Origin of the sequence: Streptomyces sp. NPDC087270, from assembly GCF_044744625.1 — a bacterium.
GTDB lineage: Bacteria > Actinomycetota > Actinomycetes > Streptomycetales > Streptomycetaceae > Actinacidiphila.
Map to the genome: position 1 here is coordinate 228,767 of NZ_JBIUYR010000012.1, position 56,981 is coordinate 285,747.

At 73.5% G+C, this 56,981-nt stretch carries 48 protein-coding genes and 1 tRNA gene (2 of these 49 running past the window's edge); 30 read left to right on the forward strand and 19 right to left on the reverse strand.

All coding sequences use genetic code 11. The features are described from left to right. Positions 1-775, forward strand: partial view of an LLM class flavin-dependent oxidoreductase gene (locus ACIPAE_RS24555; protein WP_402447880.1) — the 3' portion only. Its footprint begins 365 nt before the window's first position; the window shows 775 of its 1,140 coding nt (coding positions 366-1,140); its start codon lies beyond the left edge, outside the window; the stop codon is at positions 773-775. 9 nt (positions 776-784) lie between these two features. Here the strand turns inward: ACIPAE_RS24555 and ACIPAE_RS24560 are convergent, their stop codons facing one another. After that, positions 785-2,017, reverse strand: coding sequence for an ROK family protein (locus tag ACIPAE_RS24560; RefSeq protein ID WP_402447882.1), 1,233 nt, complete (start codon positions 2,015-2,017; stop codon positions 785-787). 201 nt (positions 2,018-2,218) lie between these two features. Here ACIPAE_RS24560 and ACIPAE_RS24565 point away from each other — a divergent pair, with 201 nt between their 5' ends. The 6 genes from ACIPAE_RS24565 to tkt all read left to right on the forward strand — a co-directional run bounded on the left by ACIPAE_RS24565 (position 2,219) and on the right by tkt (position 8,729). After that, positions 2,219-3,241 (forward strand): substrate-binding domain-containing protein, encoded by a 1,023-nt coding sequence (locus ACIPAE_RS24565; RefSeq protein WP_402447884.1) that lies wholly within the window; start codon positions 2,219-2,221, stop codon positions 3,239-3,241. Next, positions 3,238-4,248: an ABC transporter permease gene (locus ACIPAE_RS24570; protein WP_329363306.1), complete on the forward strand. Its 1,011-nt coding sequence runs from the start codon at positions 3,238-3,240 to the stop codon at positions 4,246-4,248. The genes ACIPAE_RS24565 and ACIPAE_RS24570 overlap by 4 nt, the downstream gene beginning before the upstream one ends. After that, positions 4,245-5,066 carry an ATP-binding cassette domain-containing protein gene (locus ACIPAE_RS24575; protein WP_402447886.1) on the forward strand — a complete coding sequence of 274 codons (822 nt, stop codon included), beginning with the start codon at positions 4,245-4,247 and terminating at the stop codon, positions 5,064-5,066. Before ACIPAE_RS24570 ends, ACIPAE_RS24575 begins: the two co-directional genes overlap by 4 nt. Continuing rightward, complete coding sequence (locus tag ACIPAE_RS24580; protein ID WP_329363302.1) at positions 5,063-5,770, forward strand: nucleoside/nucleotide kinase family protein; 708 nt, start codon at positions 5,063-5,065, stop codon at positions 5,768-5,770. Before ACIPAE_RS24575 ends, ACIPAE_RS24580 begins: the two co-directional genes overlap by 4 nt. Continuing rightward, positions 5,767-6,534: a glucose 1-dehydrogenase gene (locus tag ACIPAE_RS24585; protein ID WP_366410384.1), complete on the forward strand. Its 768-nt coding sequence runs from the start codon at positions 5,767-5,769 to the stop codon at positions 6,532-6,534. The genes ACIPAE_RS24580 and ACIPAE_RS24585 overlap by 4 nt, the downstream gene beginning before the upstream one ends. 92 nt (positions 6,535-6,626) lie before the next feature. Next, positions 6,627-8,729 (forward strand): transketolase, encoded by a 2,103-nt coding sequence (tkt, locus tag ACIPAE_RS24590; protein WP_402447888.1) that lies wholly within the window; start codon positions 6,627-6,629, stop codon positions 8,727-8,729. Between the two features lie 288 nt (positions 8,730-9,017). On the opposite strand, the gene ACIPAE_RS24595 is transcribed toward tkt, so the two are convergent. After that, on the reverse strand, positions 9,018-10,877 hold the full coding sequence (locus tag ACIPAE_RS24595) for a phosphatidylglycerol lysyltransferase domain-containing protein (protein WP_402447890.1): 1,860 nt from the start codon (positions 10,875-10,877) through the stop codon (positions 9,018-9,020). A 301-nt stretch (positions 10,878-11,178) separates the two neighbouring features. Between ACIPAE_RS24595 and ACIPAE_RS24600 the strand changes: the two genes are divergently transcribed. Beyond that, the gene (locus tag ACIPAE_RS24600) at positions 11,179-12,159 is read left to right on the forward strand and encodes a hypothetical protein (protein ID WP_402447892.1); all 981 of its coding nucleotides are present in this window, start codon (positions 11,179-11,181) and stop codon (positions 12,157-12,159) included. Between the two features lie 46 nt (positions 12,160-12,205). Here ACIPAE_RS24600 and ACIPAE_RS24605 read toward each other — a convergent pair whose 3' ends face one another. Both ACIPAE_RS24605 and ACIPAE_RS24610 read right to left on the reverse strand, forming a co-directional pair. Beyond that, positions 12,206-13,141 carry a calcium-binding protein gene (locus tag ACIPAE_RS24605; protein ID WP_402447894.1) on the reverse strand — a complete coding sequence of 312 codons (936 nt, stop codon included), beginning with the start codon at positions 13,139-13,141 and terminating at the stop codon, positions 12,206-12,208. Between the two features lie 504 nt (positions 13,142-13,645). Further along, positions 13,646-15,163: a glycoside hydrolase family 3 protein gene (locus tag ACIPAE_RS24610; RefSeq protein WP_402447961.1), complete on the reverse strand. Its 1,518-nt coding sequence runs from the start codon at positions 15,161-15,163 to the stop codon at positions 13,646-13,648. Between the two features lie 503 nt (positions 15,164-15,666). On the opposite strand from ACIPAE_RS24610, the gene ACIPAE_RS24615 reads away from it, so the two are divergent. From ACIPAE_RS24615 to ACIPAE_RS24635, 5 genes are read left to right on the forward strand one after another with little or no spacing between them, the layout of a single operon-like run. Then, positions 15,667-16,728: a phytanoyl-CoA dioxygenase family protein gene (locus tag ACIPAE_RS24615; RefSeq protein WP_366413982.1), complete on the forward strand. Its 1,062-nt coding sequence runs from the start codon at positions 15,667-15,669 to the stop codon at positions 16,726-16,728. A gap of 2 nt (positions 16,729-16,730) precedes the next feature. Then, a complete protein-coding gene (locus ACIPAE_RS24620; protein WP_402447896.1) occupies positions 16,731-18,212 on the forward strand; it encodes a DUF6271 family protein in 1,482 nt (493 codons plus the stop codon). Next, positions 18,209-19,387, forward strand: coding sequence for a type III PLP-dependent enzyme (locus tag ACIPAE_RS24625; protein WP_402447898.1), 1,179 nt, complete (start codon positions 18,209-18,211; stop codon positions 19,385-19,387). The genes ACIPAE_RS24620 and ACIPAE_RS24625 overlap by 4 nt, the downstream gene beginning before the upstream one ends. Beyond that, the gene (locus tag ACIPAE_RS24630) at positions 19,388-19,999 is read left to right on the forward strand and encodes a GNAT family N-acetyltransferase (RefSeq protein ID WP_402447900.1); all 612 of its coding nucleotides are present in this window, start codon (positions 19,388-19,390) and stop codon (positions 19,997-19,999) included. It begins immediately after the preceding gene. Positions 20,000-20,004: 5 nt separating this feature from the next. Beyond that, a complete protein-coding gene (locus ACIPAE_RS24635; protein WP_402447963.1) occupies positions 20,005-21,207 on the forward strand; it encodes an MFS transporter in 1,203 nt (400 codons plus the stop codon). 173 nt (positions 21,208-21,380) lie between these two features. On the opposite strand, the gene ACIPAE_RS24640 is transcribed toward ACIPAE_RS24635, so the two are convergent. Further along, positions 21,381-22,361: an Lrp/AsnC family transcriptional regulator gene (locus tag ACIPAE_RS24640; protein ID WP_402447902.1), complete on the reverse strand. Its 981-nt coding sequence runs from the start codon at positions 22,359-22,361 to the stop codon at positions 21,381-21,383. A 140-nt stretch (positions 22,362-22,501) separates the two neighbouring features. Here ACIPAE_RS24640 and ACIPAE_RS24645 point away from each other — a divergent pair, with 140 nt between their 5' ends. From ACIPAE_RS24645 to ACIPAE_RS24655, 3 genes are all read left to right on the forward strand, one after another. Then, the gene (locus ACIPAE_RS24645; protein ID WP_402447904.1) at positions 22,502-24,067 is read left to right on the forward strand and encodes an MFS transporter; all 1,566 of its coding nucleotides are present in this window, start codon (positions 22,502-22,504) and stop codon (positions 24,065-24,067) included. Positions 24,068-24,165: 98 nt separating this feature from the next. Continuing rightward, a complete protein-coding gene (locus ACIPAE_RS24650; protein WP_402447906.1) occupies positions 24,166-24,699 on the forward strand; it encodes a YceI family protein in 534 nt (177 codons plus the stop codon). 310 nt (positions 24,700-25,009) lie between these two features. Then, positions 25,010-26,764, forward strand: a complete 1,755-nt coding sequence (locus ACIPAE_RS24655; protein WP_402447908.1) for a hypothetical protein — start codon at positions 25,010-25,012, stop codon at positions 26,762-26,764. Here ACIPAE_RS24655 and ACIPAE_RS24660 read toward each other — a convergent pair. Both ACIPAE_RS24660 and ACIPAE_RS24665 read right to left on the reverse strand, forming a co-directional pair. After that, on the reverse strand, positions 26,741-29,263 hold the full coding sequence (locus tag ACIPAE_RS24660; RefSeq protein WP_402447910.1) for a hypothetical protein: 2,523 nt from the start codon (positions 29,261-29,263) through the stop codon (positions 26,741-26,743). The genes ACIPAE_RS24655 and ACIPAE_RS24660 overlap by 24 nt on opposite strands. Positions 29,264-29,539: 276 nt before the next feature. Then, positions 29,540-29,842, reverse strand: a complete 303-nt coding sequence (locus ACIPAE_RS24665; protein WP_328471271.1) for a hypothetical protein — start codon at positions 29,840-29,842, stop codon at positions 29,540-29,542. Positions 29,843-30,141: 299 nt separating this feature from the next. Between ACIPAE_RS24665 and ACIPAE_RS24670 the strand changes: the two genes are divergently transcribed. Continuing rightward, positions 30,142-30,215: transfer RNA gene (locus ACIPAE_RS24670), tRNA-Met, on the forward strand. A 104-nt stretch (positions 30,216-30,319) separates the two neighbouring features. Here ACIPAE_RS24670 and ACIPAE_RS24675 read toward each other — a convergent pair. After that, positions 30,320-30,649: a DUF6343 family protein gene (locus tag ACIPAE_RS24675; protein ID WP_402447912.1), complete on the reverse strand. Its 330-nt coding sequence runs from the start codon at positions 30,647-30,649 to the stop codon at positions 30,320-30,322. A 140-nt stretch (positions 30,650-30,789) separates the two neighbouring features. On the opposite strand from ACIPAE_RS24675, the gene ACIPAE_RS24680 reads away from it, so the two are divergent. Then, complete coding sequence (locus ACIPAE_RS24680; protein ID WP_402447914.1) at positions 30,790-31,725, forward strand: GNAT family N-acetyltransferase; 936 nt, start codon at positions 30,790-30,792, stop codon at positions 31,723-31,725. Then, on the forward strand, positions 31,697-32,296 hold the full coding sequence (locus ACIPAE_RS24685; RefSeq protein WP_402447916.1) for a DUF1349 domain-containing protein: 600 nt from the start codon (positions 31,697-31,699) through the stop codon (positions 32,294-32,296). The genes ACIPAE_RS24680 and ACIPAE_RS24685 overlap by 29 nt, the downstream gene beginning before the upstream one ends. A 110-nt stretch (positions 32,297-32,406) precedes the next feature. Here ACIPAE_RS24685 and ACIPAE_RS24690 read toward each other — a convergent pair whose 3' ends face one another. Genes ACIPAE_RS24690 through ACIPAE_RS24715 form a run of 6 tightly spaced genes read right to left on the reverse strand, consistent with a single transcriptional unit; the run spans position 32,407 to position 39,653 of the window. Continuing rightward, positions 32,407-33,105: a TetR/AcrR family transcriptional regulator gene (locus ACIPAE_RS24690; RefSeq protein WP_402447918.1), complete on the reverse strand. Its 699-nt coding sequence runs from the start codon at positions 33,103-33,105 to the stop codon at positions 32,407-32,409. Continuing rightward, the gene (locus ACIPAE_RS24695) at positions 33,102-33,842 is read right to left on the reverse strand and encodes an enoyl-CoA hydratase family protein (protein WP_402447920.1); all 741 of its coding nucleotides are present in this window, start codon (positions 33,840-33,842) and stop codon (positions 33,102-33,104) included. The genes ACIPAE_RS24690 and ACIPAE_RS24695 overlap by 4 nt, the downstream gene beginning before the upstream one ends. Before the next feature lie 13 nt (positions 33,843-33,855). After that, positions 33,856-35,046 carry an acyl-CoA dehydrogenase family protein gene (locus ACIPAE_RS24700; protein ID WP_402447922.1) on the reverse strand — a complete coding sequence of 397 codons (1,191 nt, stop codon included), beginning with the start codon at positions 35,044-35,046 and terminating at the stop codon, positions 33,856-33,858. Between the two features lie 38 nt (positions 35,047-35,084). Beyond that, the gene (locus tag ACIPAE_RS24705) at positions 35,085-37,253 is read right to left on the reverse strand and encodes an acetyl/propionyl/methylcrotonyl-CoA carboxylase subunit alpha (protein WP_402447924.1); all 2,169 of its coding nucleotides are present in this window, start codon (positions 37,251-37,253) and stop codon (positions 35,085-35,087) included. A 13-nt stretch (positions 37,254-37,266) separates the two neighbouring features. Beyond that, the gene (locus tag ACIPAE_RS24710; protein WP_366413969.1) at positions 37,267-38,850 is read right to left on the reverse strand and encodes a carboxyl transferase domain-containing protein; all 1,584 of its coding nucleotides are present in this window, start codon (positions 38,848-38,850) and stop codon (positions 37,267-37,269) included. Next, positions 38,847-39,653 carry a TIGR03084 family metal-binding protein gene (locus tag ACIPAE_RS24715; RefSeq protein ID WP_402447926.1) on the reverse strand — a complete coding sequence of 269 codons (807 nt, stop codon included), beginning with the start codon at positions 39,651-39,653 and terminating at the stop codon, positions 38,847-38,849. Before ACIPAE_RS24715 ends, ACIPAE_RS24710 begins: the two co-directional genes overlap by 4 nt. Before the next feature lie 233 nt (positions 39,654-39,886). On the opposite strand from ACIPAE_RS24715, the gene ACIPAE_RS24720 reads away from it, so the two are divergent. The 4 genes from ACIPAE_RS24720 to ACIPAE_RS24735 all read left to right on the forward strand — a co-directional run bounded on the left by ACIPAE_RS24720 (position 39,887) and on the right by ACIPAE_RS24735 (position 42,841). Beyond that, positions 39,887-40,051, forward strand: a complete 165-nt coding sequence (locus ACIPAE_RS24720) for a hypothetical protein (RefSeq protein WP_402447928.1) — start codon at positions 39,887-39,889, stop codon at positions 40,049-40,051. 144 nt (positions 40,052-40,195) lie between these two features. Next, on the forward strand, positions 40,196-40,750 hold the full coding sequence (locus ACIPAE_RS24725) for an HAD family hydrolase (RefSeq protein WP_366414299.1): 555 nt from the start codon (positions 40,196-40,198) through the stop codon (positions 40,748-40,750). A 129-nt stretch (positions 40,751-40,879) separates the two neighbouring features. After that, positions 40,880-41,158 (forward strand): hypothetical protein, encoded by a 279-nt coding sequence (locus ACIPAE_RS24730; RefSeq protein ID WP_402447930.1) that lies wholly within the window; start codon positions 40,880-40,882, stop codon positions 41,156-41,158. A 45-nt stretch (positions 41,159-41,203) separates the two neighbouring features. Further along, complete coding sequence (locus ACIPAE_RS24735) at positions 41,204-42,841, forward strand: ABC-F family ATP-binding cassette domain-containing protein (protein ID WP_329363256.1); 1,638 nt, start codon at positions 41,204-41,206, stop codon at positions 42,839-42,841. 122 nt (positions 42,842-42,963) lie between these two features. Here ACIPAE_RS24735 and ACIPAE_RS24740 read toward each other — a convergent pair whose 3' ends face one another. Further along, positions 42,964-43,950 (reverse strand): aldo/keto reductase, encoded by a 987-nt coding sequence (locus ACIPAE_RS24740; protein WP_329373752.1) that lies wholly within the window; start codon positions 43,948-43,950, stop codon positions 42,964-42,966. A 256-nt stretch (positions 43,951-44,206) separates the two neighbouring features. Between ACIPAE_RS24740 and ACIPAE_RS24745 the strand changes: the two genes are divergently transcribed. Then, the gene (locus ACIPAE_RS24745; RefSeq protein WP_329363254.1) at positions 44,207-45,085 is read left to right on the forward strand and encodes an AraC family transcriptional regulator; all 879 of its coding nucleotides are present in this window, start codon (positions 44,207-44,209) and stop codon (positions 45,083-45,085) included. Positions 45,086-45,226: 141 nt separating this feature from the next. On the opposite strand, the gene ACIPAE_RS24750 is transcribed toward ACIPAE_RS24745, so the two are convergent. Further along, positions 45,227-47,287 (reverse strand): putative Ig domain-containing protein, encoded by a 2,061-nt coding sequence (locus tag ACIPAE_RS24750; protein WP_402447932.1) that lies wholly within the window; start codon positions 47,285-47,287, stop codon positions 45,227-45,229. A 379-nt stretch (positions 47,288-47,666) separates the two neighbouring features. Between ACIPAE_RS24750 and ACIPAE_RS24755 the strand changes: the two genes are divergently transcribed. Together ACIPAE_RS24755 and ACIPAE_RS24760 are read left to right on the forward strand one after the other, a co-directional pair. Then, positions 47,667-48,482 carry a helix-turn-helix domain-containing protein gene (locus ACIPAE_RS24755; protein ID WP_328471296.1) on the forward strand — a complete coding sequence of 272 codons (816 nt, stop codon included), beginning with the start codon at positions 47,667-47,669 and terminating at the stop codon, positions 48,480-48,482. A gap of 70 nt (positions 48,483-48,552) precedes the next feature. After that, a complete protein-coding gene (locus ACIPAE_RS24760; RefSeq protein WP_329363251.1) occupies positions 48,553-49,440 on the forward strand; it encodes a DMT family transporter in 888 nt (295 codons plus the stop codon). Between the two features lie 435 nt (positions 49,441-49,875). Here ACIPAE_RS24760 and ACIPAE_RS24765 read toward each other — a convergent pair whose 3' ends face one another. After that, on the reverse strand, positions 49,876-50,649 hold the full coding sequence (locus tag ACIPAE_RS24765) for an enoyl-CoA hydratase/isomerase family protein (protein WP_402447935.1): 774 nt from the start codon (positions 50,647-50,649) through the stop codon (positions 49,876-49,878). A gap of 324 nt (positions 50,650-50,973) precedes the next feature. On the opposite strand from ACIPAE_RS24765, the gene ACIPAE_RS24770 reads away from it, so the two are divergent. Continuing rightward, positions 50,974-51,456, forward strand: coding sequence for an ATP-binding protein (locus ACIPAE_RS24770; RefSeq protein ID WP_329363248.1), 483 nt, complete (start codon positions 50,974-50,976; stop codon positions 51,454-51,456). Between the two features lie 105 nt (positions 51,457-51,561). Here ACIPAE_RS24770 and idi read toward each other — a convergent pair whose 3' ends face one another. After that, positions 51,562-52,170 carry an isopentenyl-diphosphate Delta-isomerase gene (gene idi / locus ACIPAE_RS24775; protein WP_328471304.1) on the reverse strand — a complete coding sequence of 203 codons (609 nt, stop codon included), beginning with the start codon at positions 52,168-52,170 and terminating at the stop codon, positions 51,562-51,564. 207 nt (positions 52,171-52,377) lie between these two features. Continuing rightward, positions 52,378-53,331 (reverse strand): cation diffusion facilitator family transporter, encoded by a 954-nt coding sequence (locus ACIPAE_RS24780; RefSeq protein ID WP_329363245.1) that lies wholly within the window; start codon positions 53,329-53,331, stop codon positions 52,378-52,380. 382 nt (positions 53,332-53,713) lie between these two features. Here ACIPAE_RS24780 and ACIPAE_RS24785 point away from each other — a divergent pair, with 382 nt between their 5' ends. The 3 genes in view from ACIPAE_RS24785 to ACIPAE_RS24795 are tightly spaced (each overlapping or abutting the next) and all read left to right on the forward strand, a layout consistent with a single transcriptional unit that may run on beyond the window. Then, positions 53,714-55,597 (forward strand): DUF5941 domain-containing protein, encoded by a 1,884-nt coding sequence (locus ACIPAE_RS24785; RefSeq protein WP_402447965.1) that lies wholly within the window; start codon positions 53,714-53,716, stop codon positions 55,595-55,597. After that, positions 55,594-56,346 (forward strand): phosphocholine cytidylyltransferase family protein, encoded by a 753-nt coding sequence (locus tag ACIPAE_RS24790; protein WP_329363244.1) that lies wholly within the window; start codon positions 55,594-55,596, stop codon positions 56,344-56,346. Before ACIPAE_RS24785 ends, ACIPAE_RS24790 begins: the two co-directional genes overlap by 4 nt. Next, positions 56,334-56,981, forward strand: partial view of an iron-containing alcohol dehydrogenase family protein gene (locus ACIPAE_RS24795; protein ID WP_329363242.1) — the 5' portion only. The gene runs 414 nt beyond the window's last position; only the first 648 of its 1,062 coding nucleotides appear in the window; the start codon lies at positions 56,334-56,336; the stop codon falls past the right edge of the window. Before ACIPAE_RS24790 ends, ACIPAE_RS24795 begins: the two co-directional genes overlap by 13 nt.

A 56,981-nucleotide genomic window follows, 5' to 3' on the forward strand; every position in this document is an offset into this window, starting at 1 on the left:
GGACGCCCTGTACCCGGACACGGCCGACGCCGAGGACTTCGGCTACGAACGGGTGCGGCGGCTGCTGTCCTTCGTCCGCGGCGAGCCGGCGACCGCGTCCGGCGCGACCGAGGGCTTCGAGGTGTTCTCGCCACGGGTCCAGCCGCACGCCGCCGGGCTGGCCGACCGGATGTGGTACGGCGGCGCGAGCCTGCGGTCGGCCCGCTGGGCGGGGGAGCAGGGCATGAACTTCCTGACCAGCAGCGTCGTCAAGGCGGGGCCGGCCGAGCGGGCGGGGACGGCCGACGGGTCAGAGGCGGCCGGCGGGTCAGAGGCGGCCGGCGGCTCCGAGGACTCCGGGGTTCCCGGCGGCTCCGGGGACTCCGGCGAGGCCGCGGCCACCGCCACCTTCGCCACGCTGCAACTCGCGCAGATCCGCGAGTTCCGCGCGCACCACCCGGCGGGCGACCGGGCCCGGGTCTCCCAGGGCCTCGTGGTCATCCCCACCGACTCCGCGACGCCCGAACAGCGCGCGAAGTACGAGGAGTTCGCCCGCAAGCGGCTGCCGCGCACGGCCGCCCCGCAGGGACCGGCGCGATTGCTGTTCGCCCCCGACCTGGTCGGCGAGTCCGCGCGACTCGCCGAACGGCTGCACGCGCACGCCGCGTTCCGCGAGGTCCACGAGGTCGCCTTCGCGCTGCCCTTCACCTTCGACCACGCCGACTACGTCCAGATCCTCACCGACCTCGCCACCCGCCTCGGCCCCGCCCTCGGCTGGCACCCCGCCGCACCCTGAACGGGCGGCCTACAAGGTCGAGAAGGGGGTGGCGCCGACCGCGAGGGTGGCGTCGAGGGTGGCCGGGTCCAGCACGTGGTCGCGGACCAGGTAGGCGGCTCCCGCGATGCCGGCGCGGGACTTGTACTTGGTGGGCACGATCTGCAACTGGCGGGTGGCCAGCGGCAGTGAGCGCTGGTAGATGACCTCGCGGACGCCGGCCATCAGGTGGTCGCCGACGGTGCTGAGCCGGCCGCCGAGCACGATGATGTCGGGGTTGAGCAGGCTGGTCGCGTAGGCGACGGCCTCGCCGAGGACGCGGCCGGCGGTCCGGAGCGCGGCGACCGCGGTGCTGTCGCCGCGCCGCACCTGGTCGACGACGTCGCGCGCGTCCTGGCCCTTGGTCTGGCGGCGGTCGCGCAGGTCGCGGGCGAGCGCCCAGCCGCCGACCAGGGACTCCAGGCACCCCCGGTTCCCGCACCGGCACTGCGGGTCGCCGAACCCGCTGATGTGGATGTGCCCGATGTCGCCGGCCGCGCCCTGCGCACCGCGGTTGACGTGGCCGTCTATCACCATCCCGCTGCCGACCCCGGTGCCGGCCTTGATGTAGAGCAGGTGCGGCTGGTCGCGCCAGAAGCGGCGGTGCTCGGCGAGGGTGAGCAGGTTGACGTCGTTGTCGATGAGGATCGGGACCTGCCAGGTGCGGCGCAGGTGCCCGCGGATGTCGTAGTCGTCCCAGCCGGACATGATCGACCAGCCGAGCACGCGGCCGGCCTCGTAGTCGACCGGCGCGGGCAGCCCGAATCCGATGCCGGCGACCGGGGTGGCACCGAGGTCGGCGTGGCTGATCATGCCGCGCACCGTCGCCGTGATCGTGTCCAGCAGCGCCTCGGGGCCGTCGCCGACGGCGAGCCGTTCGACCCGCTCGGCGAGGATGCCCGCGTTGAGATCGGTGATCGCCACCCGCGTCCGCTGCTCCCCGATGTCCACGCCGATGATGAGCCCGGCGGCGTGGTCGAGGGTGAGCGCGCGCGACGGGCGACCGCGCGAGGGCACGCTCTGGTCGCTCTCCTTGAGCAGCCCCGCGGCGAACAGCGCGTCCAGCCGCTGACCGACCGTCGACCGGGACAGGCCCGTCAACTGAGCAATCGCGGTACGGGTGTTGGCCCTTCCGGTCGTGATCAGCTGCAAGATCCGCCCGGGGCCCTCCTCGGCCCGCCAGGGGGCCGGGCCGCTCGCGGCCGTGCGTGTCGTCTCGCTCATCTCGCTCCGCTCTCGGGACGTCGGACTGCACTGTAGTGAAGGGCCATTTATGTCGGCAACCATACAGAAGTAGTTTATTTTTGCTTGACAGCCGATCGAACGATCCGCAACATCGACGTAATCACCCGGTCATATCGACGCCCGTGGCGGGTTCCTCCCGCACCGAAGCCGAGCTGACGGCCCTGCGTCCAGGAGGACTCAATGAAGATCGTCCGACGTGCTCCCGCCTCCTTGCGGATCAAAGTCGCCGCCCTCACCGTCGCCTGTGGCGTGGCCGCCGTGGCGTGCGGGCCCGGTGGCTCCGGCGGCGGTTCCGGCGGGTCCCCGAAGATCGGGATCGTCGCGCTGAACCTGAGCAACCCGTTCTTCGGCACGCTGGAGAACGCCACCGAGAAGGCCGCGAAGGCCAAGGGCTGGAAGGTCATGAAGGCCGAGGCCAAGACCCCCGGGGACTCGGCGACGCAGGTGACCGCGATCGAGAACATGATCGCCAACAAGGTGAAGGCGATCGTGGTCACCCCGGCCAACGCGACGGCGCTCAACGGCGTGCTGAAGCAGGCCAAGTCCAAGGGCATCCTGGTCCTGACGGTGAACGCGGCGCTCGACCCGACCGACGCCGCGGACGCCACCTACGCCACCGACAACGTCGCCGCCGGCGAACTCATCGGGAAGTGGGCCAAGGCGTCCGCCCCGAAGGCCCCGCATGTCGCCCTGCTCGACTTCGACCTCTCGGACAAGCCCGCCGCCGACCGCCACCAGGGGTTCCTCAGCGGGTACGGCATCACGTCCAAGTCGCCGGAAGTGGCCGGCAGCGCGCTGACCCAGGGCACCGAGGACACCGGCCAGTCCGCGATGGAGAACCTGCTGTCGGCGCACTCCGACATCAACGTCGTCTACACCATCAACGAGCCGACCGCGCACGGCGCCTACACCGCCATCAAGAACAAGGGCCTGGCCGGCAAGACCGTCCTGGTCTCCGTCGACGGCGCGTGCAGCGGCGTCGAGGACGTGAAGAGCGGTGCGATAGGCGCCACCGCCATGCAGTTCCCGGACAAGATGGGCGAGATGGCGGTCGACGCCGCCGCCGCGTACATCAAGGACGGCACCAAGCCGAAGAGCGGTGTCATCGACTCGGGCACGGCCCTGATCACCGACCACCCGGTGCCCGGCGTCGCCTCGCAGACCTCCGCCTGGGGCCTGAGCCACTGCTGGGGACCGAAGTGACCACGACCACCCAGGACGCCGACGTGCTGGCGCTCGAACGGGGCGTCGGTCCCCGCCGGGACCTGCGCGGCCTCGCGTCCCACCAGATCGCCGGGCCGCTCGCGGCCCTGGTCACCGCGGTGATCGTCTTCGCCCTGTCGACGAGCACCTTCTTCAACTCCGACAACCTGGCCCTGATCGCGCAGCAGTCCGTCGTGGTGGGCACCCTGGCGCTCGGTCAGACGCTGATCATCCTGACCTCCGGGATCGACCTGGCCAACGGCGCCATCATGGTGCTCGGTTCGGTCGTGATCGGGAAGATGGCCGTGCACGGCGACCCGGTGGCCGCCGCGCTGGTCGGCCTGGTGGTCTGCGTCGTGGTCGGCTCGGTCAACGGCGTCCTGGTGTCGCTGCTGAAGCTGCCACCGTTCATCGTCACGCTCGGCGTGATGTCGGTGGTCGCCGCCTCGTCCCGGCTCTACACCTCCTCGCAGAGCTACCCGATCAGCTCGGACTTCCTGACCTTCCTCAACCGGGGCCCGACGGTCGGCGGCGTGACCATCACCTACGGGGTGATGCTGTGGATCGCGCTCACCGCGGTGCTCGGCTACGCGCTCAGCCAGACCTCCTGGGGCGTACGGGTCTACGCGGTCGGCGACAACGACAAGGCCGCCGCGCTGGCCGGCATCAAGGTCAAGCGCATCCTGCTGAGCGTCTACATCGTGGCCGCGGTGATCTACTTCTTCGCCGCCTGGCAGGCCCTGGGCCGCACCCCGACCGCCGACCCCAGCGGCTACACCAACGGCAACCTCGACAGCATCACCGCCGTGGTGATCGGCGGCACCAGCCTCTTCGGCGGCCGGGGCGGCGTGGTCGGCACGTTCATCGGCGCGCTCATCGTGACGGTGCTGCAGAACGGCCTCACCCAGGCGGGCATCGACTCGCTCTACCAGCAGGTCGCCACCGGTGTCCTCGTGGTCATCGCGGTCGGCGTGGACCACCTCGTGCGAAGGAGGCAGACCCGATGACCGGCTCCGAGAACGGCTCCGACCCCCGGCCGAACGTGCTCCAAGCCCGCGGCCTCACCAAGCGCTACGGCCACGTGGTGGCCATGGACAACAGCGACTTCGACCTGCGCCCGGGCGAGATCCTCGCCGTCATCGGCGACAACGGCGCGGGCAAGTCCACCCTGATCAAGTCGCTCACCGGCGCGGTCGTCCCCGACGAGGGCACCTTGCACCTCGACGGCGAACCGGTGCACTTCCGCAACCCGCTCGACGCCCGCAACGCCGGCATCGAGACCGTCTACCAAGAGCTGGGCGTCGCCCCCGCGCTCGACATCTCGCAGAACCTCTACCTCGGCCGGGAGCAGCGCCGCAAAGGCGTACTGGGCACCGTCTTCCGGCAGTTGGACAAGCGCGGGATGCGGCACGGCTCGGCGCGGCACATGGTCGACCTCGGTATCCGCATCCAGTCCATCGGCCAGAAGGTCGAGACGCTCTCCGGCGGCCAGCGGCAGGCCGTCGCCGTCGCCCGCGTCGCCGCGTGGGCGACCCGGGTCGTGGTCATGGACGAGCCGACCGCGGCGCTCGGCGTCCGCGAGACCAACCAGGTCCTGGACCTCATCCTGCGGGTGCGCGAGCGCGGCCTGCCGGTGGTGCTCATCAGCCACAACATGCCGAACGTCTTCCAGGTCGCCGACCGTATCCACATCCACCGGCTGGGCCGCCGGATCGCGCTGGTCGACCCGAAGGACACCTCCATGGAGGAAGCCGTCGCCCTCATGACCGGCGCCAAGTCGCCCGAGGACGTATCCATGCCACTGACGAAGGACGGACCACGATGAACCCCGCACCGACCGGCCGCGACGCCCAGCCGCCGCGCGGCGAGGCCGTCACCTTCGAGGAGCTGACCGCGGCGGCCCGCGCCCTGATCACCCCCGGCGGGCGGCGGATACTCGGCATCACCGGCGCGCCGGGATCGGGCAAGTCCACCCTCGGCGAGACCCTCGTGGCCGCACTCGACGGCCAGGCGGTGCTGGTCGGACTCGACGGCTTCCACCTGGCCGGCGCCGAGTTGGACCGGCTGGGGCGCAAGCCCCGCAAGGGGGCCGCCGACACCTTCGACGCCGCCGGCTACGTCCACCTGCTGCGCCGGCTGCGGGCCCGCGAGGACGCGACCGTCTACACCTCGTTCTTCGACCGGAGCCTGGAGGAGTCCATCGCCTGCGCCGTCCCGGTGCCGCGCGAGGTGCCGCTGATCATCACCGAGGGCAACTACCTGCTCGTCGACCAGGGCCCGTGGCAGCCGGTGCGCGAACTGCTCGACGTGTGCTGGTTCCTGGAGCCGGGCGAGGACGTCCGCTTCGACCGGCTGATCGCCCGGCACATGTCGTACGGGCGGACCGCCGAGGAGGCGTACGAACGCTCGCACGGCTCGGACCAGCGCAACGCCGAACTCATCGAGAGCACCCGGTCCCACGCGGACCGGATACTCCGGGTGCCCGCCGTGCGGACACCGTCCCGACCCACAGAAGAGGCAACCGCATGAGCGTCCTGGATCGATTCCGTCTGGACGGGAAGGTCGCCGTCGTCACCGGCGGCAACCGCGGCATCGGCAAGGCCATCGCGACCGCGCTGGCCGAGGCCGGCGCGTCGGTGGCGATCGCGAGCCGCGACGAGGACCGCAACCGCGAGGCCGTCGCCGACCTCGCGAAAGTCGGCGGCGCCGTCATCTCGACGAGGACCGACGTCACCAGCCGGGCCGACCTGGAGGCCATGCGCGAGACGGTCACCGGGCAACTCGGCCCGATCGACATCCTGGTCAACAACGCCGGCGTGGGCATCCACGGCGAGTCCCTGAGCATCGACGACGAGGACTGGGACCGGGTGATGGCCACCAACCTCGACGCGGTGTGGAAGGCCAGCCAGGTGGTCGGCGCGTCCATGGTCGAGCGCGGCACCGGTTCCATCGTCAACGTCGGCTCGATGTCCGGCATGATCATCAACCGGCCGCAGTGGCACGCCCCTTACGCCGTCTCGAAGGCGGGGGTGCACCACATGACCCGCTCGCTGGCCGCGGAGTGGGCGCCCCGCTCGGTACGGGTGAACGCGATCGCCCCCGGCTACACCAAGACCGAGATCTCCGACATCGACCTGCCCGAGTACAAGCACTACTGGATCGACGAAGTCCCCATGCAGCGCTACGCGCAGGCCGTGGAGATCGCCCCCGCCGCGCTCTACCTGGCCAGCCCGGCGTCCTCCTTCGTCACCGGCGAGGTCCTGGTGATCGACGGCGGCTACACCCTGTGGTGAACCCGCCCCGCAGCGGCCGGCGCACCCCGCGCCGGCCGCCGGTGCGCCGCGCCGGCTCACCCGCACGCCTCACCTCGTCGAAGGAGCGCCCCGTGACGGGCACCGCCACACCCCAGCCCACCACCCCGTTCGTGTGGACCGAGCAGGACGCGCGCGCCGTCACCACCGCGCGGGTGCTGGCCATGGACGCCGTGCAGGAGGCCGGGCACGGCCACCCCGGCACCGCGGTCAGCCTCGCCCCGGCCGCCCATCTGATCTTCCAGCGGTTCCTGCGCCACGACCCCGCCGACCCGCAGTGGCCCGGCCGGGACCGCTTCGTGCTGTCCTGCGGGCACTCCAGCCTCACCCTCTACATCCAGCTGCACCTCACCGGTTACCCGCTCACGCTGGACGACCTGCGCGGGTACCGGAAGAAGGGCAGCCTCACCCCGGCGCACCCCGAGCGGGGACACACGCCGGGCGTGGAGACCACCACCGGGCCGCTCGGCCAGGGCATCGCCACCGCGGTGGGCATGGCCATGGGCGCCCGCCGCGAGCGCGGACTGCTCGACCCCGACGCGCCGGCCGGCACCAGCCCGTTCGACCACCGGGTCTTCGTGCTGTGTTCCGACGGCGACATGCAGGAGGGCATCAGCTCCGAAGCGGGCGCCTTCGCCGGCCACCAGCGACTCGGCAACCTCGTGGTGGTCCACGACGACAACCGCATCTCCATCGAGGGCAGCACCGAACTGGCCACGAGCGAGGACGTCGCCGCCCGCTACGCCGCCTACGGGTGGCACGTGCAGAGCGTCGACCTCGCCGCCGACGGCGACATCGACCTGCCGGGCCTGTCCCGCGCGCTCCAGGCGGCGACGGCCGAGACCACCCGGCCCTCGCTGATCGTGATGCGCAGCATCATCGCCTGGCCGGTGCCCGGCGCGCAGAACACCCCCGCCTCCCACGGCTCCGCGCTCGGCGCGGAGGCGGTGCGCGCGGCCAAGACGGTGCTCGGCGTCGACCCCGACACGACGTTCGACGTGCCCGCGGGGGTCCACGCGTGGACCGCGTCCGCGGCGCGTGACGCGGGCGCCCGCGCCCACGACGCCTGGGACAAGGACTTCGCGGCCTGGGCCGACCGGCACCCCGACAGGCACGACCTGGTGCGGCGGCTGCGCGGCGGCCGGCCGCCGGCCACCTTCGACGGCGCGCGACCGGCGTTCGCGGCGGGCACCCCGGTCGCCACCCGGAAGGCGTTCGGCCGCGCGCTGAAGGCCGCCGCGGCGCAACTGCCGGAACTGTGGGGCGGCTCCGCCGACCTCGGCGACTCCAACAACACCACCGTCGACGGCGGTTCCTCGTTCCTGCCGGCCTCCAGCCCGCTGCCCGGCGCGGACCCCGCCGGGCAGACCATCCACTGGGGCATCCGCGAGCACTTCATGGCCGCCGCCATGAACGGCATCGCGCTGTCCGGGCTCAGCCGCCCCTACGGCGGCACGTTCCTGGTGTTCAGCGACTACATGCGCCCGGCCGTCCGCCTCGCCGCGCTGATGCGGCTGCCCACCGTCTACGTCTGGACCCACGACTCCATCGGCCTCGGCGAGGACGGCCCCACGCACCAGCCGGTCGAGCACCTCGCCTCGCTGCGCGCCATGCCCGGCCTCGACGTGGTGCGGCCGGCCGACGCCAACGAGACGGCGATCACGCTGTGGAAGGTCCTCGCCGGCCCGGCCCGGCCGACCGGATTCAGCCTCAGCAGGCAGGACCTGCCGGTGTTCCCCGACGACGGGGAGGGCTTCCACCCGGCCACCGGCGCGGTCCGCGGCGGGTACGTCCGCTACGAGGCGCCGTCGCCGGGCGCCGCGGCCGACCCGGACGTGGTCGTCATCGCCACCGGGTCCGAGGTCGCGGTCGCGGTCACCGCGGCCCGCCTGCTCGCCGACGAGGGCGTCCGGGCGCGGGTGGTCTCGATGCCCTGCCGCGAGTGGTTCGACGAGCAGCCCAGGTCGTACCAGGACAGCGTCATCCCGCCGGCCGTCCGCCGCCGGATCTCGGTGGAGGCGGGCGTCAGCCAGGGCTGGCACGACCTGGTGGGCCTGGACGGGAGGACGATCGGGGTGGAGGACTTCGGCGCGTCGGCCTCGGCCGCCGAACTCTTCGAGGACTTCGGGATCACCCCGCACTCCGTCGCCGCGGCGGCCCGGGAGCTGATGCGGTGACCTGAGCGCCCGGCGGCCGACGGGCTGCGAGCGGTCAGCGTCCAGGCCGGCGACGGGCGGGGCGCCGAGCCGTTGGAGCCGGCTGCGGGCGCCGCCGCGGGGTACTGACCGCGGGCGAGCACCGACGTCCGCCGTACCGCCTCGCGCGCCGCCGTACCGCCTCGCGCGGGGCGAACGGCCCCGGTGCGCCGCCGCGTTCGGCGGGCTTCGCCGTCGGGAGGCAGCAGGGTCGGGTCGTTCTCGTCGAGGCGGGGGCCGCGCGAGGCGCGGGGAGCACGGGCCGGCGGGCTACCGGTGCTGGGCGGTGGCCTCGCGCGCCTCGGCGGCGGTGCTCGCGCCCCGGCCGTCGTCCGGGTCCGCCTTCCCGCGCCGACGCAGGCGCGGCCGGGGCAGGTTGAGGAACGCCTCGGCCTGGAGCGCGGCGACGCTGATCCGCAGCAGGTCGCGGCCGGTCGGGTAGACCAGGAAGCGCGGCTCCCACCGCGGCTGGAACTTGGCGTTGAACCTGTAGAGCGACTCGATCTGGAACCAGCGGGACAGGAAGAGCAGCAGACCGCACCAGGCGCGCAACACCGGCCCCGCGCCCAGGCGTTCACCGCGGGCCAGCGCGGCGCGGAACATCGCGAAGTTCAGCGACACCCGGGTGATGCCGAGGTCGGGGACCTGCTGGAGGGCCTTGACGATGAGCAGTTCGTTGAGCCCCGGGTCGGCCTCCCGGTCGCGGCGCATCAGTTCCAGCGAGATGCCGTCCCTGCCCCAGGGCACGAAGTGCAGGATCGCCCGGATGTTCCCGCCCGGCGCGGCGGCACCGGCCTCCGGCTCCTTGTGGGCGGTGACCACCACGCAGTCGCCGTCGCCGCTGCCGCCGAAGCGGCCGAGCGCCATCGAGAAGCCGCGCTCGACCTCGGTGCCGCGCCAGGCCGCGGCCGCGTCGCGGATCTCCGCCTTCTCCGCCTCGGACAGGTCGCCCACCCGGCGCACCCGGCAGGTGTACCCGGCGCGCTCGATCCGGTTGACCATCTGCCGGACGTTGCGCATCGACCGGCCGGTCAGGTTGAAGGAGCCGGTGTCGATGATCGCCTCGTCGCCGATCTCCAACGCGGACAGGTTCGCCTCGCGCGCCCACACCTCGCCACCGGTCTCGCTGCACCCCATCGCCGCCGGCACCCACGCGTGCCGGGTGGCGGTGTCCATGAACTCCCTGATCGCGCCGGGCCACGCCTCCACGTCGCCGATCGGGTCGCCGCTGGCGAGCATCACCCCGGACACCACCCGGTAGGCGATGGCCGCCTTCCCCGACGGGGAGAAGCAGACGTTCTTGTCGCGGCGCAGCGCGAAGTAGCCGAGCGAGTCCCGCCCGCCGTGCCGCGCCAGCAGCGCGCGCACCCGCCGCTCGTCGGTCTCCTCCAGCAGCGGCACCGGCGAGGAGGGGCGCAGCGCGAGGTAGATGGTGGTGGCCGCGGTCAGCAGGCCGAGCCCGGCGAGCGAGTAGTAGACGAGGTCACTGGTGCGGGTGCTCGCGTACTGGACCGGGCCGCTGATGCCGACGAGGCCGTAGGCGACGTGCTGGAGCCGGTCGGTGAGGGGAGGGGTGCCGATGTCCGTCTTCGGGTGGGCGCTGACGATCAGCAGCCCGGCCCCGAAGCTGAACGCGGTCAGCGCGAGGAAGTTGACCACCGCGCGCCAGCGGGTGCGCGGATCGGACAGTGCGTGGAACTCGCGGTGCGCGATCAGCAGCAGGACGAACAGCACCACGGTGACCATGGCCGGAACCCGCTGGTGCCAGCGCAGCGCCTCCAGTACCGCGCCGGTCGGCAGCAGGACCATCACCGCGCGCCAGGCGCGCCGCTTCCGGCGGCGCAGGGCGTGCGCGAGCATCACCATCAGCACGCCCACGATCAGCGAGGCCGCCGTCGCCAGCGTGGACACCACGCCCGGCAGCGCCACCGCCAGCGTCTGCACCCGCGCCCGGCGCATGTGCGGGAAGATCGCCGCGAGGACGTCCAGCACCCCTGCCAGCAGGCACAGGTAACCGGCCACCGCCGGAACCCAGTCGTATCGGAAGAGCCGAATCCTGTTCCCGACGGAGCGGATTCCGGATGCCGCGGAGCCATTCACGAGCACAGCGTACGGCGTGCCGACGGCCATGACAGCCACCCGTTCGGCCCAGGCGCCGCCCGGATACGAGCAGGTCGGGCGGCCGTCGCGGGCCGAGCTGCGACAACTCCCGGGCGTGGCGCGGGCGGCGGGCGCGGCCGGACGCGCACCCTGGCCGGAAACCGGCGGTCACCGCCCCGAACGCCCCCGCGCCCAGCCCATATATGTAACCCCTGTGTGTGCGCCATGTAGCCAGGGGGTTAGATTCCGATGGGCACGATCGCGGACGCGGCGGTTGCTGGGAGGGGCATTGATCCGGCGAGACAGACAGGCGTACCCGCTCCGCGCAGGCGTGGCAGCAGCAACGTTCCTGTGGCGCACGCTGCGTCGCGAGTGGCAGGGCGTCATCGCCGATCCGGTGCGGCAACTGACCCGGCGAGGCCCGTCCGGGCTCCTGCTGGCCTGCGTCGCCGCGTTCGGCGTCATCTTCTTCCACGACCTGGCGCAGCGTCAGGCCGGCGCCGTGGCCGTACGGATACTGGGCGGCGTCTACGGCAGCCTCCCGCTGTGGCTGGAGCTGCTGCGCACGCCGGTGTCACTCTACGTCCCGGCGCTCGACCTGCCGGTGTGGGCGGGCATCACCCAGCTCTTCCTCGCCTTCGCGCTGGCCGAGTTGGCGCTCGGCCGGCTCAGGACCCTGTTCATCGCCTACGCGACGACGCTGGCCGGCACCCTCACCGTGCGGGTGATGATAGCGATGGGACCGGGCTGGTGGCGGCTGGGGCTGCCGCCGCAGACCGGGCAGGTGCTCGACACCGGGCCGTCGGCCGCGGTGGTCGGCCTGTTCACCTACATCTCCGTCATCCGCCGCGCCCCGATCGTCTTCGCGCTCACCGGCGGGTCCATGGTGTGGGAGTCGATCGCCGATCCCAACCTGGCCGGGCGCGAGCACCTCATCGCCGTGGCCACCGCGATGATCCTGGGCCTGTGCCACGGGCGCGGCCGGTGGTGGCCGGCGTTGAGGGCCCGGGGCGCGTCATGGCGGCATCCGATCGGTTCCGCGCCGCGGCCGGCCGCGGCCCTCTGCGGGCGCCCGGCGGTCCCGACCGCGCCCAGGGCGGGCGCGCCGCGCGGCGCGCCGGCTCCGGCGGGGCAGGCGCTGGGCACGCCCCGTGCGGCGGCGTCCGTGCCCGCGCCTGCCCCGGCGCCGGAGGCCGGCGGCGGCGCCTTGCGCCCGGGCGGCGGCGCGTCCGCCACGAGCCCGGCGGTGCGGGTCGATCCGCGGGGGGATCGGGACGGCCGGGGCGACCGGACCGACCGGGACACCGGCTGACCTGGCGAGTTCCGTGGCGGCGGGGGCGCCGGGCGGAGCCGGTGGCTCAGTCCTGGTGGACGGTGTTCTTGCCGGGGCCGCCGGAGAGGACGTCCTTGCCGGGGCCGCCGTACAGCGCGTCGTCGCCGCTGTTGCCGTAGATCGTGTCGACACCGCTGTTGCCGTAGATGGTGTCGTCGCCCTTGCCGCCGTACAGGAAGTCGTCGCCCTTGCCGCCGTACAGGAAGTCGTCGCCCTTCCCGCCGTAGATCCTGTCGTCGCCGTCGCCGCCGGACAGGTTCTGCCGTCCGTCGCCGCCGTACAGGACATCGTTGCCGGTACCGCCGTCGGCGGCGGCGTCGGTGCCGCTGGAGTAGATCGTGTCGTTGCCCTCGCCGCCCTGCGCGATGCTGCCCGCACCGGCGTGGAGGGTGTCGTTGCCGTCGCCGCCGAGCACCACCGTGTCCGGGCCCACCGTCAGGTTGTCGTCGTCGGCGCCGCCGTCGACGCTGTCGCCGCCCACGCGGCCGGTCTCGGTGTAGGTGTCCTTGCCGGCGCCCAGGTCGAACGAGGCGAAGTAGTACGCCTGGTTGGTGGTGTTGGCGTACGCGGCGGTGTCGGCGCCGTCGCCGAGGTCGACCTTCAAGGTCGGGTACGGGTCCTCCGTGTCGTAGGTGGTGACCGTGCAGGAGACCTTGGTGTGGTCCGTGCCGCTGGGATAGGTGCAGCCGTCGCCGGCCGTGATCGGGACGGCGTCGTCGATCACGTACGTGATGTCGCTCAGGGTCGTGGTCGAGCTGGTGATCGTCACCTTGTTGGTCTGGCCGGGGGCCGCCGTGTAGTCGATCGCCTGGTCGCTCGCGTTGTAGGCGGCGGTCGCCGACGGCGTGGCGGCGCCGGCCAGGCCCGCGGCGAGGAGCGGGGCGGCCAGACCGGTACCGAGCGTGAGCGTCAGCGCCGACGCGGTGCGGAGGGCCCGGCGGCCGGAGAAGGGGGAGGACATGGTCGCAACCTCACTGAGGAGTAGGGGACTTACGGATGCATAGGACTCCGGGTGTCGGTGGTTGGTTGTATGCGGGTGGGGCCGGAATACGCGGACGGGTTCCGTGCTCGGGTGGAGGAAATGCCGTTGAGCTGGGGTGTTGTGCTGGGCATCCGCGGGGCGGCGCATTCCATTCAGCCCTGATTCAGCGGGAATTCACGCGGGCGGAAACGGTGGAGGGTGTGAATTCCCTTACGGGTGAAGGGTTTTGGCGGGCGCATTCCGCGGTCCTCGGATGCGGGCGAAGAGCGACGCGACGGCCTTCGGGGGGCGGTGACAGCCGGTCACCGCGAGCTGTCCGGTTCGCGGTTCTGAGAGGACGGCGCCGACCCTCGCCGACCCTCGCCGACGGCAGCGCGAAGGGGGCCGCGACGTCGTGGACGTCGCGGCCCCTGCCGTGTCCGGCGGGCCGGGGGCTTGTCGGCCGGGCGGTCCCCGGGCGGTTACCGGGTGGCTGTCGCGCGGTTACCGGGTGGGGACGCCGGCGAGTACCTCGGCCGCGGCCACGCCGGACGCCGCGGTGGCGCCGTGCGTGAAGACCCGGACCGCACCGGCCCCGGAGTCGTCCGGCAGCCCCATCTCGACCACGACCGCGTCCGGACGCGCCTCGGTGAGGTCGGTCAGGGCCTTGCCCATCCACTTGTTGCGCGCCGCGTCCCGGACGACGACAACCAGCGGGCGGCCGGCGGCGGGCGCGAGGGCGTGCTCGTCGAGGACCGCGGGGTGGTCGGTCAGCTGCTGCGGGTGCACCCGGACGAAGGTGGTTCCGGGCAGGCGCTCGCGCAGCGGTACGGCGACGCCCCAGGGGGTCTCCTTGCCGATCGCCAGGTTGGTGGACGGCACCAGCTCCACCACGTGCGGCGCGGCGGGCAGCGGCAGCGCCGTGTCCGCGGGGCCGCTGACCCGTATCGCGCGCCGGGCGGCGGTGAAGCCGATGTCGCCGCTGACCGGGTCGACCGGCACCGCGCGGGCCAGCCCGCTCGACCAGTCGGCGAACTCCCTTACCCGGCGCGACGCTTCGGCCAGCCGGGCCTCGGTGAGCCCGCCGGAGCGGACGGCGCCGGTGAGGGCACCGGCGAGCAGTTCGAAGGTGTCCTCGCCGGCGTGCTCCCCGCCGACGCAGATGGCGTCGGCGCCGGCCGCGATCGCCCGTACCGTGGCGCCGTCGATGCCGTACCGGTCGGTGACCGCGCCCATCTCGATCGCGTCGGTGACGATCAGGCCGTCGAAGCCGAGTTCCTTGCGGAGCAGGCCGTCCAGGATGCGGCTGCTGAGGGTGGCCGGGACGTGCGGGTCGTAGGCCGGCACCAGCAGGTGCCCGCTCATCACCGCGCGCACGCCCGCCTCGATCGCGGCCCGGAACGGCGGCAGCGCCTGCGCGGCGATGGTGTCGAGGTCCGCGTCGTAACTGGGCAGGCCGTGGTGGGAGTCGACGGCGACGTCGCCGTGCCCGGGGAAGTGCTTGGCGCAGGCGGCGACGCCGCCCGACTGGAGGCCGCGGACCCAGGCGGCGGCGTGCCGGGCCACCCGCTCGGGTTCGACGCCGAAGGACCTGACCCCGATGATCGGGTTGTCCGGGTTGGAGTTGACGTCCACGCTGGGCGCGTAGTCGAGGCTCACCCCGGCGGCGTGCAACTCGCGGGCCAGGTCGCGGGAGACGGCCTCGGTCAGCGTGACGTCGTCGACCGCGCCGAGCGCGAAGCTGCCCGGCCGGGTGGAGCCGGTGGAGGACTCGATCCGGGTGACGTCGCCCGCCTCCTCGTCGATCGCGATGATCAACGACGGGTTCTCCGCGCGTAGTTGGGCGGTCAATCGGGCGACCTGCTGGGGCGAGGCGATATTGCGGGAGAAGAGCACGACGGATGACAGACCGTCAGCGATGGCCCGCAGCACCCAGTCCGGTGCCTCCGTGCCGACGAATCCCGGCTGGAGGACGGAGAGCGCGAGAGCTCGCAACTCGTTGCTCTGCTTGCTGGTGGACACCAACTTGCTGGCGGACATCAACGGGGCCTTTCCGTGGGGCCGACGCACTGACCGCATCCGGCGGTGATTGGTACAGACCAACGGATACTGACTCAGGCTGCTCAGGGGTGTCAAGGCGGCTGCCGCCCGCGTTTGCAACTACTCGTGGTGCGGAGGTAATTGCGGAACGCGACGAAAGTGCTGGTGGGGCACGGTGGTTCACCAAGTGGTCATTTGACAGCGCCAGTTGGTCTAGTCCAACTTAGGAGAGCGCGAGTTCAGCGAGCGACAGTCGTGGCGTGAGTGACGGCAGATGCGCACGTTGACCGGCGGAGCCCAGCAGGACCACCCGGTGGATCGGGTGGACCCCGAGCCCGACGGCCAGGCATCTGTCGGTAGCGGGCGTCGATATCCGTTGCCGCCCCCCAACCCGCTGAGCCCGCACAGTCGACAGGTCCGCACGCCCAACCCCCCTCGCGCGGCGGACCGCTCAAGAACATTCCACCCTTGGAGCGACTGTTTTGTTGGCGCCTCAGAGCCCTTACCGGGCCGCATCGGAGTTCCCGTACTACAGCCCGGACGGCGAGACCTATCTCACCCCGGTACCGCTGCGGGACCTGCGCAAGACGCAAGAGCTTCGCGTGCTGTCGGAAGAGGACTTCGCCTTCTGGCAGAAGTACGGCTATGTGGTGGTCGAGCAGGCGATACCCGCGACCGCCGCACAGGAACTGCTCGACTTCGCCTGGGACTTCCAGGGCCTCGACCCGGCCCGGCCGGAAACCTGGTACGAGGAGCGGGAGTTCCGCACCGACCTCGAACGCGAGCTGCACATCTACGGCTTCGTCGAGGCGTACCACCACCAGCTCATCTGGAACAGCCGGCAGGCGCAGCGGGTCTACGACGCGTTCGTCGACGTCTGGGACTGCGAGGAGCTGTGGGTCACCCAGGACCGGCTCAACCTCAACCCGCCGAACATCAAGAACCGCGACCGCGCGCTGATCGCGCCCACCGAGCGCGGCTTCGACATCCGGCTGCACTGGGACATCGACAGCACCCTCGACGTGCTGCCGCAGCGGGTCCAGGGGATCATCGCGCTCGCCGACACCAAGCCGGACATGGGCGGCTTCCAGTGCTGCCCCGAGCTCTTCCACCGGTTCGAGGAGTGGAAGGCGACGCAGCCGGAGGACCGTGACCCGATCCGCCCCGCCATCGACACCGACGAGTTCCCGATCGTCCGCCCGGACCTGCGCGCCGGGGACCTGCTGATCTGGAACGGCTCGCTGGCGCACGGCGTCGCGCCCAACACCTCCACCGACGGGGTGCGGTCCGCGCAGTACCTGTCGATGATGCCCGCGCTGGAGTCGCACGAGGAACTGCGCCGCTCCCGCGTCGAGTCCTGGCGCACGCTCGGCACGCCGGAGTGGAACAAGACGCTCGTCGGCGACGCGACCAGGCACGAGTCGCTGCGCTACGACACCGCCGAGCTCACCGAACTCGGCGAGAAGCTGCTCGGCCTGCGGTCCTGGCACCCGCAGGGCGCCGACACCGCGGCCCGCCAGGACGCCCAGCCGGCGGCCGGAGAGTAGCGATGCGCCGAATCTGCCTTGCACTTCCCACCAACAGGTCCTGCCTGCCGGCGATTTCCGCGCTGCACGACGAAGCGGTCTACGCCGTCTCGCACTTCGACGTCGAGGTGCACCTGCTGGTCCTCGACTCCTGCGGTCCGGCGGTGTCCGAGCAGCACGCGGCCGCCGTCCGCGCGCTGCCCGCGACGCCCGGCGTCGTCGCGCACCACCTCGACGAGGCGGCGCAGCGGGACTTCCTGCGCCGGGCGATCGACGAATCGGGTGTGGAGAAGCCCGAGTTGGTGCTCGACCTGATGCTTCCGCGGGCCGTGTCCTACGGTGCCTGCACCAACCGCGCGTTCCTGGTCGCGGCCGCGCTCGGCTGCGAGTCGGTGCACCGGCGGGACTCCGACAGCAGGTACCAGGTCGTCGCGGGGGAAGCCGGGCGGGCCGTCGCCGCCGGGCAGTCCGTGCCGGCGGGGTCGTCCGTGGCCGCCGGGTCGTCCGGGCAGTCCGGGCAGTCCGGGCCGGCAGGGCAGGCCGTCGCGGACGGACCGGTCGGGGGGACGTCCCCGGCCGGGGACACCGCGCGGCCCGTCTTCCCGATCCACCACGAACTGCTCGCGCTCGGCCGGCCCGCGGGCGACGCGGCCGCGGACGTGACCGAGACGGACCTGGACGCCGAGCACGCGGGCAAGCCCGTCTCGATGGTGGGGAGTTCCTTCGTCGGCGAGATGTCCGTGGACATCGAGGAGATGCGCCGGCTCGACCCCGGCGCCTACCACGACGTGGTCGGCCTGTGGGCGCCCTTCGACTGGTCGGCCGAGCAGAAGCGGGAGTTCGCCGACGACTCCTTCCGTGGCGCCGGCACCGAACCGTTCCACCACGACCACTCCACGCTGACGCACGTGGACCCCATGCGGGTGGACATGTGCAACATCGCCTTCCACGGCGTGCACGAGTCGGTGCCGCTGCTGCCGGCGACCGACACCATCGGCAGCGACTACTTCCTCATCCACCTGGTGCACGACGCGACGCTGCCCGGGGTGCTGCACAACCGGAACATCGTGAACTTCTACACCCCGGAGCGCAGGACCGGCCCCGGATTCACCGCGTACCAGCTGCGGTTCGCCAAGTTCTTCCTGTCGATGCTCTACCTGAACTTCGTCTACGACCGGATGGAGCGGGCCGGCGCGTCGCTGCTGGACGAGCGGAACCAGGTCAGGACCGACGCGATCGTCGAACTGCTCTGGGAGAGCAGCCGGTTGGACCAGGCCGAGAACGTGCAGCGGCTGGACGTCCTCGATGACGCCTACCGCCGGCTCGGCGGGAAGTACGCCGAGTTCGCCGATCTGCTGGCCGGCAGCCGGGAGCGGCTGCTCGACGAGGCGCGGCGCGACATCGAGGAGTTCGCGGTGCTCACCGAGGTCTGGCCGGCCCTGGTCGGCGGCGCGAGAGCCACGGACCCCGGCCTGCTCCAGCGGCAACCGGACCGACGTCCGTGAGGCATGACGACACGCTGCTCGCCGCACTGGCGGCGGCCGACGACGACCGGATCGTCTTCGATCTCAGCGGCATCGAGGAGCGCTACGCCTCCTTGCTGGCCGAACTGCCCGGCGTCGCCGTCCGGTTCGCCCTGAAGGCGTGCCCGGTGGACGAGGTGCTCGACTGCCTGGCCCGGCAGGGCAGCGGGGTGGACGCGGCGAGCGTGCAGGAGATCGGGCAGGCGCTGCGCGCCGGGGTCCCCCCGGAGCGCATCCACTACGGCAACACCATCAAGTCCGACCCGGACATCGCCGAGGCATACCGGCTCGGCATCCGGGACTTCGCCACCGACAGCCTGGCGGACGTCACCGCCGTCGCCGAACACGCGCCCGGCGCACGGGTGTTCTGCCGGCTGGCGACCGACGGCGGCGGCGCGCTGTGGGGACTGAGCCGGAAGTTCGGCTGCTCGCCTGAGGACGCCGTGGCCGTGCTGGAACGGGCCCGGGACGCGGGCCTGAAACCGGCCGGACTGTCGGTGCACGTCGGGTCCCAGCAGATGACCGCCGGTGCGTGGCGGCGGGCGTTCGAGCAACTCGCCGATCTGCTCGACACGTTGCGCGGGCGGGGGATGGCGCTGAAGTACGTCGACCTCGGCGGCGGCCTGCCGGCGCTCGGCTACCTCGACGAGCGCGGCGAACCCCTCGACCCGCCGCTGGACAAGATGTTCGCCGTGATCCGGGAGGGCATGCAGATGTGCCGGGACGCGGGCGGCGCGCTGGACTTCATCGTGGAGCCCGGCCGCTACCTCGTGGCCGACCACGGCGCGGTCCGGGCGCACGTCGTCCGGCTGTCGCTGCGGCACGACGCGGACGGCGAGCCGCGCCACTGGCTCTACCTGAGCTGCGGCAAGTTCAACGGCCTGTACGAGATGGACGCGTTGCAGTACCGGCTGGTCTTTCCCGGCCGGCACGGCGGTCCGTCCGTCCCGGCGACGGTCGCGGGGCCCACCTGCGACAGCGACGACGCCTACCCCGGCGGCCACCGGCCGGTCCGGGTGCCCGCGTCGATCGCGTCGGGCGACCCGGTCTGGGTGATGTCCAGCGGGGCGTACGCGGTCAGTTACATGACGCAGGGCTTCAACGGCTTCGGCCCGCTGCCGTGGACGTGCGTGCGCAAGGCGGAAGGCGGGCGGTAGATGACCTGGAACGCGCGTATCCGGCGGATGGCCGACGACGACTGGGAGGACGTCGTCGGCCTGGAGACCCGCGCCTATGCGGCCCTCGGGCTGTCCGAGGGACGGGCGGCGCTGGAATCCAAGGCCCGGGTCTCCCCGGCGACGTGTTTCGCGCTGGAGCTGGTCCCGGGGCCCGGCGCTGACCCGGGTGCCGATCCGGGCGCCGGGGCGCGGCTGGCGGGCTACCTGCTGGCGCTGCCGTACCCGGAACGGTCCTACCCGGGTCTGGCCCGCCGCGAGGAGGCGGCCGCCCCGTCGCGGAATCTGCACCTGCACGACCTGGTGATCGCCGAGGACGTGCGCGGCCGCGGGCTCGGGAAGCGGCTGCTCGGCCGGCTGACCGCCGCGGCCCGGGCCCAGGGGTACGAGCAGATCTCGCTGATCGCGGTCGGCGGCAGCCACACCTTCTGGTCCGCGAGCGGGTTCACCGCACGCGAAGGCGTCGAGGCCCGCGGCTACGGGCCGGGTTCTGTGTACATGACGATGGCGCTGCCGTCCGGCCAGGTGGAGGGCGACCGGACCGCGGTCGGCGGCCTGCCGATCGGGGCGCCGTCACGAGAAGAAGTGGGATGAGCCCGATGCTGCGCGTTCACGATCCTTTCCGCAGAGGGCAGTTGGCCACGGCCGCGCTGTTCTTCTCGCTGGGCTTCCAGTACGCCACGTGGGCGTCGCGGCTCCCCGCGATCAAGTCGCACCTGGACCTGACCGCGGCGGAGGTCGGCCTGCTGCTGATGGCCACCGGAATCGGGGCGGTGGCCACCTTCCCGGTGGTGGCCGTGCTGATGCGGCGGCTGGGCTCGCGGCGGCTCGCGCTCGGCTCGGCGCTCGGCCTGGCGCTGCTGCTGCCGGCGATGTCCGCGCTGCCGGACTACCCGGTCGCGCTGCTGGTGATGCTCTGCGACGGTGCCCTGGTCGGCGGGCTGAACGTGGCGATGAACGCGCAGGGCGCGGCCCTGGAGGCGGTCCACGAGCGCAACGCGATGGCGCGGCTGCACGCCGTCTTCAGCGGCGGTTCGCTGGCCGCGGCCCTGCTGGCGTCGGGGATGAACGCGCTGACGTCCACGCTGATCGTGCACTTCGCGGTCGCCGCGGGGCTGATCCTGCTGCTGCTCGGCTTCGCGCGCGGCGGCCTGCTCACCGAGGACCGGCAGTCGCAGGAGAAGAAGGAGAAGGGCCGCGGGCGGTGGACGCTGCCGTCCCGGGTGACGCTGTGGCTGGGCGCCGCGATGGTCTTCGGCACCGTGACCGAGGGCGCCATGAACGACTGGTCCGCCCTCTACATGAAGGACGTCGCCAAGGCGTCGGCGGAACTGGCCCCGATGGGGATCGCGGTCGTCTCGGTGATGATGGTGCTCGCCCGCGTCTTCGCCGACTCCTGGCGCAGCCGCTGGGGCGACGGCCGTATCGTCCGGGTCGGCAGCGCGCTGGCGGCAGTCGGGCTGGCGCTCGCGCTGCTCAGCGGGGGAGTGGTGCCTGCGCTGCTCGGCTTCGCCTGCGTCGGCCTGGGCATCGCCTCGGTCACGCCGTGCGTCTACGTGGCCGCCGCGAAGAACGGTTCCGACGCGCTCACCGTCGTGGCCACCATGGGGACGACCGGTCTGCTCGCCGGGCCGCCGGTGGTCGGGTTCATCGCGAACGCGAGCGGGCTGGTCTGGGCGCTCGGGGCGGTGGCCGCCGCCGCGATGCTCGTCTCCGTGTGCGGCACCCGGATTCGCTGGACCCCGGTCGAGCCGGAAGCCGCTGTCACCGCCGAGGTGAGCGTGACCGCCGGGTCCGTGTGAACGGTGGTCGTGTGCGAACGGTGGTCGTGCGTGACCGGTGGTCGTGCGCGGCCGCCGGGTTCGTACGACCACCGGGCGCGTACGGCGATGGGCGCGTACGGCGCTGGACGCGTATGGCCACCGGACGCGTGTGACGGGCGGGTTCGGGTGACCGTAGCCGGAATCGCGGCCGGTCAGGTGGCGTTCGGGCGGAGCACCGACCCGGCGCGCTTGACCGTACGGATCAGCGGAGCGGTCTCGATCGCGCGGATGCCCGGCAGCCGGCCGAGGGTGCCGCTGAGGTAGTCGTACAGGTGGCGTTCGTTGCGGCAGACGACGTTGGCCACCAGGTTGCTGCTGCCGGTGACCGCGGCGACGAACGGCGCCTCGGGGTGGCGGGCGACGGCCCGCGCGGTCTCGTCGAGCCGGTCGGGCCGGGCCGAGATCCACAGCAGCGAGTTGCTGGTCATGCCGAGGGCGTGCTCGTCGAGGTCGAGGTCGAAGTAGAGCACCCCGGAGTCGCACAGGCCGCTGATGCGGCGGCGTACCGACGACTCGTGCCAGCCGGTCGCCGCGGCCAGTTGCGCAGTGCTGGTCCGCCCGTCGTGCGCGAGATGGGACAGCAACTCCTCGTCGTCGGCGTCGAGGGCCAGTACGGTGTCGTCCCGCTCGCGCGTGATCGGCGGGGGCAGCCGGTCGAGTTGGGCGTCGGTCAGGGCCGAGGTGAACACCGGCCAGGTGGGCGAGGAGAAGGTGCGCAGCAGCGAGTGGGCCGAGATGTGCACCACCCGGCGGCTGTTGGGGATGCCTTCGAGGAAGAGCGCGTCGCGCTGCTCGGCGGTGCGCGCCTGGACCACGCAGACCACCTCGGTGCCGCCCGAGGCCAGTTGCACCCACCGGGTGTCCACCCGCCGGGTCAGCGCGGCGGCGATCGCCCCCGTCGAGCCCGGGGTGCACCGCAGCCGGACGAGCCAGTCGGTCCAGCCGACCCGCTCGCCGTTCACCCGGCCCAGGACGCGCAGGCCGGCCGACTCGCGCAGCCGGCGGTAGCGGCGCGCCGCGGTCTGGTCCGAGACTCCGACCAGCTCGGCCAGTGTCCGGAACGCGATCCGAGGCTCCACCACCAGCGCGTGCAGGATCTGCCGGTCCACGGTGTCCAGCGTGGCGATTTCCACGGAGCTGAGCCTATCGCTGTCGAGATCCGTCGCGAACGGCCGGATTCCTGGTCGGCCCGAACACGTCGGCCGAGCATGTCCTCACCCGGGCCGGAAGCCGCTTTCCCCGCGGTGCGCCGCCGATGAGAGGACATGATGTGATGGACAGGAAATGGTGGACGTTGCTGGCCGTGTGCGCCGGCTCGTTCATGCTGCTGCTCGACGTGACGATCGTGGTCGTCGCGCTGCCCGAGATCCAGGGCTCGCTCGGCGCCGGCTTCGCCGAGGTCCAGTGGGTGGTGGACGCCTACGCGCTCACCCTGGCCGCCCTGCTGCTCACCACCGGCTCGCTCGCCGACCGCTACGGGCGCCGCCGGCTCTTCGCGCTCGGGCTGGGCGTCTTCACCGCCGGCTCGGTGCTGTGCGGCCTGGCGCAGTCGCCGCTGATGCTCATCGTCTCCCGCTGCGGCCAGGGCGTCGGCGGGGCGATGATGTACTCCACCTCGCTGGCGCTGCTGGCACACGGCTTTCCGCGCTCGGAGCGGGCCGTGGCCTTCAGCGTGTGGGGCGCGGTCACCGGCGCCGCCGTCGCGCTGGGCCCGATCCTGGGCGGCGCCCTCACCAACGGCCTGAGCTGGCGGTGGATCTTCCTGGTGAACATCCCGGTCGGCGCGCTCGCCCTGGTCGTCACGCTGGGCAAGGTCGAGGAGTCGCGGGCGCCGCGGGTGGCCCGGCCGGACTGGACCGGGTTCGGCCTGCTCACCGGCGGCCTGGTCGGTCTCGTCTACGGGCTGATCCGGGCCAGCGAGAACTCCTGGGGCGACACCGCGGTCGTGGCCTGCCTCACCGCCGGCGCGGTGCTGCTGGTCGCCTTCGTGGTCGTGGAGAGCCGGGTCGCGCACCCGATGTTCGACCTGTCGCTGTTCCGGACGCCGACGTTCGTCGGCGGTTCGATCGCCGCCTTCACCATGAACGCCTCTCTGTTCGCGATGTTCCTGTACCTGGTGATCTACCTCCAGGACGTGCTCGGCTACAGCTCGCTCGGCGCGGGCCTGCGGCTGCTGATCATCACCGGCGCGCTGCTGGTCGCGGCCGCGGTCGCCGGGCGGCTCAGCGAACGCGTCCCGATCCGGCTGCTGATCGGACCCGGTCTCGCGCTGGTCGGCATCGGCCTGTTCCTCATGGCGGGCCTGCACGGCGACAGTTCCTGGACCCACCTCGTCCCCGGCTTCGTCGTCGCAGGTGTGGGCGCCGGGCTCGTCAACCCGCCGCTGGCGGCGACCGCCATCGGCGTGGTCACCCCCGACCGCTCCGGCACCGCCTCCGGGGTGAACTCGACCTTCCGGCAGGTCGGCATCGCCACCAGCGTCGCCGTGCTCGCCTCCGTACTGTCCTCGTCGCTGCACCGCGACCTCGACCACCGGCTCGCCGGGGTGCCCGGCCTGAGCGGGCACGGCGGGCAGATCGCCGCCGGCGTAAGGCAGGGCGACACCGGCAAGGTCATCGCGGGCGCCCCTCCCCAGCAGCGCGGCGTGCTGGCCGCCGCGATCCGGGACGGCTTCGCCGCCGGCCTCGACAACCTGCTGGTCATCACCGGGGTGGTGGCGTGCGTCGGCGCGGTCTGCGCGCTCGTGCTGATCAGGAGCAGGGACATCATCACCTCCGAGACGGGCGAGCGGCCGGAACGCCCGCCGGCCGCGGACGGCCTTCGGACGGTGGTGCGTTGAGCCGTACCGCCGGCGCGACCCGCCGCACCCGGAGCCCGGCGCCGACGTCGCGCCGGCCACCCGCGGATTCCTCACCGTCGTACGCAGGAGGAGACCTCATGACCAGGGCGACAGCCGTCAACCCGCTCACCGCCGGGACCGGAGCCGGGCACTGGGTCCTCGGCAGCCGGGCCGGGAGCGTCCGTTTCGCGCACCGGCTGATGGGCGGACTGCTCACCGTCAGGGGCGGTTTCGCCGTCACCGGCGACGTCACCGTAACGCCGGACGGGTCGGTCACCGGCACGCTGCGGATCGACTCGGCCTCGATCGACACGAGGAACAGGAAGCGGGACCTCCATCTCAGATCCGCCGACTTCCTCGACGTGGCGCGGTATCCCGAGATCCTGGTCGTGATCGACTCGGCGGCCGTGTCCGGGGACGAGGTGGAACTGCGGGCCGACATCCGCGTCAAGGGCATCCGGGAGCGGCAGCGGCTGCATGCCCGGATCACCGACGTGAGCGGTGACAAGGTGGCGGTCGCCCTTGAGGTGGCGATCGACCGGCACCGCTTCGGCATCACCTGGAACCGGTGGGGGATGGTGCGCGGCAGCACCCTCATCACCGTCGACGCGGTCCTCACCCGCGCCGCCTGATCGCACCCGCGTGGCCGCGCCCGCCTGATCGCACCCGCGTGGCCGCGCCCGCCTGATCGCGCCCGCGTGGCCGCGCCCGGCCCGATCGCGCCGCCGATGTCGCGTCGCGCCGCCCTGGCCGAACCCGTGCTCGCGTATCGTCGGCCTGGGCGGCCGCGCGGTACGGCGGGCCGCGGTACGACGGCGGGCCGTACCGTACGACGGCGGGCGCGGCAGGCCGTGCGCGGCGGGTCGGCGCGGCTGCCCGGCGTGCGGTCGAGAGGCGAGAAGGCGAGAGGGGACGAGCGCGGTGCAGGGTGCGGGGCGACGGGTGCCGCTGCCGTTGGCCGAGGACGCCGAGCGCTGGCGGAGCGTGTTCGCCGAGCGGACCGTCCTCGCCGTCGCGCACAACGTCACCTCGGCGACCCGCCTGCTCGACCTGCTCGCGCTCTTCGAGGGCGACCGCCGGGTCGAGACCGTCTTCACCTGCACCGGCTCCTCGGCCCTGGACAACGGAACGCTCGAACTGCTCCAGGCGCGCGGCGCGCTCGTGCTGGCCTGGAGCGAGGCGAAGCAGCGCAAGTTCGACCTGGCGATCGCCACCAGCCGCGGTGGCGACCTGTACAACCTGCACGCGCCCCTGATCGGCACGCCGCACGGGGCCGGCTACAACAAGCTGCTCGGCGGAAGCCGGGAGGCGTTCGGGCTCACCGAGGAATGGCTGATGCACGACGGCCGCGTGGTGCCGTCGGCCATCGTGCTGTCGCACGAGGAGCAGCGCGCGCGGCTCGCCGTGAGCTGCCCCGACGCCGTGCCCCTGAGCCTGGTGGCCGGCGACCCCTGCTTCGACGAGCTGGCGGCGAGCGCTCCGTTCCGGCCGGACTACCGCCACGCGCTGGGCGTCCGGCGCGGTCAGAAGCTCGTCGTGGTCTCGTCCACGTGGGGCAGGGACTCGGTGCTGGACGCCGCCGACCCCGAACGCGACGCCCTGCGGCGCGCGCTCGCGGAGTTGCCGGCCGACGAGTACCGCGTGCTCGCCGCCGTCCACCCGAACGCGTACTACGGGCACGGCGCGTGGCAACTGCACACCTGGCTCGCCCCGTTGCTCGCCTGCGGGCTGATGCTGCCGCGCCCCGACGCGCAGACGTGGAAGGCCGCGCTGGTCGCGGCGGACGCGCTGTGCGGGGACGGCGGTTCGGTGACGCAGTACGGCGTGTCGCTCGGCCTGCCCACCGTCCTCGGCTCCTTCGCGACGGACAAGGCGGCGCCCGGCTCGCCGATGGCGCTGCTCGCCCGGGCGGTGCCCCGGCTCTCCGCGCACCGCCCGCTCCTGCCCCAACTCGACGACGCCGCCCGCCGGCAGGCCGCGGACCCCGAACTGCGGCACCTGCGCTCCCTGGTCACCTCACGTCCGGGGCAGGCCGCCGCGCTGCTGCGCGCGCTGTTCTACCAGCGGCTCGGACTGCCCGAGCCCGCCACGCCGGCCGCCGCCCGCGCCGTGCCCGTGCCGGCGGCGCCCGGCGAACCCGCGGCCGGGCCGCCCGAGGCGCGGCGCTCTCCCGTCGTGGCGCCCATGTACGTGACGGTCGGCACGGTCGGCACGGACGGCGACGCGGTCACCGTGCGCCGCTACCACGCCGCGCTCCAACGCCCCAGCCAGGAAGACCACTTGGCGGGCGCCCAGCTCGTCGCGGACATCGACGACCCCGACACGCAGTGGCCCCGGTCCGCCGACGTCCTGCTGGTGCCCGCGCGTCCGCGCGGCGGTCCGGTGCCCGCGGAGCGCGCTGCTGCCGGCGCCGAGGCGGTCGCGCGGTATCCGGGGTGCGCGCTGATCGCCACGGAGGAACCGGACGACGGGTGCGCGGCCCTGCTGCCGGGCAGCGGCACGCGGGTGCGCGCGACGTGGTCGGGGCCGCGCCCCTGGTGGGTCTCCCCGGCGATCGCGGCCTCGGTCGTGCACGAACGGCTGCTGAGCGGTCCGCGTGCGCCGCACGGCCCCGGCGCCGGCCGCCCGCCGCTGCGGGTGCGGGTCACCATCGGCGCCGACGCCGAGCTCGCGCTACTCGTGGTCACCGCCCTCTGAACCGCTTCCCGCGGAACCCCGATCCGGGTCCGCGCCCTCGTCCTGGCTGTGATCGGGCTCCGGCTCCGGCTCCGGGTCCGGGTCCGGGTCCGGGTGCTCCGCCAGGCGCCGCCGCGCCTGCTCGACCCGGTCGCTGTTGGCCGCGCGCAACAGCGCTGCCGCGTCGCTCCAGTCCGCGCGGGCCCGCCGCACCTCGCCGCGCGCGAGCAGCAGGTCGCCCCGGGCGAGCAGGACCCCGGCGCGCTGGTAGCCGTGCCGCGGCCGGCCCAGACCCGCCACGGCCTCGTCGAACGCGGCGAGTGCCTGGTCCGGGCGCCCCGCCGCCAGCAGTGCCTCGGCCAGACGGGCGCTCGCCTTGGCCGCGTTGAAGGTGTCCGGCGGCGACAGCGCCAGGAACTCCGCACCCGCCGTGGCCAGTACGGCGGCGGCGTCGTCGTACCGCCCGAGCTTCGTCAGCACCGGTCCGCGGTGCAGGGCGATCAGGGCGCGGCCGCGCGGGTGGTCGACGCCGTCCAGCGCGGCCAGCGCCTCGTCCAGGTGCGCGAGCGCCTGCTCGGGCCGGCCGAGCCCGTCGGCCAGCTTCCCCAGGCCCTCCAGCGCGCTGGACCGGGTGCGCCGCCACCCCTCGGCGTCCGCCGCGGACGTCTCCGGGCGGGCGAGCGCCGGGTCGCAGAGTTCGAGCGCCTGCTCGAACTGCCCCCGGGCGGCGGCCGGATCACCCGGACCGAACCGGTCGAGGAAGGCGAACCCGAGGCCGTACCGTATCCGGGCGAGCGCCAGGAGGTTTCCGCGTACCGGGTCCTCCAGGGCGGCCCCGCACGCCAGTTCGTACACCTCGACCCAGTCACCGTGGAACCCGCAGCGCAGGTAGAACGTCCACAGGCCCTGGGCCAGGCGCCAGGTCGCGTCGTAGTACCACCCGTCGTACGTCCCCGCGTCGTAGGCGGCGCGCACCGCGGCCTTGAGGATGTGCCGGCGGCGGACCAGCTCCTCGACCAGGATGTCCTGGGTGTCCTCGTCGGCCGGCGGGTATCCGGCGTACGCGCCCGAAGGATCGTGCCGGTACCGCGGCGACAGGCCGGCGTCGAAACGCTCCGCGAGGTCCACGTAGTGCCGGACCCAGCGCCGCCGCGCCGCCTCGCGCTCCGGCCCCGGCAGATCGGTCCGGGCGCACTCGGCCGCGTGGGTGTGCACCAGGCCGCTGATCACGCGGTACATCCCGCCGTCGATCCGCTCGATCAGGCTGGAGTCCCGCAGCGTCCGGATCGCCTTGGCGCGGGTGCGGCCGTCGAGGCCGGGCGCCATCGCCGCCACCACGTCCTCGTCGAACTCCGCCGTCGGGTGCAGGCCCAGCAGGCGGTAGACCTGCGCCGCTTCGGGGGAGCGGCGGCCCAACTCCTGGTAGCCGGCGTCGAAGATCTCGGCTCCGCTGCGCTCGTCCACGTCGAAAGCCCCCAGCCGGACCTCGGGACGGTGGTCCGACAGCGCGGTGGCGAACTCGCCGATGCCGTACGGCTGGTCGAAGAGCATCTGCGCACCCGCGATCCGCACCAGCAGCGGGTTGCCCTCGCAGACGCGCACCGCTGTGTCGATCTCCGCCCGGTGCGAGGCGGCGTACGGCGCGAGCCGGCCGGAGCTGATCAGCAGCCGCCGGCTGTACTCCGGCAGCAGCGGCCCGACCTTGAACGCCTTCGCGTGCACGTCGGAGACGAGGCTGCGCATCAGCTCCCTGCCGGTGACCACCACCACGGCCTCCGAGGAGGCGGGCAGGAAGTGCTTGGCCAGGGAGGCCAGCGCGACATCCTCCAGCAGCACGAACACCGGCCCCTCGGCGGTGACCTGGTGGAACTTGGCCATCTTCGCCGCGAGGTCCGACGGCACCTCCTGCTTCGGCACGTGCAGCAGCCGGAACCACTCGTCGAAGACCGCCGCCGGATCGGGCAGCGCTCCGGTGGCGCTCCTGGCCAGCACCGCGGACAGTTCAGGACCGGCGCTGAAGGTGTCGCGGTGCCTGAGCAGCCACTGCCGCACGAGTGTGGTCAGACCGATGCCGCGCGGGCCGTACACGAACAGCACCGTCGGTCCCGGACTCCCGCGCCCCGCCTCCCAGGCGGCGTCCATCTGCCGCAGCTCTTCCTCGTGGTTCTCGAAGTCGTCCACGGCGGAGACCGCGATACGGGCGAGCGGCTGCGACCGGGCGGCGGTCGCCGTCGCGAGCAACTCCCGCACCTCGGCGGCCAGCGACGACTGCTCGGCGGCGAGGGTGCCGAGTGTCGAGCGCAGCAGGTCCGCGACGTGCCCGAGTGCCTCGTCGGGCGCGCTCGTCGCGGCGGCCGCGCGCGCCTGCTCCAGGTCGCCGAGCACCTGCTCGTCCTGGCCGCCGCCCCGCAACCGGAGCAGCGCCGCGAGCCGCGGTTTCACCCCCGCGTCCCAGGCATCGCTCAGGACCTTGCCGGCCAGAGCCGACAGCAACTTCGCGATCTCCGGTTCCACCAACACGCCCAGCCCCCTCGGAACGTTCGCCCAGTCGTGACCGACTGCCCGTACACCGTCACCGTACGGTGTCGGCGCCGCACCGACCTCCAGAAGGACGAAGCCCGAGCCGCACCCTCGGCCGAAGGCCAAGCCGCACCCCCGGCCGAGGGCCGAGCCGCACCCCGTACCGGATTCCGGGTCGCGCGCCCCGCCGCATCCCGGACCCGGCGGGTCCGCCGAGCAACTCGCCACGCCCGCAAAGGAGTTCGCGCCCGCAGGGAAGTGCGGGGCCCGCGGCTGCTACCGGCCGCGCCCCGCGACCGCCCAGGACGCGGCGGCTATGCCCCCGGCCACGGCGAACACGGCCGGCCAGGCGCCGACCTTCTTCGCGAGCGGGTGCGCACCCGCGAACGCCGCCACGTAAGCCCCCGTGAGGGCCGCCGCCGGCACCGCGCCGGTGCTCCGACGCCACTCGCGCGCCGCCACCACGCCGGCCGCGGCCAGCGCCACACCGCCCAGCTCGCGCCGCTTGGTCCACCGGGCCACTCCGTAGCCCCCGATCAGTCCGGTCGCCGCCACGGCACTCGCGTTCACCCCGGCCATCACGCCCTCCTTCATCCCGCTCGCCAACTCCCGCGACCGCGCCGCGGGCCCGCTGATCTTCGACTCCCTGAGATTAACCCGCGGCCCCTCCCGCCCGCCGAAGGGCCTGTGGATAACTCCTCGTTCCCTGATCCCTTCGGCATTTCCGCGATCCCCTCGGCAATTCCGCGCGCCCGCCCGCATCCGCAACCCGCCGCATCCGGTCCACCACTCACCGTGTCCATACGTGCCCGCCGCACCGCGCCGGGGGGAATGGATTTGGCGCCCGGGCATCCACCCCGTAAGGTGGTGTTCACCGACGCGGGGTGGAGCAGCTCGGTAGCTCGCTGGGCTCATAACCCAGAGGTCGCAGGTTCAAATCCTGTCCCCGCTACGAATCGAAGGGCCCGGCACTCAGTGCCGGGCCCTTCGAGCGTGGACGGCCCCGCCCCGTTGCGCCCCCGGCCCCCCGGTCATCCGGTGCCGCGCCGCCCGGGCTCACCGCCGCGTGGCCCCGTGGAAGTGGCGGGTCTCGACCGGCTTCTCGACCGGCGGACCGGGCGACTCCTCGGGGTCGACCGGCGGATTGGGCGGCTCGTCCCGGCCGGGCTGGTAGCGGGCGCCCTGCCGCATCCGGTAGCGGACGACGAAGATGTCGCCGACCGCGACCAGCGCGACGAAGGCGCACAGCCCCGCCCAGCCGGGCAGGTTCACCAGCGCGAAGCCCACGGCCGCGCCCACGCCCCACACCACCCCGAGCAGCGCGAAGGTGAGCCGCAGCCGGAGCGCGCTGCGGGCCTGCATCGGTTCGTATCCGCTTCTGGGCACGGTGCTCGCCTCCTGAAGCGCGTGCCACCCCCCGCACCTTCCAGGGTCCACCCGTCGGGCCCGTTCCGGACCGTCCGGGCCCGACGAGAGTGCCGAAAACCAGGGCGGCGGCCCGTACCGGCCGCGTAGGGTGCGGCAGCATGGTGGCGATCAGGGACTACGAGCCCGCCGACGCCCACGCTCTGTGCGCGCTCTTACGCGCCGAGGAGCCGTACCAGGTCACCACGCCCAGGAGCGTGCACGCGCAGGCGACGGCCATGCCGGCCAGGCAGCGCTGCCGGCTGCTGGTCGCGGTGGACGGCGAGCGGATCGTCGGGTGCGCCCGGGCGGGGCTGTTCGCCGACGCCGAGGACGCGGGCGCCGCCTTCGTGAACCTCAACGTCGCCGCCGCAGACCGCGGCCGCGGCACCGGCCGGGCGCTGCTGGCCGCCGCCGAGACGCACCTGGACGCGATCGGAGCGACCGCGTGCTTTGCCTGGGCGCACCCCGACCCGGCGTGCGAGAGCTTCGCCACCGCGCACGGCTACCGCCCCGGCCGCGAGGCACGGTTCCTGCGCCTGGACCTGTCGCCCCGCGGCCCGCTGCCGGCCCGCCCGCGGCTGCCGCGCGGCGTGCTGCTGCTGCCGGCCGTCGCGTGGGAGCGCGACCCGCGGCCACTGTGGCGGACGGACGTGGAGTGCTTCGGCGACGAACCGGGCGACGTCGCCGCCGACCGCCTCAGCTACGCGGACTGGCGCGCCCTGAACTGGGACCGGCCGGACTTCGACGCCGACCTGAGCACGGTCGCGGTGGTGGACGGCGAGGTCGCCGGGCTGGTCATCGCGCAGACCGACGGCGCGCGGCACTACGCGTCCGGCGGCACCGGAATCCGCCGCCCCTTCCGCGGCCGCGGCCTGGCCAAGGCCGCCAAGGCCCAGTCCCTGTACCTGGCCCGCGCGAAGGGCTATCGCGAGGCCACGACTGCCAACGACGACGGAAACGCGCCTATGCTCGCGATCAACATCTGGCTCGGCTACCAACTCTGCGGCTCAGAACGGCGGTACATACGTGACCTCGCCCCTCCCCGTCCCGCGTGACCTGCCCTGGTCGCAAGGAGAATGGCTCAACCCGCCCGCGGACGTCGCGGTCGACGGCACCGACCTGCTGGTCACCGCCCGCTCGGGCAGCGACTTCTGGCGCACCACGAGCTACGGCTTCGTGCACGACGACGGCCACGCCCTGCTCACCGACTTCCCGCCCGGCACCGCCGTTGAGGTCGGCTTCCACGCCGACTTCACCGAGCTGTACGACCAGGCGGGCGCCCTGGTCAGGGTCGACGCCTCGACCTGGATCAAGGCGGGCGTGGAGATCTCCGACGGCCTGCCGCAGCTCGGCGCGGTCGTCACGCACGGCACCTCGGACTGGTCGCTCGCCCCGGTCCCGGAGTGGGCGGGCCGCGAGGTGACGATCCGGGTCAGCAGGTCGGGCGACGCGGTGACGGTACGGGCCCGCTGCGAGCACGAGCCGTGGCGGACGATCCGGGTGGCGTGGCTCGACCCGGACGCCAAGGCGCGGGCCGGGCTGCTGTGCTGCGCGCCGGAACGGGACGGGATGACCGTGCGCTTCACCCGCATGGCCACCGGCCCCGCTGACACGTCCCTGCACTGACACGTCCCTGCACTGACGCGGACCCGTAACGCGGCGGGACCGGTAGCGCGGCGGGACCGTACCGCACGGGGCGGGTGCCGGCGGGTGGGCCACGGCCGGGGTGGTCCGCCTCACGCCGCCGGGGGCCGCAGCACCGCGTCCAGCGTCCGCGACCACTGCCGGACGATGCCGGCCCGGCGCGCCGAGTCGTCGCTGAGCAGGTTGGCCAGGCCCAGGCCGCGGGCCATGTCCAAGGTGGCCTGCACGGCCTCCCGCACCCCGGGCACCGACTCGTCCGCGGCCAGGAACTCCACCGCGAGCCGGTGCGCCTCCCGGCCGATCCGGGCCTCCAGCGCGGCCACCGGGGTCCGCAGCGCCGGTTCGTCGGTGGCCGCCACCCACAGGTGCAGCGCCGCGCGGAAGAGCGGCCCGGTGTGTACGGCGACGAGCATGTCCACCACGGCGTAGGTACGGTCCTGGCCGCTGCCGGGCAGCGCGCGGGCACGGGCGCGTACGGCCGCCAGCCACTCCTCGGCCATGTGCGCGATCGCCGCGGTGAACAGCTCCTCGCGGGTGCGGAAGTGGTGCTGCGCGGCGCCCCGGGTCACCCCGGCCCGGGCGCACACCACGGCGACGGTGCTGCCGGACCATCCGTGTTCGGCGAGGCAGGCGACGGCGGCGGACAGGATGCGCTGCCGGGTGGCGCGGGCCCGGTCCTGCTTGGGCTCGCGGTCGGCGGGTTGGCGGTCGGCGAGTTCGCGTTCGGCGGGCTCGCGCTTGCCGGGTTCGTGTTCGCCGGGTTCGCGTTCGGCGGCCGTCCTGTCGCTCACAACGCCCATGGCGGGTCCCGTCGTTCGAGGAACGCCCGCACGCCCTCGGCGGCGTCCGCGGACTCGAAGAGCCGGTGGCTGAGGTGCGCCATCGTCGGCGCGTCGGCGCCCAGCCGCTTCAGCAGCGCCGCCGCGGTCAGCTCCTTGGTCGCGGCCAGGCCCTGCGGCGAGGCGGTGCGCAGGCCGGCGAGGATGCCGTCGAGTGCGTCCTCCCACGCGGTGACCAGCCCGATCCTGATCGCCTCCGCGGTGTCGAAGCGCTCGCCGGTGAGGAAGTAGCGGGCCAGGGCGCGCTGGTCGCCCGCGGCCAGCACCGGCATCGAGGCCACCGCGGGGGCGAGCCCGAGCCGGGACTCGGTGAAGGCGTAGTCGGCGCCGGCGGTCGCCACCGCGATGTCGCAGGCGGCCAGCAGCCCGAGCCCCCCCGCCCTGACGTGCCCGCGCACCTGGGCCACCACCGGCTTCTTCAGGGTCGCCATCCGCCGCATCAGGTCCGCCAGTTGACGCGGTCCCTGCCGGACCCGGCGGTCCTTGAGGTCGGCGCCGGAGCAGAAGGTGGTGCCGGTGTGGGTGAGCAGCACCGCGCGGACGCCGTCGTCCTCGCCGGCCCGCCCCACCTCCGCGGCCAGCCCGTCGAGCAGGTCGGCGGACAGGGCGTTGCGGTTGTGCGGGGAGTCGAGGGTGAGGACGGCGATGCCCCGATCGAGGTGCCGGTGGACCAGCGGCGCTGTTGCCACGTACGGACTCCTGTCAGTAGGACTTGGGCAGGCCCAGCGTGTGGTGCGAGACGAAGTTGAGGATCATCTCGCGGCTGACCGGGGCGATGCGGCCCACCCGGGACGCGGCGAGCAGGGTGGCGAGGCCGTACTCGGCCGTCAACCCGTTGCCGCCCAGGGTGTGTACGGCCTGGTCGACGGCTTTCGCGCCGGCTTCGGCAGCAGCGTACTTGGCCATGTTGGCGGCCTCGCCGGCGCCCATGTCGTCGCCCGCGTCGTAGAGATGGGCGGCCTTCTGCATCATCAACCGGGCCAGTTCCAGCTCGATATGGGCCTGCGCGAGGGGGTGGGCGATCGCCTGGTGCGTGCCGATCGGGGCCTGCCAGACCTGCCGGGTACGGGCGTACTCCACTGCCTGGGACAGGGCGTAGCGGCCCATCCCGATGGAGAACGCGGCGGTCATCACCCGCTCCGGGTTGAGCCCGGCGAAGAGCTGGAGCAGCCCGGCGTCCTCGTCGCCGACCAGCGCGTCGGCGGGCAGCGCGACGTCGTCGAGGAAGAGCTGGAACTGCTTCTCCGGCGCGGCCAGTTCCATCTCGATCTGCTTGAACTCGAAGCCGGGGGTGCCGCGTTCGACGATGAACAGGCACGGCTTCAGCTTTCCGGTGCGGGCGTCGGCGGTGCGGCCGACGATCAGGGTGGCGTCGGCGATGTCCACCCCGGAGATGAAGACCTTGCGGCCGGTGAGCAGCCAGCCGCCGGTGTCCGGGTCGCGGCGCGCGGTGGTGGAGATCCGGTGCGAGTTGGAGCCGGCGTCCGGCTCGGTGATGCCGAACGCCATCCGCAGCGAGCCGTCGGCCAGGCCGGGCAGCCAGCGCTCCTTCTGCGCCCGCGTGCCGAACCGGGCGATCACGGTGCCGCAGATCGCCGGCGACACCACGAGCAGCAGCAGCGGGCTGCCGGCCGCGCCCAACTCCTCCAGCACGATGGACAGTTCGGCCAGCCCCTGGCCGCCGCCGCCGTACTCCTCGGGCAGGTTCACCCCGAGGTAGCCGAGCCTGCCCGCCTCCTGCCACAGCTCGTCCGGCTGCCTGCCGGCCCGGACGGTCTCGGTGAAGTACGTCCGGCCGTAGCGGCGGCCGAGCGCGCCCACCGCCGAGCGCAGCGCGCGCCGCTCGTCGCTCTCCAGCAGTGCGCGGTCGAAGGGGGTGGCATCGGTGCTCATGGTCGCTGTTCCTCCCGGTACGTGGGTGGTGGCGCGGTTCACGGTGCCTGCTCCGGTGCGCCGCCGTCCTCCTTGACGACGGCCAGTACGGTGCCGGGTTCGACCTGGCGGCCCACCACGGCGGTCAGTTCGGTGAGCGTGCCGGCGGCGGGTGCGGTGACCACGTGCTCCATCTTCATCGCCTCCAGCCACAGCAGCGGCTGCCCGCGCTCCACCCGGTCGCCCGGCGTGAAGCGGCCCAGCCGGACCACGGTGCCGGGCATCGGCGCCCGCAGCGAGCCCGGTGCGACCTGCTCGGCGGGGTCGGTGAAGCGGGGCAGCGCGGTGAGCGCGGCGCCGCCGGCGGGCGTGTCGACGAAGACCCGGTCGCCGTAGGCCGCCACCTCGAACGTCCGCCGCACATCGGCGACTTCGAGCACCACGCGGTCCGGCGCGGCCGACACGAGCACGACGTCGTCGTGGCCCTCGGCGGTCAGGCCGTCGCGGGTCAGGCGGTAGCGGACCTCGTGCTCGGTGCCGGAGGGCTCGGCGCGGAAGCGCTTGAGCTGGGGCTGCGAGGGGAGGTTGCGCCAGCCGCCGAGGAGAGCGGCGACCGGGGTGGGGCGGGCCGGGGGAGGGGGCGCCGGCGCCGTACGGCCGGCCGCGTCGGCGAGCGCGGCGGCCAGTGCGGCGAGCCGCTCCGGATCGCCTGCCGCCTGTCCGGGCTCCCCGGTCAGCTCGGCCAACCGCCGCTCCAGGAAGCCGGTGTCGAGCCGGGCGGCCGCGAAGTCCGGGTGGCGCAGGATGCCCACCAGCAGGTGGCGATTGGTCAAAGGCCCGTGGATACGGGCGCGTTCGAGGGCGTGGGCCAGCCGGCGGACGGCCTCGGCGCGGGTCGGCGCCCAGGAGATGACCTTGGCGAGCATCGGGTCGTAGTGCACGCCGACCGTGTCCCCGCCGGTCACCCCGGAGTCCAGTCGCAACCCCGCGTCGCGGCCCGGAGGCAGCGTGAACTCGGCGTCCACGTCGGGCAGTTCGAGCCGGTGCACCGGGCCCGCCTGCGGTTGCCAGCCGCGCGCCGGGTCCTCGGCGTACAACCGCGCCTCGACGGCGTGTCCGCGCGGCCGCGGCGGCTGCGGAGGCAGCGCGGCGCCCTCGGCGATCCGGATCTGCCACGCCACCAGGTCCAGGCCGAAGACGCACTCGGTGACCGGGTGCTCCACCTGGAGGCGGGTGTTCATCTCCAGGAAGTACGGCCGTCCGTCCGCGCCGACCAGGAACTCCACGGTGCCGGCGCCCTCGTAGCCGATCGCGCGGGCCGCGCGGGCCGCCGCGTCGTGCAGGGCGGCGCGTACGGTCGCGGGCAGGCCGGGCGCCGGGGTCTCCTCGACCACCTTCTGGTGCCTGCGCTGCACCGAGCAGTCCCGCTCGCCCAGCACCCACACCGTGCCGTGCGCGTCGGCCAGCACCTGCACCTCGATGTGCCGGGCGCCTTCGGCGTACGGTTCGACGAACACCTCGCCGTCGCCGAAGGCCGCCGCCGCCTCCGCCCGGGCTGCCGTCAACTCCTCCTCCAGCGAGGCGAGTTCGCGGACCACGCGCATGCCGCGCCCGCCGCCGCCTGCCGCGGCCTTCACCAGCACCGGCAGGTCGGCGGCGGTGACCCGGGCCGGGTCGAGCGCCGCGAACAGCGGTACCCCGGCCGCCGCCATCAGCTGCTTCGCCCGCGTCTTCGAGCCCATCGCCGCCACGGCCCGCGGCGACGGCCCGATCCAGGTCAGCCCCGCGTCCCGCACGGCCGCCGCGAACTCCGCGCTCTCCGACAGGAATCCGTACCCCGGGTGCACCGCGTCCGCGCCCGCCGACAGCGCCGCCGCGACCACCGCGTCCCCGCGCAGGTAGGTCTCGGCGGCCGCCTCGCCGGGCAGCCGGACCGCCCCGTCCGCCTCCCGTACGTGCGCCGCGTCCGCGTCCGGGTCGGAGTGGACCGCCACGGTGCCGATGCCCAGCACGCGGCAACTGCGCAGCACCCGGCGGGCGATCTCGCCCCGGTTCGCCACGAGGAGGACCCGGATCGGCCCGCGTCCCTCGGGTGCCGGGCCCTGCGCCGGGTCCGCTTGCGCCGGTGCCGAATCCTTCCGAGCCGGGCCCTCCTGTGCCGGGCCCTGCGCCGAATCCTTCCGCGCCGGGCCCTCCTGCGTACGCGCCTGCGCCTGCTCGTTGCTCATCGGGTCCAGCTCCTCACATCCGGAAGACGCCGAAGCCGCCCCGCGCGCCCTCGACCGGGGCGTTGTGGATGGCGGACAGGCACAGGGCCAGGACGGTGCGGGTGTCGCGCGGGTCGATGACGCCGTCGTCGTAGAGGCGGCCGGACAGGAACATCGGCAGGGACTCGGCCTCGATCTGCTGCTCGACCATGGCCCGCAGCGCGGCGTCGGCGTCCTCGTCGTACGCCCGGCCCTTGGCGGCGGCGGACTGGCGGGCGACGATGGACAGCACCCCGGCGAGCTGCGCGGGGCCCATGACCGCGGACTTCGCGCTCGGCCAGGAGAAGAGGAAGCGCGGGTCGTAGGCGCGGCCGCACATGCCGTAGTGGCCGGCGCCGTAACTCGCGCCCATCAGCACCGAGATGTGCGGCACCCGGGAGTTGGAGACCGCGTTGATCATCATCGCGCCGTGCTTGATGATGCCGCCCTGCTCGTATTCGCGGCCGACCATGTAGCCGGTGGTGTTGTGCAGGAAGAGCAGCGGGATGTCCCGCTGGTTCGCCAACTGGATGAACTGCGCGGCCTTCTGTGACTCCGCGCTGAACAGCACCCCCTGGGTGTTGGCGAGGATGCCGACCGGATAGCCGTGCACCTCGGCCCAACCGGTCGCCAGGCTCGGCCCGTACAGCGGCTTGAACTCGTCGAACGCCGAGCCGTCCACCACCCGGACGACCACCTCGCGCGGGTCGAACGGGGTGCGCAGGTCGCCCGGCACGATGCCGAGCAGGTCCTCCTCGTCGAAGAGCGGCGGGCGTGGGTCCGGGCGCGGATCGGGGCCCTGCTTGCGCCAGTTGAGCCGGGCCACCACCCGGCGGGCGGTGCGCAGCGCGTCCGGCTCGTCCAGCGCGAAGTAGTCGGCGAGGCCGGAGACGCGGGCATGCATGTCGGCGCCGCCCAGCGACTCGTCGTCGCTCTCCTCGCCGGTGGCCATCTTCACCAGCGGCGGCCCGCCGAGGAACACCTTGGAGCGCTCCTTGACCATGATCACGTGGTCGGACATGCCCGGTACGTACGCCCCGCCCGCCGTGGAGTTGCCGAACACCACCGCGACGGTGGGGATGCCGGCCGCGGACAGCCGGGTCAGGTCGCGGAAGAGGGCGCCGCCGGGGATGAAGATCTCCTTCTGGCTGGGCAGGTCCGCGCCGCCCGACTCCACCAGGCTGATCACCGGCAGCCGGTTGGCGAAGGCGATCTCGTTGGCCCGCAGTGCCTTGCGCAGCGTCCACGGATTGCTCGAACCGCCGCGCACCGTCGGGTCGTTCGCGGTCACCAGGCACTCCACGCCCTCGACCACGCCGATTCCGGTGACGATCGAGGCGCCGGTGGTGAAGTCGCTGCCCCAGCCCGCCAGCGGCGACAGCTCCAGGAACGGCGTGTCCGGGTCGAGCAGCGACTCGATCCGCTCCCGCGCGGTCAGCTTGCCCCGCCCGCGATGCCGCTCGACGTACTTCGGGCCGCCGCCGGCCAGCGCCTCCTCGTGCGCCGCCGCGACCTCCGCCAGCCGCTCCAGCATCACCGCCCGCCGCTCGTCGAAGTCGGCGCCCCGCAGCGCGTTCATGCCGCACCGCCGTCCGCCGCCGCCCGCCCCTTGCCGGGCGGCCCCGCGAACGCCTGCGCCACCGACAGCCACGCGTCCGCGTCCGCGCCCCGCGCGCGCACCGCCGTGTCGTCGCGGTGCCGCCGCCGTACCGCCAGCAGGCAGAAGTCCAGCGCGGGACCGGTCACCCGCTGCTCCGCGTCCGGCGGTCCATACGTCCACAACTCGCCGTCCGGAGAGGCCAGTTCGACGCGGAACGGCTCCGCGGGCGGCGTCAGCCCGTGCACCGAGAAGGCGTAGTCCCGGGCCCGCACCGCGATCCGGGCGACGTGCCGCAGCCGCGCGGTCGGCTCCCGCCGCACCCCGAGGGTGTCCGCCACGTCCTCGCCGTGCGCCCACGTCTCCATCAGCCGTCCCGTCGCCACCGACGCGGTGCTCATCGGCGGCCCGTACCAGGGGAACCGCGCCTCCGGCGGCGCCGCGGCCAGCACCTCCAGCAGCAGCCCCCGCCCGTTCCGCCAGCGCGCCAGCAGCTCCCCGTACGGCTCCGCCGCACCCGCCGCGGCGCCCTCCGCCACCGCCGTGCCCAACTCCACCGCGCCGCGCCCCAGTTCCGCCGTGAACTGCGCCGGGTCCCGCACCGCCAGCAGCGCCCGCCCGTCCGTCCAGGCCAGATGCGCGATCTGATGCGCCACCGTCCACCCCTCCGCGGGCGTGCCGGCACCCCACTCCCGCGCCCCGAGCCCCGCGACCAGCCCGTCCAGCGCGTCACCCTCCGCGCGGAGATCCTCCAACACGGCGCGTACTGCCTGCGGATCGGCCACGGCCACTCCTCGACGAGCGAAGCCCACGGAACTGACAGGACGGTGCTCCACGAGGGTGCCAGCGGCACCCGAAACATTCAAGCGCGCATGCATTTTTCGGGAGCGGCTTCTTCCGAGGAAAGACCGGCGCGCGGCCGGCGTGCACCGGGGAATCCACGGGCAGGTACCGACAGCGGCGGACCGCGGCGAGGCCGAGGGCCGGGAAGAGGGGGCGCGGGGTGGCGATTCGCGGGGTGCTGTTCGACGTGGACGGCACGCTGTTCGACTACGCGGCGTCGGAGGAGGCCGGGTTGCTCGCCCACCTCGCGGCGGAGCCGCCAGGCCGTGTTTTGGAAGTCCCGCCTGGCCCGTGGCGCCTGGCACGCACGCTCGCTGCGTTGTCGGGCTTGTCCGAGTAGGCCCACTACGAGGACAACCCTCCGCCTTGCGATCGCACGCACCAGACGCCACGGGCCCCGCCCTTTGGGCGGACGGCGCTACTTCCAAAACACGGCCTAGACGGGTTCCGGTCGCCCGCGGACGCGCTCGCGCGCTGGCGGGAGGTGACGGCGGAGGAGTACGGACGTTTTCTGGCCGGCGAGTTGAGCTTCCACGAGCAGCAACAGGTCCGGGTGCGGCGGTTCCTGGGCCGTCCCGGGCTGTCCGGCCAGGACGCCTTGGCGTGGTACGGGCGGTACGCGATGCGGCGCGACCTGCTCGGGGTGGCCTTCGACGACGCCGCGCCGGTGCTCCGCCGGCTCGCGCCGCACTACCGCCTCGGGGTCGTCTCCAACGCGGGCGCCGAGGCCCAGCGGCACAAACTCTCCTGCGTCGGGCTGCTCTCCTACCTCGGCGGCGCGTTCGTCTGCTGCGACGTGCACGGCGCCGCCAAGCCCGCGGCGAGCATCTTCCACGCCGGGTGCGCGGAGCTGGACGTGCCGCCCCACCAGGTCGCGTACGTCGGCGACGACTACGCCGTGGACGCCCTCGGCGCCCGGGACGCCGGCCTTCGGGCGTACTGGGTGCGGCGCGACCCCGGCGCCCCGGACTCCCCGCCCGCCGACGGCATCCGTGTCCTGCGCACCCTCCACGACCTGCCGGCCGCGCTCCGCACCTGATCCGGCCCTACCGGCCCGGGCACTTCTCCTTCGTCTTCACGATGCGCACGGTGACGAGCGTGGAGACGTTGCAGCGCGCGGGGGAAGGCTGCTGGGAGCAGACGGTCCAACGCCCGCCCGGAGGAGCTCGTGGCGGGCATCCAGGCGGTGGCCACCGGCGAGGCCGTGGTGGCGCCGAGCCTGACCCGACGGCTGCTGGACGCCTACGCCCACCAGGTGCTCGCTGCGAACGACCCGGCCGGGGCCCAGGACCCCCGGCTGAAGGACCTCAGCGAACGCGAGCGCGAGGTCCTCGTCGCGATCGGCAACGGCTCGCCTACGACGCCGGCCTGGTCGGGTCCAGACCCTGACGGGCAGGGCAGGGCAGATCCGGGCCGGGCCGGGCAGGGCCGGGCGCGGCGGGGGTAATGGAGCGGCGGGAGCCCGGGGGGAGACGGTAAGATCCCCGGCCTGATGAGCGCGACACTTGTAGCGAAGAACCTCGCCGCCGGGCACGGCGACCGGGCACTGTTCAGCGGGCTCGACCTGGTGGTCGCCGGCGGCGACGTGGTCGGCCTCGTGGGAGCCAACGGAGCCGGCAAGTCCACGCTGCTGCGGCTGCTCGCCGGGATCGGCACCCCCGAGGACGGCTCGGTGCGGCTGTCGCCGTCGACCGGGAACGTCGGGTACCTGCCGCAGGAGCCGGACCGCAGGGAAGGCGAGACCGTACGGGCCTTCCTGGCCCGCCGTACCGGGGTCGCGGCCGCGCAGGCCGCGCTGGACGCGGCCACCCAGGCCCTGGTGGACGAGGCGCCCGGCGCCGACGACGCGTACGCGGAGAGCCTGGACCGCTGGCTGGACCTCGGCGGCGCCGACCTGGACGAGCGGGCGGAGGAGGCCGCGGGCTCGCTCGGCCTCGGGGTGGGCCTCGACGCGCAGATGCGGGCGCTGTCCGGCGGCCAGGCCGCCCGCGCCGGCCTGGCCTCGCTGCTGCTCAGCCGCTACGACGTGTTCCTGCTGGACGAACCCACCAACGACCTCGACCTGGACGGGCTGGAGCGGCTGGAGAAGTTCGTCGCGGGCCTGCGCGCCGGCACCGTCCTGGTCAGCCACGACCGCGAGTTCCTGGCCCGCACCGTCAACCGCGTGGTCGAACTCGACCTCGCCCAGCAGCAGGTGACCACGTACGGCGGCGGCTACGCGGCCTACCTGGAGGAGCGCGAGATCGCCCGGCGGCACGCCCGGGAGGAGTACGAGGAGTACGCCGACACCAAGGCGGGCCTGGAGGCCCGGGCCCGGATGCAGCGCGGCTGGATGGACAAGGGCCTGCGCAACGCCGTCCGCAAGCAGCCCGACAACGACAAGATCGCCCGCAAGGCCCGGACGGAGAGCAGCGAGAAGCAGGCCGCCAAGGCCCGCCAGACCGACCGGATGATCGAGCGGCTGGACACCGTCGAGGAGCCACGCAAGGAGTGGGAGCTGCGGATGGAGATCGCCGCCGCGCCCCGCTCCGGCGCCGTGGTCGCCACCCTGCGGCAGGCCGAAGTGCGGCGCGGCGCCTTCCGGTTCGGGCCGGTCGACCTCCAGATCGACTGGGCGGACCGGGTGGCGATCACCGGCGCCAACGGCTCCGGCAAGTCCACGCTGCTCGCCGCCCTCCTCGGCCGGCTGCCCCTGGACGAGGGGCACGCGGCCCTCGGCCCGGGCGTGGTGGTCGGTGAGATCGACCAGGCCCGCGGGCTCTTCCGCGGCGACGACACGCTGCTCGACGCGTTCCGGGCGCCCGCGCCCGACCTCGAACCCGCCGACATCCGCACCCTGCTGGCCAAGTTCGGGCTGAAGGCCGCGCACGTGCTGCGCCCCGCCGCCACCCTCTCCCCGGGCGAGCGCACCCGCGCCGCGCTCGCCCTGCTCCAGGCCCGGGGCGTCAACCTCCTCGTCCTCGACGAGCCCACCAACCACCTCGACCTGCCCGCGATCGAGCAACTGGAGTCCGCGCTCGCCTCGTACGAGGGCACGCTCCTGCTCGTCACCCACGACCGCCGGATGCTCGAGGCGGTGCACACCACCCGCCGTATCGAGGTGGCCGAGGGGCGCATCACCGAGCACTGACGCGAGCCACCGGGCGCCGGCCGGCGGGGGGAGCCGTCCGGCGCCGCGGAACGCGTCAGCGGGAGCGGGTCACCCGGTCCTCCCGGGCAGCGAGCGTGCCGGCCGCACTCGTCGGGGCGGCCTCACCAGGACGGCATCATCTCCTCCGGATACCGCGACCCGGCCGCGCCGCGCGGCAGGATCTCCCGGACCCGGGCGAGGTCCTGCGGCGTCAGGGCGACCCGTGCCGCCGAGACGTTCTCGGCCAGCCGCCGCGGGCTGCGGGTGCCCGGGATCGGCACGATGCCCTCGCCCTGCGCCAGCAGCCAGGCCAGCGCCAGTTGCGTCACCGTGATGCCCTTGCCCTCCGCGAGCGCGGTCAACTCGCGGACGGCGGCCACGTTCCGCTCGTAGTTGCCCGGCTGCCAGCGGTCGTCCCAACTGCGCATGTCGTCCGCCGGGTACTCCGCGGCCGGCTTGCCCGCACCGGTGAGGAACCCGCGGCCCAGCGGCGAGTACGGCACGAAGCCGATGCCCAACTCGCGTACCACCGGCAGCACATCGGCCTCCACGGCGCGCTCGAAGAGCGAGTACTCGGTCTGGAGCACCGACACCGGATGCACCGCGTGCGCGCGCCGGATGATGTCCGGGCCGGCCTCGCTGAGCCCGAGAAAGCGCACCTTGCCCTCGGCGATCAGCTCGCCGACGGTGCCGGCCACGTCCTCGATCGGGACGTCGGGGTCGACGCGGTGCTGGTACAGCACGTCGATCCGGTCGGTGCCCAGGTGCCGCAGGCTGTTCTCGGCCACCTCGCGGATGTGCGCGGGCCGGCTGTCGAGCCGGGTGCCGACGTGCTCCGGGTCGGTGAGGTCGAAGCCGAACTTGGTGGCGATCACCACCTCGTCGCGGAAGTCCCGTACCGCGCGGCCGAGCAGGCGCTCGTTGCTGCCGGTGCCCATGCCGTACAGCTCGGCGGTGTCGAAGAAGGTGACGCCCAGTTCCCGGGCCCGCCGGATGGTCGCGATGCCGCCGGGTTCGTCGCCCGAGCCGTACGCCATCGTCATGCCCATCGTGCCCAGCCCGATCGCGCCGACCTCCAGGCCCTGGGTGCCGAGCCGGCGCTGCGGCAGCGCCCCGCCGCCGGTCTCGCCGGTCTCGCCGGTCTCGCCGGTCCCGCCCGTACCGTCCGTGCCGCCTCCGCCGCCGGCACGCGTGCCGCTCGTCTTGCTCGTACCGTTCATCCGGTTCCGGCCGGCCGTGTCGTCCTGGCCGGTCTCGTTGCTGTGTGCCATGCCTCCACACTAGGAAGACAGCCGCTCCGGGGCATGGGGCGCTGATCGCATATTGTTGCCCGATACTCTCAACCGGATCGGAAGGAGCGCCACGGTGGACCAGCTCGCGGCGGCCGTCGCCCGGCACAGCGACGGCATGTGGTGCGACAGCGCGGTGCCACGCCTGACCGTGGTCGCCCTCGACGCACCCGTCCCGCCGGCGGACCTGCTCTACGTGCCGATGATCTGCTTCATCGCCGAGGGCGCCAAGCACTCCACCGCGGGCGAGCGGAGCTGGGGGACCCGGCGCGGCGAGATGTTCTTCAACTCGCTGATCCTGCCGGTCACCGCCGTCTTCGAGCAGTTGCCCTACCGGGCCGCGGTGATGCGGCTGGACGGAGGGGTGCTCGCCGACCTGCTGCTCGAACTGGAGGGCGCGGACCGGCGGCCGCTCGCGCCCGCGAGCCAGGACGGGCAGATCTCCGCGCCGATGACCCCGGAGATCGTGGACGCGGTCACCCGCTGGGTGCGGCTGCTCGACACCCCTGACGACATCGGCGCGCTCGCCCCCAGGATCGAGGCGGAGATCCTCTACCGGCTGCTCGGCAGTCCGCTCGGCCCGATGCTGCGCCGGCTGACCCCGGCCGACACGGCCGCCTCCCGGGTGCGCGCCGCGGCCGCCTGGATATGTGCGCACTTCCGCGAGCCGCTCACCGTCGAGGCGATCGCCGCCGTCGCCCACATGAGCCCCGCCACGCTGCACCGGCACTTCAAGGCCGCCACCGGCATGAGCCCGCTGCGCTTCCAGAAGCACCTGCGGCTCCAGGAGGCCCGTCGCCGCCTCATCACCGGCGGCACCACCGCGGTCCTGGTCGCGGAAGAGGTCGGCTACGCCAGCGCCACCCAGTTCAACCGCGAGTACCGCCGCCACTACGGCCTCCCGCCCGCCCGCGACGCCACCCGCCTGCGCCGGCGCCTGACGGCGGCCACGTGAGGGAGCCCGGGGCGCGCTCCACCCCGCGCTCCACCCCGGACGAGGCTCCCCGGACGCGGCTCCCCGGACATGGTCACGTGGCCCGGGCCGCCTCATGTGCGGCCCGGACCACGTGGTCTCGGTGCGCCGGAGCGCGGTGGATCAGCTCACGTTGACCGCCGTGTCGTCCAGCAGGAACGACGTGGCGTAGAGGGAGTCCTCCGAGCCGGTGAACTTGAGGGTGAAGGTCTTGCCGATCTGGGAGGAGACGTTGACCGTCTTCAGCACGTAGCCGCTGCTCGCGTTGACGTTGGAGTACGTGGCGAGCGTGCTGGAGCCGGCCGCGACGGTGAACTTGTCGTACGCGGTCGAACCCGTCTCGTCCGTGCTGATGTAGAGGTAGAAGGACAGGCTCGCGCTGGTGCAGGTGGCGGGGATCGTCACCGACTGGGAGAGCGTGTCGGTGTGGGTCGTGCCGTAGCCGTCGAACCACGCCTTGTAGGAGCCCGAGTGCGCCGGGGCGTCGGTGCTGTTGTCGATCACGCCCGAGGACGAGGTCCAGCCGGTGGTGCCGGACTCGAAGCCCGGGTTGCTCAGCAGCTGGGAGGCCGTGCAGCCGCCGCCCCCGCCGGAGGTGCTCACGGTCCAGCTGAAGGACGTCGAGCCGGACGCGTTGGTGCCGTCCTTGGCGGTGACCGTGACGCTGGAGGTGCCCGCGGTGGTCGGGGTGCCGGAGATCAACCCGGTGGAGGCGTTGATCGACAGGCCGGCCGGGAGGCCGGACGCGCTGTAGCTGAGGGTCTGGCCGGAGGCGGAGTCGCTGGCCTGGATCTGGAGGCTCGCCGCGGTGCCGGTCTGGGTGGACTGGTTGCCCGGGTTGGTGACCGTCACGGTGTTGCCGCCGGTCGAGCCGCCGTTGGTGAAGGCAGCGGTGCCGTTGGGCGTGCCGAGGCCGGTCGGGCCGTCGTAGCCGGGACCGGCGGTGCACAGGTAGCTGCCGCTGCAGCTGCCGTTGGAGCCGCTGGTCACGTCGTTGAGCGAGCCGGTGTGCGCGTACGGGTAGGACGCCGGGGTGGTGCCGGCGGCCGGGGTGCCGGCCAGGGCGTAGACCGAGGCGATGATCGGCGACGAGGCGCTGGTGCCGCCGTACTGCTGCCAGCCACTGGCGCCGTAGGAGTCGTAGACGGCCACGCCGGTGGCCGGGTCGGCGACCGCGGAGACGTCGGAGATGGTGCGCTTGGAGCAGCCGGTGTCGGTCTGCCAGGTGGGCTTGGCGTCGTAGGACGAGCAGCCGGAGCCGGTGCCCTCGGAGCTGGAGGTGTTCCAGACGGACTCCGTCCAGCCGCGGGTGGTGCCGCTGGCGCGGTTGAGCGCCGTGCCGCCGACCGCGGTGACGTACTTCGAGGCGGCCGGGTACTCCGCGCCGTAGCCCTCGTCACCGGCGCTGACGGTGATGGCGACGCCCGGGTGGTTGAAGTATGACGAGTCGTAGCTGGAGTCGGAGGAGGACTCGCCGCCGCCGTAGCTGTTGGAGACGTACTTCGCGCCGAGGGTGACCGCCTCGTTGACCGAGGTGCCCAGGTCGCTCATGCTCGCGCTGGTCGCCTCGACGAGCAGGATGTGGCACTGCGGGCAGACCGCGCTGACCATGTCCAGGTCGAGGGAGATCTCCCCGGCCCAGCCGGAGTCGGCGGTCGGGTAGCTGGTGCCGCCGGTCTGGTTGACCTTCTTGAAGCAGCCGTTGGCCGTGGTGCAGGCCGGCAGGCCGTACTGCGAGCGGTAAGTGGCCAGGTCCGCCTCGGCGTTCGGGTCGTCCTGGGCGTCCACGATGCCGACCGTCTGGCCGGAGCCGCCGCTCGGCAGGGCGTAGGCGCTCGTCAGGTCGGTGGGGCCGTAGCCGGACGGGGTCGCGTTCGGGGAGATGCCGAGGTGGTGCGCGACGTCGGTACGGGCCAGCGCCATACAGGCCATCTGGCCCTTGCTGGGGGTCGCGCACAGGTGCTGGGCGTCCTTGCCGGCGGCGGGGCCGACGGCCGCGGTGCCGTTGCCGCTCGCCGCGGGGGCGGCGGCGGAGGTCGTGCTGGTGGCGGGAGCCGCGGTGGCGGCGGTGGCGGCGTACATGCCGCCGGTCAGGAGCGCGCCCGCGGCGACCGCCGCGATGGTCGCGCGCCGGAAGACCCGTCTGACCGGGCCGGTACTGAGCTGCAATGAACTGCCCTCCATGGGGGGGAAATCCTGACGAGGGCGTCCATGGCCGAATATGTCAAGAGCATGACAAGCCATGCCATGGCGCGCCTGGACTTCGCGTGGCGCACGTGCACTGGTGGGGCGGAGGTGGAACGGGGGTGCGAGTGAACGGGGTGGAGCGGGCGGAAACGGGCGACACTGATGGAGCCGGTGGAATGTGTGGAGCCCGTGGAACAGGTGGAGCCGATGCCAACTTCTGTTCACTGCCACCCCGTTGAGTGGTGACGAGATGAAGGTAGTGAGGAGTATCGTCAAGGAACTACCGGGTGTTGGTAAAGGATTGCCCTCGACTTGTGCCCGAGTGTCCCCCCGGTCGCTTCCGCCGGACGATCTCCGCCGTATACGGTCGTCGTTCATGGAGACGGAGGAAGAGCCAGTCGGCGACCTGGTCGCACTGGGTCTGGCGCGCTACGAGGCCCGGGTCTACCTCGCTCTGGTCCGCCGCGAGTCCTACACCGCGGCCGAGGTCGCCCGCGAGGCGGACGTTCCGCGGCAGCGGGTCTACGACGTGCTCGACGCGCTGGTCAGGCGGCGGTTGGCCACCACCCGGCCGGGCCGGGTGGCCACCTTCTCCGCGGTCGCGCCCGAACTCGCCGTCGCCCGGCTGATGGCCCACCAGCGCGAGACCCTGGAGCGGCTGGACCGGATGTCCTCCGCGCTCACCGCCGCGCTGCTGCCGGTCTGGACCGAGGGCCGCACCCAGACCGTGCCGATGGACTACGTGGAGATCCTGCGCGACCCGAAGTCGATCGCCGAGGCGTTCGCCGACATCCAGGCGCAGGCCCGGCAGGAGCTGCTGAGCTTCTGCAAGCCGCCCTTCGTCGCCTCCCCGCTGAACGCCACCGGCATCAAGGTCGTCCGGCGGCTGCGCCGCTCCGGCGGCTCGGTCCGGGCGATCTACACCAACGAGGCGCTGGCCGACGGCGAAGTGCTGGAGAACGTGCGGAGGTTCGGCGCGGCGGGGGAGGAGAGCCGGTTCGCCGCGGAGCTGCCGCTGAAGCTGGTGGTGGCCGACGCGTCGCTCGTCCTGTGCGACATGCCCGACCCGGTGGCCGGCACCGACGCGACCACCGCGCTCTACATCGAGCACCCGGCGCTCGCCGCGTGCCTGCGGCTGGCCTTCCTCACGGTGTGGGAGGGCGCGCAGACCGTGCCGAGCGCGCTGCCCTGACCGGCGCCACGCGCCGGGCCGGAGGTCGCCAACGCCGGACGTGCCCAGGTCCGGGAGCTACAGTGACGGCGTGGCCGTGTTCCTGCTCGGCGTAGGTGCCGCCTGCTGTCTGGGCCTGGGGTTCGTGCTGCAGCAGCGCGCGGCGGCCCGTGCGCCGCGGGCGGACATCCTCTCGTTCCGGCTGCTGCTGGACCTCATCCGGATGCCGGACTGGCTGCTGGGCGTCGGGTTCATGGTCGCCGGCCAGGTGCTCAGCGCGATCGCGCTCACCCACGGCGAGGTGTCCCTGGTCGAGCCGCTCACCGCCACGAACCTGCTGTTCGCGATGGCGCTGTCGCGCTGGCTCACCCGCCAACCGCTGGGCTGGAGCGGCTGGGGCGGGGTGGCGCTGCTCGCGCTCGGCGTGACCGCGTTCATCGTCGCCGGGCAGCCGCACAGCGGCGGGCACGTCGCGAGCGCGCTGCGGCACTGGCTGGTGTTCGGCATCGTGGCCGGGCTCGCGCTCCTGGTCACCCTCTACGCGAAGGGCCTCCAGCCGTCCTCCGAGGCCACCTTCCTCGCGCTCGCCGCCGGCCTGATCTACGGCCTCCAGGACGCCCTCACCCGCATCTGCGGGTCCATCGTCGAGGACGACGGGCTCGACCAGCTCCTCGTGAGCTGGCAGCCCTACGCCGTCCTCGGCATCGGCATCACCGGCATACTCCTGGTCCAGTCCGCCTTCGAGGCCGCCCCCCTCCGCATGTCCCTCCCCGCCCTCACCGCCGCCCAGCCCCTCGCCGGCATCGCCTGCGGAATCGGCTTCCTCGGCGACCAGATCCGCGTCACCCCCCTCGCCCTCGCCTTCCAAGCCGCCGGCCTCGCCGCCGTCGTCGCCGGTGTCCTCCTCCTCGGCCGCCACCCCGCGATGCCCCAGGGCCCCACCAAACGCGAACGCCCCGGAGCCACCCGCGTGGCCTGACAAAGCCGAGCATTCCCCAAGGGGCGCAGCCGAGGTGCGGAGGAGCCGAGCGAATATCAGGAGCGCGGCCGAGGCGCGGAGGAGCCGAGCGGATATCAGGGGCGCGGGGAACTGCGCGATCAGCCGCAGCGGGCGGAAGGTCGCGCGACGGCCCGACGGGGCCGGGTGGAGCGGGGCTGCGCCGGGGGAGCCCGAGCGAATATCAGGGGCGCGGGGAACGGCGCGACCAGCCGCAGCGGGCGGAAGGTCGCGTGACGGCCTGACGGGGCCGGGTGGGGCGGGGCTGCGCCGGGGGAGCCCGAGCGAATATCAGGGGCGCGGGGAACGGCGCGACCAGCCACAGCGCCGAGAAGGTCGCGTGACGGCCTGACGGGGCAGGGTGGGGCGTGGGCTGCCCCGGGGGAGCCCGAGCCCCGAGAAGGTCGCGTGACGGTCTTACGGAGCAGGGCGGGGCGTCGCCGAAGCCCAACCCCCCGCGAGAAACGCCTCGGCCCCTTCCGCCGCCTCAGAACTCTCCGCGGCCTGCCGGGCCCAGTAGGCGACACGCTCAGCAGACGGCTCCCCCGCCGCGAACTCCTTCGCGGCGGCCTGCGTGAGCCTCGACCTACTCGTGAGGACCTCCGCGAACCGGCGCACCCGCGCGTCCAGTTCGTCCCCGTCGGAGACCACCTCGTCGATCAGACCGGTCCGCAGCGCCCGCTCCTCGTCGATCAGCTCCGCGGAGAACAGCAGGTACTTCGCGGTGCCGGACCCCGCGAGAGCGACAAGGCGCCGGGTGGAGGCAGCCGGGTAGACGATGCCGAGCCGGGCCGGGGTCACCCCGAACCGCGCCCCCCGCGCGGCGAACCGCACATCGCAGGCGACCGCGAGCTGGCAGCCGCCACCGACGCAGAAACCGCGCACCGCGGCCACCGTGGGCTTGGGGAACGCCGCGAGCGCCTCCTCGGCCGCGAGCGCGGCCTCCTGCGCGGCCCGCCGCCCCTCGGGATCGGCCAGCTCCGAGATGTCCGCACCCGCGCTGAACGCCTCGCCCTCGCCGGTGAGCACCACCAGCCGTACTCCGGGGTCGGCGGCCAGCCCGGCCAGCACCCTGGGCAGCGCCCGCCACATGCCGAGCGTCATCGCGTTGCGCCGTGCCGAGTTGCTGAGGGTGACGGTCGCGGCACCGTCCTCGGTGCTCACCAGCAGACCGGGGCCGAACCGGGACATCAGGTGCTCCTTCGTGCGTGCACGAGCACCGTCCAGGTGCCGCCGGACGATCCTAACCACGCGTGCCGCCCCGGCCCCGACCGCCCCGACCACACACCCGGCGGTCGGTATCCGACGCGCAGCCGATCGCCTCCGGTCCGATCCGATCGCGAAACGCGCAAAGTCGTGGAGTTGCGGTCTCCTGCACGTGCAGGTGCAACAGACGCGGACACTCGACGGGTGAGGCTGATTCTCCCGGTCCTCCCGGCAGCCACGGTTCCCCGGGCGGACGCCTCGGCAGGTCCTGTCGGACGATGTCACGCGAAAGCGATGGTGGGTGCGGTCATGGAGGTCCGCGGGAGTGTCCCGCTCGGTCAGGCCCCGACACCGGCTCCGGTTCCACGACCGTACGAAGGGGTGTGGCGGTTCACCGCTCCCACGGTCGACGCCTCGGTGCCGCAGGTGCGGCGGGGCGTGCGCGCGCTCGTCCACGAGCAGGGCGTCCCCATCGACGACGACACGCTCTTCGGCCTGCTGCTGATCGTCTCCGAGCTGGTCACCAACGCGGTGAAGCACGCCGCGGTGCTCTCGCCCGAGGTCGCGGTCGAGCTCGCGGTGGGCCCCGAGTGGATCAGGATCGCGGTGGAGGACAACCACCCGTACCGGCCGAAGGCGCTGGAGACCGACCACGCGCGCACCGGCGGGCGCGGCCTGGTGCTGGTCAAGACGATCACGGACGAGGCGGGCGGCTCCTGCGACATCGCGCAGACCCCGGGCGGCGGCAAGGTGATCTGGGCGGCGCTCCCGCTGCGCCCGCTCACGTCCTGACCGGGCGGGGCCGCGACCTGGCGCGACACCCGCCCGTATAGCCGTTCACCGACCCGTACGGCCGGTTACCGACCCGAGCCTGCGGTCACCGACCCGCGGTGCCGGTCACCAGCCCGCGGTGCCGGTCACCTCGCGTACCGCGGGCAGCGCCGCGTCCAGCACGGTCTGGAACCACGCCGAGAACGGGCCGTCCTCGCGCAGCTTCGCCAGCTCGTCGGGAGTGGCGAAGAGCGTCTCGCCGATCTCCTCCGGGTCCGGCCGCAGCGGGTCGCGGACCAGGCCGACGTAGAGGTGGTTGTACTCCTGCTCGACCAGGCCCGAGGCCGGGTCCGGGTGGTTGTAGCGGACCGTGCCCGCCTCGCGCATCAGCACCGGCGCGACCCCCAGCTCCTCGGCGGTGCGCCGGGCCGCGGCCACGAACGGCTGCTCGCCGGGGTACGGGTGGCCGCAGCAGGTGTTGGACCACACGCCGGGGGAGTGGTACTTGCTCAGCGCCCTGCGCTGGAGCAGCAGCCGGCCCTCGTCGTCGAAGAGGAAGACCGAGAACGCCCGGTGCAGCCGGCCGGGCGCGAGATGCGCCGACAGCTTCTCCGCCGTGCCGATGGTGACGCCGTTCTCGTCGACCAGTTCGAGCATGATCGGTTCTGCTACCCCGTTCGGGGACGGCACGGTGGCGGGGGAGCCGGGTCGGCCGGTGGCAGGACTGGTTGGCATTTCCATCCTTCGCGTTCGACGACAAGCCCTAAGGGCCCGTCGTTCGGATCTGTGCGGTGAAATCCGGGCACCGCTCCTTCAGCCCGCGGAGATCCAAACGACAGGCCCTTAGTCTGCCTCACCGCCGCGTCTGCTCCGCGCCCGCACCGCCTCGCCGCACCGGCGCCCGGAGGCGCGCAGGTGGTCACCCGGCGGCACCGGGCGCCGTCAGCGGCACAGCCCGGGCTCGTGGGCCGCGTGCCCGGCCGGTTCGAGCTGGAACGTGCAGTGCTCGACGTCGAAGTGCGTGCCGAGGCAGCCCTGGAGGTCGTGCAGCATCTTTTCGTACCCCACCGCGTCGAGCACGTCCTGGCTCACCACCACGTGCGCGGACAGCACTGGCAGGCCCGAGGTGATGGTCCACACGTGCAGGTCGTGCAGCCCCTCGACGCCCGGCAGCGTCTCGATGTGCCGCCGCACCTGCCGCATGTCCACGCCCTTGGGCGCCGCCTCCAGCAGGACGTCCAGCACCTCGCGCAGGAGCTGCCAGATGCGCGGCACGATCAGCACGCCGATCAGCAGCGAGGCCACCGCGTCGGCCTGCCGCCAGCCGCTGACGAGGTAGGTCACCGCGGCCGCCACCACCGCGAGCGAGCCGAACGCGTCGGCCATCACCTCCAGGAAGGCGGCCCTGACGTTCAGGCTCTCCTTCTGGCCGGCCATCAGCACCACCAGCGACACCGAGTTCGCCACCAGGCCGATCACACCGAAGACGATCGTGGCGCCGCCGTCGATGCCGTGCGGGGTGATCAGGCGGCGCACGCCCTCGTAGAAGATGAAGACGCCGACGGCGAGCAGCAGCAGCGCGTTGAGCCCCGCGGCCAGGATCTCGGCGCGGGCGTAGCCGAAGGTGCGGCGCTCGCTCGGCGGCCGGGCGGCGACGTGTACGGCGAGCAGCGCCATCGCCAGGCCCGCCGCGTCGGTGGCCATGTGGCCCGCGTCGGCGAGCAGCGCGAGCGAACCGGTGAGCAGGCTGCCCGCCACCTCGGTGGCCAGCACCAGCAGGGTGATCGACAGGGCGATCCGCAGCCGTCCGCGGTGCGCGCCGCCGGCGGTGGCGGCGACCGGGCCGTGCTGATGGCCATGGCCGTTCCCGTGGCTGTGGCCGATCCCTGCGCCCATCGGCGAGGCCCCCTTCCGCATGCTGATGACGCCCGCAGAACGTCTGCTCGCGTGGTCCCGGCGGCCAGTCAACACCGGTTACCCACCGTGGGCAAGCCGATACTGGAGACCGTTGTCATGTGCGGTGACCTGCGGTGGTGAGGTGACCCTCAGTTGTCGCCGACAGTGATCCGCGAGGTGGTGAGGAGGCATGGATGCCCCAATGTTGTGACGGGCGCCCGGAATCGAGGATGATGATCACACCGGACGGGCCAAGTTCAGGCGAACACGCAGTGAACGACTGCCGACCCGCATCCGATAACCTCGCCGTCGTGTCCGGCCCGGAGCCGCCTGCCGCGGCCTCGCCGGTGCGCCTTCGTACGCATTCAGGGAGTGGGTTCCTCTGTCGACCGCAATTCTCACCGGCCCGCCCGACGCCGGGACGCCGTCGCCGCTCGCGGACGACCTGCGGGCCCTGGGATTCCAGGTCGTGGAGGCCGACGGGCCGCGCGCGGTGGCCGAGCGCGTCGCCGGCGCGCCGCCCGCCGAGCGCGTCGCGGTCGTCGACCGCCGCTTCCGCGGCCACCGCCACGCCCTGCGGCTGGCGCTGACCGACCCCCGCTTCGACGCCGGCGCCGTGCCCGGCGCGCTGGCCGTGCAGACCGCCGCGCGCCCGGCCCTGGCCAGGGCGCTCGCCGACCTGGCCGGAAACGCCGCCGCCCCGGTGGTGGCGGCCGGCCCGGCCGCGGCGCAGGGCGGCGCGCCCACCGCCACCGTCTCCGACGGCGACGTGCTCGCCGACCTGCTCGCCGGGGAACTGGGCCGGCAGGGCGCCGAACCGTACCGGCCGGAACTGGGCGTGCTGGTGGCCCGGGTGGCCCGCGGCCCGCAGGAGCAGGCCGCCGCCGCCGACGCGATCGCCGGCGTGGACGAGGAGGCGGTACGGCTGCGCAGCGCGGTGAAGTCCCGCGACGGCTTCTTCACCACGCACTTCATCAGCCCCTACTCCCGCTACATCGCGCGCTGGTGCGCCCGGCGCGGCCTGACCCCCAACCAGGTCACCACCGCGTCCCTGCTGGTCGCGCTGATCGCCGCCGGCTGCGCGGCCACCGGCACCCGGGTCGGCTACGTCGCCGCCGGGGTGCTGCTGCTCGCCTCGTTCGTCCTGGACTGCACCGACGGCCAGCTCGCCCGCTACTCCCTGCAGTACTCCACGCTCGGCGCCTGGCTGGACGCGACCTTCGACCGCGCCAAGGAGTACGCGTACTACGCGGGCCTGGCGCTGGGCGCGGCCCGCGGCGGCCATGACGACGTGTGGGCGCTGGCGCTGGGCGCGATGGTGCTCCAGACCTGCCGGCACGTCGTGGACTTCTCCTTCAACGAGGCCAACCACGACGCCGCCGCCAACACCAGCCCCACCGCCGCCCTGTCCGGGCGGCTGGACAGCGTCGGCTGGACCGTGTGGGTGCGCCGGATGATCGTGCTGCCGATCGGCGAGCGCTGGTTCCTGATCGCGGTGCTGACCGCCGCCACCACGCCCCGGATCACCTTCGTGGTCCTGCTGATCGGTTGCGGCCTCGCCGCCTGCTACACCACCGCCGGCCGGGTGCTGCGCTCGCTCACCCGGAAGGCGAAGCGGACCGACCGGGCCGCCCAGGCGCTCGCCGACCTCGCCGACAGCGGACCGCTGGCCGAGGCCGTGGCACGCGTCACCGCCCCGCTCGCCCGGCGGCTGCCCGCCTTCGCGCCGCCGCTGCTCGCCGCGATCGGCGCCGGCGCGCTCACCGCGACCGCCGCACTGGCCGCCCGCGGCACCTGGTGGGTGGTCGCGGCCGCCGCGCTCTACGTCGTGACCAGCGGGATCGCTGTCGCCCGGCCGCTGAAGGGCGCGCTGGACTGGCTGGTGCCGCCGTTCTTCCGGGCCGGCGAGTACGGCGCGGTGCTGGCACTGGCGGCCGTCTCCCAGGTGAACGGGGCGTTGCCCGCCGCATTCGGGCTGGTGGCCGCGGTCGCCTACCATCACTACGACACGGTGTACCGCATCCGCGGCGGCACCGGAGCGCCGCCCCGCGCGCTGGTGCGGGCGGCGGGCGGACACGAGGGCCGGGCGCTGCTGGTGGCCGTCCTGTCGGCGGCCCTGGTCACAGGAGCCCACCGCACCGGCTTCACCGTCGCGCTGACGGTGCTGGCCGCCGTACTCGCGCTGCTCGTCGTCACCGAGAGCATCCGCTTCTGGGTGTCCTCCGGGGCGCCCGCCGTACACGACGAATCAGGAGAACCCGCATGATCGGCCTGGTGCTGGCGGCAGGCGCAGGACGGCGTCTGCGGCCGTACACGGACACGCTGCCGAAGGCGCTGGTGCCGGTCGGACCGGACGGCGCCGCGGACGGCCCGACCGTACTCGACCTCACGCTGGGGAACTTCGCCGCGGTCGGCATCAAGCGGGCCGCCGTCGTGGTCGGCTACCGCAAGGAAGCGGTGTACGAGCGCAAGACGGCCCTGGAGGCCCGCTACGGCGTCGAACTGACCCTCGTCGACAACGACAAGGCCGAGGAGTGGAACAACGCCTACTCCCTGTGGTGCGCCCGCGACGTGCTCCGGGAGGGTGTGATTCTGGCCAACGGCGACACCGTGCACCCGGTCTCCGTCGAGCAGACCCTGCTGGCCGCCCGCGGCGAGGGCCGCCGGATCATCCTCGCGCTGGACACCGTCAAGAAGCTCGCGGACGAGGAGATGAAGGTCGTCACCGAGCCCGGCCGCGGGGTGCGCCGGATCACCAAGCTGATGGACCCGGCCGCGGCCACCGGCGAGTACATCGGCGTCACCCTGATCGAGGCCGACGCGGCCGCCGACCTCGCCGACGCGCTGAAGGCCACCTACGAGCGCGACCCGGACCTGTACTACGAGGACGGCTACCAGGAACTGGTCGACCGCGGCCACACCCTGGACGTGGCGCCGGTCGGCGACATCCCGTGGGTCGAGATCGACAACCACGCCGACCTCGCCCGTGGACGGGAGATCGCGTGCCAGTACTGACCCGGCTGGTTCCCTCGCCGGTCGTCGTCGACATCCGCAGGGGCGCGCTCGCCGACCTCTCCCGGCTCCTGGCCGACCAGCGGATCTCGGCGGCCGGCAAGATCGCCATCGCGGTCAGCGACGGCTCGGGCGCCCGCCTGCGCGAGCGGCTGGCCCCCGAACTGCCCGGCGCGGACTGGTTCCCGGTGGCCGGCGGCACCATCGACGCGGCCGTGAAGCTCGCCGAGGCGATGCGCGGCAGCCACTACGACGCCGTGGTCGGCCTGGGCGGCGGCAAGATCATCGACGCGACGAAGTACGCCGCCGCGCGGGTCGGGCTGCCGATGGTGTCGGTCGCCACCAACCTCTCGCACGACGGCATCTGCTCGCCGGTCTCCACCCTCGACAACGACAACGGCAGCGGATCGTACGGCGTCCCGACGCCCATAGCGCTGGTGATCGACCTGGACGTGGTCCGGGAGGCGCCGCCCCGCTTCGTCCGGGCCGGCATCGGCGACGCGGTCTCCAACCTCTCCGCGCTCGCCGACTGGGAACTGTCGCACCGCGAGACCGGCGAGCGGGTGGACGGCCTGGCCGCGGCCATGGCCCGCACCGCCGGCGAGGCGGTGCTGCGCCACCCCGGCACCATCGGCGAC

What these genes read in the sequence shown, in the direction of transcription:
- ACIPAE_RS24560 (WP_402447882.1), bottom strand. Translation starts at nt 2,017, where the DNA reads ATGAGCGAGACGACACGCACGGCCGCGAGCGGCCCGGCCCCCTGGCGG.
- ACIPAE_RS24565 (WP_402447884.1), top strand. Translation starts at nt 2,219, where the DNA reads ATGAAGATCGTCCGACGTGCTCCCGCCTCCTTGCGGATCAAAGTCGCC.
- ACIPAE_RS24575 (WP_402447886.1), top strand. Translation starts at nt 4,245, where the DNA reads ATGACCGGCTCCGAGAACGGCTCCGACCCCCGGCCGAACGTGCTCCAA.
- ACIPAE_RS24580 (WP_329363302.1), top strand. Translation starts at nt 5,063, where the DNA reads ATGAACCCCGCACCGACCGGCCGCGACGCCCAGCCGCCGCGCGGCGAG.
- ACIPAE_RS24585 (WP_366410384.1), top strand. Translation starts at nt 5,767, where the DNA reads ATGAGCGTCCTGGATCGATTCCGTCTGGACGGGAAGGTCGCCGTCGTC.
- ACIPAE_RS24595 (WP_402447890.1), bottom strand. Translation starts at nt 10,877, where the DNA reads ATGGCCGTCGGCACGCCGTACGCTGTGCTCGTGAATGGCTCCGCGGCA.
- ACIPAE_RS24605 (WP_402447894.1), bottom strand. Translation starts at nt 13,141, where the DNA reads ATGTCCTCCCCCTTCTCCGGCCGCCGGGCCCTCCGCACCGCGTCGGCG.
- ACIPAE_RS24620 (WP_402447896.1), top strand. Translation starts at nt 16,731, where the DNA reads ATGCGCCGAATCTGCCTTGCACTTCCCACCAACAGGTCCTGCCTGCCG.
- ACIPAE_RS24630 (WP_402447900.1), top strand. Translation starts at nt 19,388, where the DNA reads ATGACCTGGAACGCGCGTATCCGGCGGATGGCCGACGACGACTGGGAG.
- ACIPAE_RS24635 (WP_402447963.1), top strand. Translation starts at nt 20,005, where the DNA reads ATGCTGCGCGTTCACGATCCTTTCCGCAGAGGGCAGTTGGCCACGGCC.
- ACIPAE_RS24645 (WP_402447904.1), top strand. Translation starts at nt 22,502, where the DNA reads ATGGACAGGAAATGGTGGACGTTGCTGGCCGTGTGCGCCGGCTCGTTC.
- ACIPAE_RS24650 (WP_402447906.1), top strand. Translation starts at nt 24,166, where the DNA reads ATGACCAGGGCGACAGCCGTCAACCCGCTCACCGCCGGGACCGGAGCC.
- ACIPAE_RS24665 (WP_328471271.1), bottom strand. Translation starts at nt 29,842, where the DNA reads ATGGCCGGGGTGAACGCGAGTGCCGTGGCGGCGACCGGACTGATCGGG.
- ACIPAE_RS24680 (WP_402447914.1), top strand. Translation starts at nt 30,790, where the DNA reads ATGGTGGCGATCAGGGACTACGAGCCCGCCGACGCCCACGCTCTGTGC.
- ACIPAE_RS24700 (WP_402447922.1), bottom strand. Translation starts at nt 35,046, where the DNA reads ATGAGCACCGATGCCACCCCCTTCGACCGCGCACTGCTGGAGAGCGAC.
- ACIPAE_RS24705 (WP_402447924.1), bottom strand. Translation starts at nt 37,253, where the DNA reads ATGAGCAACGAGCAGGCGCAGGCGCGTACGCAGGAGGGCCCGGCGCGG.
- ACIPAE_RS24710 (WP_366413969.1), bottom strand. Translation starts at nt 38,850, where the DNA reads ATGAACGCGCTGCGGGGCGCCGACTTCGACGAGCGGCGGGCGGTGATG.
- ACIPAE_RS24735 (WP_329363256.1), top strand. Translation starts at nt 41,204, where the DNA reads ATGAGCGCGACACTTGTAGCGAAGAACCTCGCCGCCGGGCACGGCGAC.
- ACIPAE_RS24750 (WP_402447932.1), bottom strand. Translation starts at nt 47,287, where the DNA reads ATGGAGGGCAGTTCATTGCAGCTCAGTACCGGCCCGGTCAGACGGGTC.
- ACIPAE_RS24755 (WP_328471296.1), top strand. Translation starts at nt 47,667, where the DNA reads ATGGAGACGGAGGAAGAGCCAGTCGGCGACCTGGTCGCACTGGGTCTG.
- ACIPAE_RS24765 (WP_402447935.1), bottom strand. Translation starts at nt 50,649, where the DNA reads ATGTCCCGGTTCGGCCCCGGTCTGCTGGTGAGCACCGAGGACGGTGCC.
- ACIPAE_RS24770 (WP_329363248.1), top strand. Translation starts at nt 50,974, where the DNA reads ATGGAGGTCCGCGGGAGTGTCCCGCTCGGTCAGGCCCCGACACCGGCT.
- idi (WP_328471304.1), bottom strand. Translation starts at nt 52,170, where the DNA reads ATGCCAACCAGTCCTGCCACCGGCCGACCCGGCTCCCCCGCCACCGTG.
- ACIPAE_RS24780 (WP_329363245.1), bottom strand. Translation starts at nt 53,331, where the DNA reads ATGGGCGCAGGGATCGGCCACAGCCACGGGAACGGCCATGGCCATCAG.
- ACIPAE_RS24790 (WP_329363244.1), top strand. Translation starts at nt 55,594, where the DNA reads ATGATCGGCCTGGTGCTGGCGGCAGGCGCAGGACGGCGTCTGCGGCCG.